The sequence below is a fragment of the Streptococcus agalactiae genome (assembly GCF_949788565.1).
Lineage (GTDB): Bacteria > Bacillota > Bacilli > Lactobacillales > Streptococcaceae > Streptococcus > Streptococcus agalactiae.
Genome location: NZ_OX460931.1, coordinates 247,501 through 305,171, shown reverse-complemented (window position 1 = coordinate 305,171; position 57,671 = coordinate 247,501). Strand labels below are relative to the sequence as shown.

Below are 57,671 nucleotides of genomic sequence, written 5' to 3'. Positions count from 1 at the left end.
CTCCAGTCTCTTTTTCGCTCTTGCTGCTATTTGGCTCTTTTCTAACAGAGTTCTGTTGATTTTGTAAATCTTTTCTGTTTTTATTGTTTTCTTATCTTTGGCTAAATATTGAACTTCTATGAAACCTTTTTGAATTAATCTGCCTGCTTTTTTGGCATCTTGAGAAGACAAACTTGAAAAGACAATTTCCGTTTTATGACCAAATAGATCTTCTCTATCTTCTGATGGTAATGTGTCTGTTGCTAACAAGAGTTTATCATATTGCGAATTCAAAAGACTTGGTAACATTGATTTCAAAATAGATATTTTATAAGAAAAGACAGTATGGCGCATCTGATCAGCTAAGTCTAGTTGTTCCTGATTTAAAACAGGTTCAAAATCTAGGACCTCCGCAATATCCTTAGTCTCTAATTCATCATCATCTCTGAAACCGACAACAAAGCCTTGCAAAAGACGATTTCCTCTTCCAAAAGGAACATGAACGCGTACTCCTACTTGTACCAAATCTTCCAAATCTTTAGGAATGGCATACGAAAATGGTTTATCTGTCTGCATCAGAGGAATATCAACAATAACCTGTGCTAATTTTCTTGCCATAAACCCTCCCTAATTCTCTAAAATATGAAAAGAGGCTGATACAGAATGTTTCAACCTCTCACTTTTGACTTGCTTAAATTTTTTCGCCGTCTTCTTTTTCTTTAGCAATTTGCTCTTTGATTTTACGTTCTTCTTCTTCTTTAGCAAGGCGTTCAGCTTCGATACGAGCGCGAACTGAGGCACGTTTTGCTGATGGATCTGGGTGAATTACAACATTACCTGACTCGATTTCTTCTAAAGCGCGAAGTGTTGATTTCACAGATTTAAAATCTTGAGTGGCTTTCTCACCAGCTTCCAATTCATGAGCACGCTTAGCTTGTAAAATAACTAAAGAATATTTTGAAGGAACTTTATCCAACAAAGTGTCGATAGAAGGTTTTAACATCATAAGGCAATTCTCTTTTCTATTTTTAACTTAATTTTTTATCAGTTTCTTTGACCATGTTGGTATAACGCCCAATAACACGATCCACACGATAATGTTCTGCTTCAATGACACGTTTAACACGTTCTGCTGCTAATGACACTTGATCATTGACAACAGCATAGTCATACTCCCTCATCAAAGCAATTTCTTCTTTGGCACGTTCAATACGTTGGGCAATCACTTCTGGACTATCTGTCCCACGTCCTACTAAACGCTCTTCTAATTCCTCTAAATCTGGTGGTGTTAAGAAAATGAAAACACCGTCCGGAACCTTCGATTTAACTTGAAGCGCTCCCTGAACTTCTATTTCAAGAAAAACATCAATCCCTTTGTCTAAAGTCTCGTTGACATAACTTAAAGGAGTTCCATAGTAGTTACCAACATACTCCGCATACTCAAGCATTTGACCTTCTTTAATCAACGCTTCAAACTCTTCACGTGTACGGAAGAAATAATCAACTCCATCAACTTCGCCTGGGCGTTGTGGACGAGTAGTCATTGAAACGGAATAATCAAATTTATGGTCAGGGGTTGAAAAAATTTCTTGCCTAACTGTCCCCTTACCAACACCAGATGGTCCTGAGAAAACAATTAGCAAACCACGTTCAGACATTACACACTCCTCAAATTAATAGATCGGGTGTTAAGTGTTAAAAAGACCAGAACAATCTGGTTCTTACCTTAACTATTAACTTTTATAGCAATTCATAAATTGCTCCCTAAATAAAGTTTCTTCTCATTAGTTTAACAAAAAGAAACCTTTTTTTCAAGGTCTCCTATTATTTTTTATAGAGTCTTTTTACCCCACCTATTCCACTACTTGAATTAGTAAAATCCTCAGGAGCTCTCTCTCCAATTTGGATAAAAAGCTTGATATAAGATGGTGCCTCAATGCCCTTTTTAGCATAGTATTTTCCTGCTCTAGAGCGACGCCAAAACATAAAGAGCGGTATGACTAAATATGCAAATATCCCTACCTCAGGTAGAAAATAAGCGAGGATAATGATGATAAAGCGAACCACAACTGAACGAATGGCAAAAGTTGTCATGACTTTTATAACCCGCTCTTTCAATTCACTAGGAATGGTCACTAAATCATAACTTGCCAAACGAATCCGAATAATGTCTGATGTGAGACCAACTAATAACGTTAAGAGTCCATAAGCCATAACAGCAAAATTATGATTCTCAAAAGAAATCATAAATTTAGTAAAGAGAGGAATCAAACAAATACCTAGGTGTTCAATGATATCAAGAGCTATAATTTCATCATTAGTCTTTTGAGCATCTAGGCTATTTTGTGCCCTTTCGTACCAAAAATTAAAAACAACAACAAAGCTAACAATAAATAAACCTATGTTCCGTGTAAAGTCACCAATATCACCCATCGTAGCCGGAGTTTTTATCTCCAAAACTAAAATCGTCATAGCAATGGCCAAAATTGCATCACTAAGCGTATCAAAACGTTCTTTAAATTTTTGCATACATACATCCCTCTTAATACATTATGGCATCTCGACTGGAAAAAAACTATCACAGCCAATCCTTTTCTCGTGCTATTTTAAGTGCCTCCAAACGATTATTAACTCCTAATTTATCAAAAATATTTGACGTGTAATTACGAACTGTACCATTCGATAAAAATAAAGTGCATGCAATTTCTTTGCTGGTCTTCCCTTGAGCAATTAGGGAAAGAATTTTTATTTCTTGCTCACTCAAAGGATTAGATATAACGTTTTCCATTAATTCAGGCGAATATTCTTTACCCCCAGATAAAACTTTTTGAATCGTTTTCATCAAATCAGCTACTGAGCGGTCTTTCAAAACATAAGCATCTACATTTGAACGAATAGCCCTTTGGAAATAACCTGACCGCTTAAAGGTTGTTACAATTATGACCTTAACATTCTGGTATTTTCTAACCCACTCTAAGACATCTAAACCTGATAATATCGGCATCTCAACATCCAATATTGCAACATCTATGGCTTTATTGGATAAAATGGCAATAGCTTCTTCACCATTTCCAGCTTGATCAATAGTAGAAACACTTTCTTCCATCAAAAGTAATTGGCACATAGCATCTCGTAGCATGGACTGATCCTCAGCAACAAGTAATTTCATCTTATACCTCTTTCAATACCACCTGAATATGAGTTGGTTTACTTCGGGACAAAATCGTTAGTGTCCCTTCAACGATAGTTAATCTCTCTTGAATACTATGCAACTCATCTCCGTCAAGGTTTGTAAAACCACAACCATTATCAATCATCTCAATATTTATAGTAGCACCTTGCCTTACTAAACTCAACTCCACGCTATCAGCTTCAGCATGCTTAACAATATTATTGGATAATTCCTTTAATATCATTGTGATTGTAGATTGTGTTACTGGACTTAGTTGTGACGTCTCTAACTTATTAACAACTGTTAACTTAATGTTAGATAATTGAAACAAGCGGTACAACTCATCAATTTCTTCCACTACTGTACGATACTTGAGGTTAGAAACAATTTGACGGACCTCACTCATCGATTGATGACTAATATGATTTAATTCTGATAGTTCTTTTTGTACCTTATCATAGTTCCTTTTTTCTAACAACTTTAACGCTAGTTCTGTCTTTAGTGTCATCATAGCAAATGTATGTCCTAAACTATCATGCAAATCACGCCCTATACGGTTACGTTCATTTTCAGCTGACAAAATATTGATATACTGATTTTGCTCTGCAATTTTTTCTCTTTGTTCTTCGCTATTTCTATTTTCAATAGCAATCCACATGTAACCGATACAAAAAATAGGAACAATTAGAAACATGATTCTATCACCAAAGTCTGATGCCTTAAAGAAGCATAAAAATACCACTGTGGCTAGAGTACAAGCAAAACTAATGAATCTAAAAGACTTCAATTTATCTCTAAAGCGATAGACGAGTAAATTACTCAGAAAGTAAATATACCAGATGAAACCACTATTTATAAAAATTGTCATGTAGAAAATATATGTCAACATTGTAGACCAGGCAATCATGTGATACTTTGATTCGCCCCTGATAATAACAGAGTATAAATATGCTCCTACAAAAGCTAGCGTAAAAAATAAAGTCCAAAAAGGGTAGTGATAATAGAGAATCCCTCCTATGGGGTAAATCAAAAATACTAACGGAATAAAATACATTAAATCATAGTTATTTTTTTTATTTTTCAAATTGAATGCCTCTTCTGAGATAGTAGATAAGCGATAACTAACATTATAATACCATAGCCTATCAGAATAATAAGAGAAAAACCAGCAAAACTATTAGCAAACGGACTAAGGATAACTTGAGTCAAATGGTAAGTAGGGGTTAACTTTGATAAAGCTTGCAACCATTTTGGGAACATTGTAATTGGCATCCACATGCCACCAAGAACAGCTAATGACATATAACAAATATTGGCTACCATTGACATTAGTTCAGTATTTTTAAAGTAGGAGACGAGCAATCCAAAAGGAATAAAACATGTTGCTCCTCCTAATAGCAATAAAAAGCTCTGCATCCATTGTTCTATTGGCATACTAACTTGCCTTAAAATATGCCCAGTTAGGAAAACAACAGTTATTGCTAGGCAATAGTAAAATAAAATACGAATAATTTTTGCTAGATAATATTGCCACATTGGTACTGGTGAGTGTCTTAATAATTGCATTCGGTTTGAGAGTTGATCATCTTTCATAGAAAATGGAAAAGTAAAAAAAGCAAAGCTAAGACTTGAGAATCCTGCCATCGTTATCATATAATTACGAACGTAGATAGCTTCGATGGCTTTAGTGAGTCCTTCGCCCATAAATCCTGAAAAAAATAGAAAAAAAGCCACTGGCATACCTATAGCCATAATGAGATTGGCAAGTTGACGTTTTGTCAAAAGAAATTCCATTTTCAATAATGCTTTAAAGATTCTCATGTTTTACCTCCTTAGTAGTCTCAAAAATACGATTTAACAAAGTTCTATTGGTCATCTCAATAGCTTCAATAGGACAACCATTATCTGCCAGTATTTTCCATACAGCTTCAGCCTCCCCAGTAACAAACGTTATACTATCACTCTTGGCTTCACACTCTGTAATCAAATAGGTAGGTAATAATTTTTGATAACTAAGCGGAACGGTGAATAACTTTTCGGTTTTTTCTTGCTTCATGGCAAAGGGGGTTGTATCGCGTAATAACTTTCCTTTATGAAGTACTAAAATCCTATCAGCTGTATGTTCTACCTCTTCGATATAATGACTAGAATAGACAATTGTGACACCTTCTTTTTTTAGTGTCGCAATCAGCTCCCAAAATCGTTGACGTGTGGAAGTATCCATTCCGGAAGTAGGTTCATCTAAAAATAGTAATTGGGGCTTACCAACCAAAGTTAAAACAAAAGCTAAAAGTCGTTTTTGCCCTCCAGATAAAGTCTCTGTAAATTGTTGCAAGTGCGTATCACTCCACTGTAGATAGTCTAAAATCAGAGACATTGGCAGCACTTCTGGAAATAAACACCTTTGGAAATCAATGAGTTCTCTCACTGTAAACTTTGAGGGCAATACATTTTCTTGTGGTAAGATGGCCACCTTATATTTTAACCTATTGTGGTGTGCAGGCAGATTAAAAATCGTCAATGATCCTGAAGAAATACTAATATCACCTAACAAAGTTGACATCAGAGTTGTTTTCCCTGCACCATTAGGTCCAATCAATGCTACACATTGGTTAGAAGCTATACTAAATGATATATCTTCTAAAATCGTTTTTTGCCCGATGCTTTTAAATATATGATCAACCTTAATTATATCTTTTGCCATTTGGTTCTCCTTTACTATAATCATAGTATAAAAAATCAGAAGTAAACTTTTTAGATATTTTTGTCATTTCAAAATATGACAAATGTCAACTCTATAACAAAAGGAGAGCTAACAAGCTCTCCTTTTGACTATTTTGCAAAATCAACAGCTCGCATTTCACGAATAACTGTTACCTTAATATTACCTGGATAATCCAAGTTTTGTTCGATTTTTTCACGTACCTTATGCGACATAATAACTACTTGATCATCAGAAACTTTACCAGGTTGTACCATGATACGAATTTCACGTCCGGCTTGAAGTGCAAAGGCATTTTGCACTCCCTCAAAGCCATTAGCAATTTCTTCTAAATCACGCAGACGTTTGATATAATTTTCCATTGACTCATTACGCGCACCTGGTCGTGCTGAACTAAGGGCGTCTGCAGCAGCAACAATTACTGCAATAACGCTGTCAGGTTCTACATCACCATGGTGGCTTGCAATAGTATTAACAACAATCGGATGCTCTTTGTACTTACGAGCAAATTCCATACCAATTTCAACGTGACTGCCTTCAACTTCGCGATCAATAGCTTTCCCCATATCATGGAGGAATCCAGCCCGACGAGCTAAATCAACATTTTCTCCTAGTTCTCCAGCCAAAATACCTGCAAGTTTACCAACTTCAACTGAATGACGAAGTACATTTTGACCATATGATGTACGGAACTGCAAACGTCCCATAATTTTTATCAAATCAGGATGCAGATTTGGTGCACCAATCTCATAAGCTGCTGCCTCACCATACTCACGGATACGTTGATCCATTTCCAAACGATTTTTTTCAACCAACTCTTCAATACGAGCTGGATGGATACGTCCATCTTGAATCAAAGATTCTAAAGTCATACGAGCAATTTCACGACGAATGGGGTCGAAACCTGATAAGACAACGACTTCTGGCGTATCATCTATGATAACATCAATACCTGTCAAACTTTCCAGAGTACGAATATTACGTCCTTCACGACCAATGATACGTCCCTTCATATTATCATCAGGGAGATGAACAGTTGTAATTGTTTGTTCAGTAACATATTCACCAGCTAAACGTTGCATAGCTTGGGCTAGCAAGTCTTTTGCTATCTTGTTTGATCGATCTTTTACTTCACGTTCTGCTTCTTTAATACGTGTCGCAATATCATGAGCTAAATCTTTTTCGGTATCAGCTAAAATGATATCTTTAGCTTCTTCTTGACTAAGCTCTGCGATGCGTGACAATTCTTCTACTTTTTTTGTTTCTAAAGTAGCAATTTCCTGTTCGCGCTCATTAATATGTCTAGATTTATCGGTTAGACTTTGTTCTTTGCTATCTAACATTTTTTCTTTGTTAGATAGATTTTCATCTTTACGATCAAGAGATGATGCACGATCTGTTAAACGTGCCTCCATCTGTTTCAACTCTTGTCTATCAGATTTAAATTCCTTTTCGATCTCTTCACGATATTTTCTAGCCTCTTCTTTTGCTTCTAAAAGTAATTCTTTTTGGTGAGCTTTACTTTCACGTTCCGCTGCTTTACGGATGTGTTCTGCTTCAATTTCTGCTTTACCACGTAAATCAACGGCATCTTGTTCTGCATTTAAAAGAGTTAGTTCTGCAGCTTCTTTTGATGATTTCATTTTCATTGAAATAGCCACATAACCAATAATCAAACCAATGAGTGCACAAACCATTGCTAATATAATATTAAACATGTTTATACCTCAATTTTTTTCTAGATTTCATATAGAAAGTCCACTTTTAAGTTTATCATAAAAAAGGCGTTTTCACAATTTAAAATTATAGACATTTATGATATGATTAGAATGTTATTTAAAGGGATTAGGAGAAATTTTCAACATCTCCTTTAGTCTCTAGAATGTAATACAAAAGGAGAAAACTTATGACAAAAGAAGTTGTCGTAGAGAGTTTTGAATTAGATCACACCATCGTTAAAGCACCCTACGTTCGTTTAATTTCAGAAGAAGTTGGACCGGTCGGAGACATCATTACTAACTTTGATATCCGCCTTATTCAGCCTAATGAAAATGCTATTGATACTGCTGGTTTACATACTATCGAGCACCTTCTGGCGAAGTTAATCCGCCAACGAATTAATGGTTTGATTGATTGTTCTCCTTTTGGTTGTAGAACTGGTTTTCACACGATTATGTGGGGAAAACAGGATGCTACTGAAATTGCTAAAGTCATCAAATCTAGTCTAGAGGCTATTGCTGGTGGGGTCACTTGGGAAGACGTTCCTGGAACAACCATTGAATCTTGTGGAAATTATAAAGACCACAGTCTCCACTCTGCTCAAGAATGGGCGAAATTAATTCTTTCCCAAGGGATTTCTGACAATGCTTTTGAGCGCCACATTGTCTGATCTAATAAAAAATAAAAGTCAACTTTTGGAATTCCAAAAGTTGACTTATTAATTTAAACAAAGGATTTTGTTCTGTATCATAGAGAGCAAAATCCTTTTAATTTTTCCCTAATATCCTCATAGCAGTCGTAGACATCTAAATGCGAATACAAAAAACACCCTAATCGTTAGACTGATTTTCTAACTTTTAGGGTGTAGACAAAAAACTGGTTTTGTTCTTTATATTAATAATCTAAACTATCAGCTCTTCCAGGAGCGTTACCTACAAAGTAACCTGTCTTGGCATTGATAGAGAACAAATAAGTGCCATCTAATTTAAACATATTGTAATAACCATTACCATTGATAATATTTACAGGTTCAAGAATATAGTTATTTCCAGAGAAATAGCCTCGCGCCTGTGAAGTGGCCACGATTTTCTCTAATACTCCTGGGTTAAATATCCAGGCAGGATTTCCTGTATCCGCAATAGCAGCATTATTATACGGTACTCGACTACGGTTACGTTCCAAATTACCTGATGCAGTGCCAGCTGCCTGATTATTTATTGTAGCAGCTGATGAGGAAGATTGACCGTTAGTTACGTTTGGTTGTTCAGTTGTTTGAGTGTCTGAAACCTTATTAGACGAAGCCTGTTCTTCGGATTGTTTTACCTGATTACGACCAGTTGAAACGATGGAGTGAAGTAAACTATCTAGACTAGCATTACCAGTATTAAGAGTTTTACTATCTAAAGAGTCAAAATTCGCTCCATCTTTTACCTCTAATTTTTCACTCTTCTTACCATCAACTACAGCAGGCGACTTAAACTTGTCGTTAACAGCTTTAACAGCATCAATTTGACGTTTTAGACTATCAAATTTAACTTTTACTTTACCGTAGTATTTAGTTCCTTTTAAAGCATCAACTTTCTTTTCTAATTCTGACAATTTATCAAATTCGCTATTTTTGAGTTGGGTTTTCTTATCATCAACAAAAAAGTTAGCATAAGATTTGTTGAAATTATCTAAGTTCTGACTAGCTTTTTTATCTTCTTCTGATGAAGTCGTCGTAGCCTTAGAACTAGAACTTTGACTTGTTGCAGTTTGAGAATTTGTCGAATTATTATTCTTGAAATAGTTGTAACCAAAGATTGCTACTATTAGAAGTAAAATAAGAGCAATCAATGTTCCTACGATACCTCCACGCTTCTTAGAAGAGGATTTATACTCCTCTGAATCAGCAATAGTCGAATCTGGTTCTGTTGCAGTTGGTTCTGCTTCCGTATTCAGAGGAGGAACTGGGGTTACACTATTTTCTTGTTCTTGTGAAGATTCTTCTTTAGGTGAGACAGCATTAGCTTCTGTATCTTGTTCTTGAGAGACTGAATTATCCAACTTTTTAGAAAGCTCTTCTGCAGCTAACATCGCTGATAATTCTTCGCGCTGTTTCTTGATAAAATCATCTAAAGATGCCGTATCAAGGTTTGCAAAATCGCTTGATTTTGTCTCAAACTTTTGTGAAGCTACTTCATCACGATGTTGTTTGATGTATTTATCAAGAATACTATCTTCTTCGGTAATACCAGCCTTAATTTCAGAATCTTTTCTAACAGCCTCTTCTACTGTCATTTCTTTAGCATCTTTAAATTCAAGACCATCAGTTTCTTTTTTTGGTTCAAAAAATGGGTGTTTTTGATCTTCTGACATGAGTTCTCCCCGTTATTTTACTTGACGTCTCACACGTTCACCGTAATATTGGTACAAATCAACTTTTAAAGTACCATTGTAAAGCTTACGTTTTTTATCAGCTTGTGAGCCGTATTTTTTTTCAAATCCTTCGTCACTAGTTAGGATAAACTTGCTCCAAGTTTTTAAAGGCGCAAATGTTTGTCCCATCTCATTATACAAAATGTCCACTGCTTTGTCATCCAGGAGTCGTTCACCATATGGTGGGTTGGAGATAATAACACCGTTAATTTTATCTGTTTTTAAATCTTGAAGACGCATTTGTTTCAATTTGATAACATCTCCAAGTCCTGCTTCTTCTGCATTTTTTCTAGCAATTTCTACCATACGACCGTCTAAATCAAAACCTGAAATATCTAAATCAATATCATAGTTTGCTTTACTCTCAGCTTCATCACGAACCTTTTGTACTTGACTTTGATCTACCCATGGCCACGCCTCAAAGGCAAAATCACGATTAAAACCAGGAGCTATATTCATTCCAATCATAGCAGCTTCAATACAAAAAGTACCTGAACCACAAGTTGGATCAATCAATGGCTTATCAGGGAACCAATTAGATAATTGAATAATAGCTGCTGCCATGTTTTCTTTAATTGGTGCACCACCTTTTTCTGCACGGTAGCCACGTTTGAAGAGACTTGATCCAGTCGTATCAATCATGACAGTCGCTTTATCTTTTAAAATAGAAACTTCTATTTTAAATTCAGCTCCATTTTCTTGTAAGGGAACTCCTTCAGGACGGTGAAAGACTTTTTGAAGTTTCTTAGCAACAGCTTTTTTAGAAATGGCTTGTACACTAGGTTCATTGTGCAATTTTGACTTGACACACTTTGCTTTAGCAATAGGAAATTTTGCCCCTAACGGTAAATAATTTTCCCAGTCAAGGCCATATACACCCTGAAAAAGTTCCTCAAAAGTACGTGCTGGAAACTCTCCTACAATAATCTTTATACGATCGGCAGCTCGTAGCCATAGGTTCGTTTCAATGATTGTTTTGATATCTCCGTGGAAACGGACTCTACCGTTCTCAACTTGGCAGTCAATTCCTAGGTTTCTGATTTCTCTACCAACAATGGCTTCTAAACCAGCAGCAGCAGTTGCTATTAATTTGAATGATTCTTTCATTTTTCCTCTTTTACACTATCGTATTCATCACAGTTAAAAATTGGCTGAGATGTTATCTCAGCCACTAACCTATTATGCAATTTTCTATAAGCCATGTTTTGTTCCAGAAACAACTAGGAATTGTTTCTTTCGATAATCATCTGTCTACTGCAAAGCAGTCAGGATAGATTGTTCTCATTCCAACTATCCCATGCCCCTACCAAAGTTTGGGTTGCTAGCTTGAGGGGTTTACCGCGTTCCACTTTCTAGATTTCCCTAGAAACTACGTCACTGTGGCACTTTCAAAGCTATTCAGGCATATCCAAAGACTTAGCCCTTTTGCTTGCCGTAAGATAGCTAGCTATCTCCCTAGGCTTATTTTTTCGCCTAGCACAAACACTACTGGCATCACAGCCAGTGCTAGCATGGACTTTCCTCATAGTATCTCAATACTACGCGATTATCCAAAAATTGCATATTTGAGAAATCCTTATTCTCTAATTTGTCTTCCAAAAACTTCTTTCTCAAGGCGGCTAATGCGTTTTAAAATATCAAAATTGGTTGCAGATTGGGCAATCGGTTTTTGATTATACATAGCTGTCCCTGAATTTCTTACATTTGAAGCTTCGCTTTCTTTTTTGTCTAAAGCTTGTTGTAGACGTCTATTTTCCATTTGGAGCTTCTCAATTTGCTCAAGATAATTTTCGTAATCTTTGATGACATCATCCAGAAATACATCGACTTCTTTCTTGTCATATCCCCGCATACTAACTTTAAAATCTTGCTCAAAAATATCTTTTGGGCTATAAATAATACTTGCCATTCTATTCTCCAAACCAGTCAAATCGTTTTAATATAAGTCCTATCCTTTACATCAAAGTAAATAATACCTAAATTAAATGGAAAAATCAAGCGTAAAACGTTCTCATATCCGAAAAAACGATCATTCCTCATATATTTCATTTAAGCGATCAAAAGTTAGGAAAGAAATATCATAAGCTTCCTTTTTCTCCATCATTTCTAGCAAAAATTTTAAATTAGTTTCATTTTCAGAATCATAAAAAAGATATGCACCTTGTGTGTTGTTAATGAGAAAATGATTGTATTGTTTAAATTGACCCGGGTTTTCATAGCTTGGGAAAGTATATTTAACAAAGTCAACTTGCTTAAAGAGTGCCAACTTAGCTTTATTAGCCTCATTCCAATTTTGGCCATGGTTCTCAAAGGTAAAAATTGTCGCAATTTGAAAATCATATTCTTTTTGTAAATCAAGAGCAACTTCCAAAGCCCAGTACTCAAACCCTAAATTTCCCATAAAAATAAACCAGTCTGCTCCATTTTCCAAGAAGCGTCTAAAATCCTTATCAATAGCCTTTTTTATAATAGTAATCCGAGGATCCTTATCCTGGAAAATCCCTAATTCAAAATTTTTGTAACCTGTTACAAGAATAGTTGACTTCATTTGTTGTCCATCCTAATTTTATGGTATAATAGTTTTGCTTATCTTAGCATTTTATTTGTAATGCAAGGAGAAAAATGGTTAACTATCCACATCAGCTTATTCGGAAAACAACAGTTACAAAATCAAAGAAAAAGAAAATCGATTTTGCCAACCGTGGTATGTCATTTGAAGCTGCTATCAATGCAACCAATGACTACTATTTGTCTCACGAATTAGCTGTCATTCATAAGAAACCAACGCCAGTACAAATCGTCAAGGTAGATTATCCTAAACGTAGTCGTGCTAAGATTGTAGAAGCTTATTTTAGACAAGCTTCTACTACTGATTATTCTGGTGTTTACAAAGGTTACTATATTGACTTTGAAGCCAAAGAAACCCGGCAGAAAACTGCTATGCCTATGAAAAATTTTCATGCTCACCAAATAGAGCACATGGCAAATGTATTACAGCAAAAAGGGATTTGCTTTGTCTTGCTTCATTTTTCCACACTTAAGGAAACCTATCTACTCCCTGCTAATGAGTTAATTTCATTTTATCAGATTGATAAAGGCAATAAATCAATGCCTATTGATTATATCAGAAAAAATGGATTTTTCGTAAAGGAGAGTGCCTTTCCTCAAGTCCCTTACTTAGATATTATTGAAGAAAAATTATTAGGCGGTGATTACAATTAAAAAGGAATCTGTTATCAAACTATTGAAGTATGCTTTTGGCATTATAATGGGATTTATTATCTTAGCTATTGTAATAGGTGGGCTCCTATTTGCATACTACGTTAGTCGTTCTCCGAAATTAACCGATCAAGCTTTAAAATCCGTTAACTCTAGTTTGGTTTATGATGGTAATAATAAACTTATTGCCGATTTAGGCTCAGAAAAGCGTGAAAGTGTTAGTGCGGATAGCATTCCACTAAATTTGGTTAACGCTATCACTTCTATCGAAGATAAACGTTTCTTTAAACATAGAGGTGTCGATATTTATCGTATTTTAGGTGCAGCTTGGCATAATCTTGTTAGTAGTAATACGCAAGGTGGTTCAACCCTTGATCAACAGTTGATTAAACTGGCTTACTTTTCTACCAATAAATCTGACCAAACGTTAAAACGTAAATCACAGGAAGTTTGGCTTGCGCTTCAAATGGAGCGTAAATACACCAAAGAAGAAATTCTTACTTTCTATATTAATAAAGTTTATATGGGAAATGGGAATTATGGTATGAGAACAACAGCTAAATCATACTTTGGTAAAGACCTAAAGGAATTATCTATTGCACAACTTGCTTTGCTCGCTGGTATTCCTCAAGCACCTACACAATATGACCCTTATAAAAACCCAGAATCTGCTCAAACAAGACGTAATACCGTTCTTCAGCAGATGTATCAAGATAAAAACATTTCTAAAAAGGAATACGACCAAGCTGTTGCAACTCCAGTAACTGATGGCTTAAAAGAATTAAAGCAAAAATCTACTTATCCAAAATATATGGATAACTACTTAAAACAAGTTATTAGTGAAGTTAAACAAAAAACTGGTAAAGATATCTTTACTGCTGGGCTAAAAGTGTATACTAATATCAACACTGATGCACAAAAACAACTATATGACATCTACAACAGTGACACTTACATCGCTTATCCAAACAATGAATTACAAATAGCATCTACCATCATGGATGCGACTAATGGTAAAGTCATTGCACAATTAGGCGGGCGTCATCAGAATGAAAATATTTCATTTGGGACAAATCAATCTGTCTTAACAGACCGCGATTGGGGTTCTACAATGAAACCTATCTCAGCTTATGCACCTGCTATTGATAGTGGTGTCTATAATTCAACAGGTCAATCATTAAACGACTCAGTTTACTACTGGCCTGGTACTTCTACTCAACTATATGACTGGGATCGTCAATATATGGGTTGGATGAGTATGCAGACCGCTATTCAACAATCACGTAACGTCCCTGCTGTCAGAGCACTTGAAGCCGCTGGATTAGACGAAGCAAAATCTTTCCTTGAAAAATTAGGCATATACTATCCAGAAATGAACTATTCAAATGCTATTTCAAGTAACAACAGTAGCAGTGATGCAAAATATGGTGCAAGTAGTGAGAAAATGGCAGCGGCTTACTCGGCTTTTGCAAACGGCGGAACTTACTATAAACCGCAATATGTTAATAAAATTGAATTTAGCGATGGAACCAATGATACTTATGCAGCGTCTGGTAGCCGTGCGATGAAAGAGACTACTGCCTACATGATGACGGATATGCTGAAAACAGTACTAACATTTGGTACTGGTACTAAAGCAGCTATCCCTGGTGTTGCACAAGCTGGTAAGACTGGTACTTCCAACTATACGGAAGATGAGTTAGCTAAAATTGAAGCAACTACTGGTATCTACAATAGCGCCGTTGGTACAATGGCTCCTGATGAAAACTTTGTCGGCTATACTTCTAAGTACACAATGGCAATTTGGACTGGTTATAAAAATCGCCTTACACCACTTTATGGTAGCCAACTGGATATTGCTACTGAGGTTTATCGTGCAATGATGTCCTACCTAACTGGCGGATACAGTGCAGATTGGACAATGCCAGAAGGGCTCTATCGAAGCGGAAGCTACTTGTATATCAATGGGACAACTACAACCGGCACTTACTCTTCTTCTGTCTATAAGAATATCTATCAAAATTCTGGACAGTCAAGTCAAAGCAGTAGTTCAACATCCTCTGAGAAACAAAAAGAGGATAAGAATACAGCAAATGATGCCAATTCATCATCCCCACAAGTCGAAACACCTAATAATGGTAATGCTACTACCCCTAATAATTCCAATCAAACTGTGCCAGGAACTGGACATGGTAATGGTAATGGTAACAACAATACAGTACCTAACGGTAATTAAAAAACTGGATATATTATCCAGTTTTTTAATTTATAATTACTATTACTAATTAGCTAATGCTCCCATCGGATCCCACGGCGCTAAAGTAATTGGCTCTGCGTTGTAAGCCTCTAATTCTTCTTTAGTAAGCAATTCTTTACGAACGACTATTTGGTAAGTATATTCATCCATCCAAGCATCTGAAGCTACAAAATAACCATCCTTACCAACTTTCTCTCCCCAAGAGTTCTCAACTTTCCATTTTAAAGGTTGTCCAGATTCATCAAGGTCTACTCCCGTTAAGACCATAGCATGTGTCATTAAACTTTCACTATAATCTAGGCGGCCCGCTTTGTCTTGGCTAAGTTTAATATCCATAGATGAATTAAAATCATAAGTCGTAGTTGCTAGGATACCCTTTTGACGATTTGATACTTGACCTACGTCTGAACCAAACCACACAGTTTCTCCTGATTTCATTTGCGCAATCGCTAACTCTTTAAACCGTTTCATATCAAGGTTTAAATATTTAACAGCTGGCCCTCCGACAACATTTCCAAGCATCTCAACTGTATAGGATTGTCCATAAGGCTTATCTACAGTTGGAGCATTGATAATAGAAACATAATCTGATAGGTCAAGATTAACATATTTTTGATAAAATGCTTTCGGTGTAATATTTTTATCAGACTGATAATGATTGTCTTTATCACGATAAGCAAAATCAAAAGATTGCGGTGGCAAGCCAAGGTTCATTGCTAAAAAGTTAAAAATTTCTTGAAGCAATTCTTCCTTTTTATTTTGAACAGTTGCCCCATCTGCTCCCTGTGCTATTAATTCTCGTAGAATCTGTGCATCTTGGCGTAAGAGTTTATTCAAATATTGATTTAGTTCACGACTAGCACTTGATGAAACAGATTCAGGATAAACTGTTTTAGGAACGACACCATATTTCTCAAACAGAGCAACCACCATGTCCCATTGTCCTCCATCTTGTTGAGGTACATCTAATAGGAATTTCACCTTACGACTACTCAATTCCTGATTTGCAGTCGCAATAATTTGTTCCATAAACCAATTTGATTTTTCATACTTATCCCAGAAAAATGTATGTGCCTGAGATAATTCAAAATTCTCAAGTTTAAAATCTGAAATCAGTTTATGACGAAATGTATTCAGTGCAGCAAACATCCAGCAACGTCCTGATTGTTTCTGATTAGAAACTTCATCTTTGGTCAAATCAATTGAAAAGACATAGTCGTTCTCAATCTCACTTTGACGAGTCTCTAGAGACTTCAATAAACCATTGTGAGTTACTGCATTTTCAATAGCGCTAAATTTTGTATTTGCTTGGTAATCAGCAAATAACTTATCTGTAAATGTTTGAGTTAATTTTGACATAAATTCCTCCTTTTATACTTAGCTACTATTATAAACATTCTGAATATTTCTGCAAGTCTGAAAGTAATTTATTAGAGAAACAAAAATAGCTAGAATATTCTAGCTATTTTTCTTATTTCCAGAAATCATCAAAAATTGTGATTGGAAGATGACGTTTATGTTGACCCTTATACCACCAATTTTCAATGATACCTCGAGACTTGTCCGAAACCACCTTCCCTTCAAGATAAGCATCAATTTCTTGGTAGGTTACTCCAAGGGCTATTTCATCAGCGATTCCTGGTTTATTTTCTTCTAAATCTGCGGTTGGAATCTTTTCGTACAAGGCTTTATCAGCACCAAGTTCAGCTAATAACTGTTTCCCCTGACTTTTATTAAGTCTAAAGAGAGGTAATAAGTCAGCACCTCCATCACCAAATTTGGTGAAAAAACCTGTAATATTTTCTGCAGCATGATCAGTACCAATAACCGCTCCAGCATATTGACCTGCAACTGCATATTGACTAATCATTCTTTGACGAGCTTTAATATTTCCTTTATTAAAGTCTGTAATCTCTACTCCTGCTGCATTAAGAGCTCTAACTTGGCCATCAACAGCTTCTTTAATATTAATGGTCAAAGCAATATCTGGCTTGATAAAATCTAATGCTTTTTGTGCATCTTCTTCATCGGCCTGAATACCATATGGTAAACGAATAGCTATAAATTGATAGTTTTCCCCTGTATCAGCACGCAACTCTTCAACTGCTAGTTGAGCTAGACGTCCTGCTAAAGTTGAATCTTGCCCCCCTGAAATACCCAGTACATAGGTCTTTAGAAAACTATGTTTTAATAGATAGTCTTTTAAAAATTCTACGGAACGACGGATTTCTTGACTTGGATTAATAACAGGTTTTACACCGAGTTCTTTGATAATTTGATCTTGCAAAGTCATCTTACTTCTCCTTTTGCCAAAGCTTCTTTACGGATACGATCAATCAGGTCCATTTTATTTTGCCAAACATCGCGTGCCAAATCAACTGGGTAATCCTGTGGATTCAGAACACGTTTATACTCATCCCAAAGCTGATCAAATTCTTTGCGTCCGTACTCTTGAATTTCTTGAAGACTTGGTAATTGATAAACTAATTTCCCTTTGTCAAAGATATCTACCAGTAAGGGTACTGCGTCAAAATCACGGACTGTTTTATTGATATAAGTATAAGTTGGATGAAACATTTCAATTTCATCTAATTGTGTCACATCAGTGTCTGCAAATGTGATGTAATCACCCTCAGATTTCCCTTTAGCTCGACTGGTGATACGCCAAACTTGCTTTTTCCCAGGTGTTGATACTTTTTCAGCATTGTTTGATAGTTTAATTGTATCTCGCATACTACCGGCGTCAGTCTCAATAGAAACAATTTTATAAACAGCACCTAGCGCAGGCTGATCATAGGCTGTAATTAATTTTGTTCCGACACCCCAAACATCAATTTTAGCTTTTTGCATTTTTAGGTTGAGGATTGTATTTTCATCTAGATCATTCGAAGCATAAATCTTTGCATTAGGAAAACCGGCGTCATCTAACTGCTGACGAACTTTCTTAGACAAATAAGCTAAATCACCTGAATCAAGGCGAACTCCCAAGAAATTAATCTTTTCGCCCATCTCTTTTGCAACTCGAATAGCATTAGGCACACCTACACGAAGGGTATCATAAGTATCCACTAAAAAGACGCAATCTTTATGAGTTTCTGCGTAAGCTTTAAATGCCTGGTAATCATCGCCATAAGTTTGAACTAAAGCATGTGCATGCGTTCCTGATACTGGAATATTAAAGATTTTACCAGCACGAACATTGCTCGTTGCGTTAGCACCACCAATAATCGCTGCCCTAGTACCCCAAATGGCTGCATCCATTTCTTGAGCACGTCGTGTCCCAAACTCTAATAGCGGTTCATCTTCAATAACAGAACGAATACGAGCTGCTTTTGTAGCAACAAGTGTCTGGTAGTTGATGATATTTAAAATCGCTGTCTCTACTAACTGACATTGTGCTAAAGGACCTTCAATTTGAACTAATGGTTCATTAGCAAATACAAGGTCACCTTCCTTGGCTGATTTGACAGTCAGTTCCATTTTTAAATTTTTTAAGTAATCTAAAAATTCTTCAGGATAACCTAACTCTTCTAAATAGGATAAATCACTATCAGAAAAGCTCAGATTTTCTAAATAACGAACAATACGCTCTAAACCTGCAAAAACAGCATAACCATTTTCAAATGGAACCTTGCGAAAGTAAGCTTCAAACACCGCTCTTTTATTGTGAATACCTTTATTAAAATAAACTTGCATCATATTGATTTGATATAAATCAGTATGTAGTGTTAAACTATCGTCTTTATACATCAGACAATCTCCTTTTAATCATGAGCCTAGGATAAGGCTATATGTCTAACATTATAGCATATTTCTATCTCGGTAGTTCAGTTTATCACCTTACTTTCATGAAAATAAAAAGAAAGACTAATCGTTTTTCGATAGTCTTTTCTACTTTTAGTATTTCTTAGAAACGCTCAGTTATATAGTTATAGACACCCTGTCCAGCGATAGCACCTTCACCAACAGCAGTCGCAATCTGACGTAGATCTTTTTGACGAACATCCCCAATAGCATATAGTCCTGGAATTGATGTTTTCATATTTGTATCAGTTAAGACCCAGCCAGTCTCGTCCGTAATACCTAATTCTGAGACCATGCTAGAATGTGGTTTCAAACCAACGTAAATGAAAACACCTCCGAAAGTCATCTCTGAGATTTCTCCAGTCTTTAGATTTTCAACAGTTACACCAGATACTTTAATCTCATTTCCTTTAATCTCTTTGACCACTGAATCCCATACAAATTTTATTTTTTCGTTAGCAAAAGCTCGGTCTTGAAGTACTTTTTGAGCTCTCAATTGATCACGTCGGTGAATAATAGTAACACTTTTAGCAAATTGAGTTAAGAAGACAGCTTCTTCAACAGCAGAATCACCGCCACCCACAACTAAAAGATCCTGATCACGGAAAAATGCACCATCACAAACCGCACAGTAAGAAACGCCACGACTAGTATATTCCTCTTCACCCGGAACTCCTAAAAGGCTGTTTTTAGCTCCGGTAGCAAGGATTACTGTTTTGGCTTCATACGATTCATCTTCGGTGATAACACGCTTTACATCACCATCGTTCTCAACTCTTTGAACTATACCATAAATATGCTCTACTTCAAATTTTTCCAACGGCTCATACATCTTCATTGATAATTCTGGACCTGAGATATGATCGTAGCCTGGATAGTTCTCAATTTCAGCAGTATTATTCATCTGTCCACCTGGAGTACCTTGTTCAATTAACCCAACTTTAAGGTTTGAACGTGCAGCGTAAAGCGCTGCTGTCATACCACCAGGACCTGAACCTATTATTAAAGTATCATACATTACTATTTCTCCTTTGAATCTTATGGTTTTATTCTATAGCAAAGCGTCTATATTTCCAACTAATCTGACTAAGCTTTTATCATTAAAATGATAGCTACAAATGCAAAGGCAAGTATTGGAGCTGTCATAAGAGCTATCAGAAGGACATCATAAAGAACAGATTGGCGTTCTCTAGCTGTTTTATCTATGTTTTTCTTGGCACGCCAAAAGACCCAAATTATACCAACTAAAATAACAGTTATGCTGGCAAGCCCTAAACCTTGTAAATAAACTTTTGCTATTTCTAAAAACATCTCTATCCAACAAGCGATTGTCAAAACATATCGCAGCTTTCTTATATACTTAGCCTAACTCAAGAATAATTAAAAATGAAGATTAGACATTCTAACCTTCATTATATCAAAATATTTTAGCTTATAGGTACGATTTGTTATAACTAGCGAAGAATTCTTTTGTACGTTCTTCTAAAGGATGGTTAAATAATTGTTCAGGCGTCCCAGACTCTAAAATACGACCTTTTTCCAAAAATAAAACTTTATCTGCTACTTGGTAAACAAAATTCATATCATGACTAACAAGTACCATGGTTTGCCCCTGCTTAGCAGCATCTGCAATAGATTTTTCAACTTCTCCAACTAATTCTGGATCAAGTGCTGATGTCGGTTCGTCTAAAAGAAGAACATCAGGTTTCATGGCTAATGCGCGTGCCAAAGCAACACGTTGTTTCTGTCCACCTGATAAATGTCTTGGATAATATTTTTCACGATCTGCAAGTCCGACCTTTGCCAGTTCGTCTCTTGCAATCCGTGTTGCCTCTTGATCTGACATCTTTTTGACAATTTTCAAACCTTCTTTTACATTATCCAAAGCTGTACGACGCTCAAATAGATTGAATTGTTGAAAAACCATGGCTAACTTACGGCGTAATGTTAGTATGTCATCTTTACTGATTGATTTAAAATCAACTTTAAAATCATCAATTTCAATTGTTCCATAATCAGGCTCTTCTAAATAATTCATACTACGAAGAAAGGTTGATTTTCCTGCACCTGAAGCACCTACTAGAGCAACAACTTGACCTTTTTCAATATCTAAATCAAGTTTGTCTAACACTTTTTGACCAGAAAATGATTTAGTCAATTGTCTCAATTTTATCATTAGCGTACTCCTCCTGGAATCTCATCAGTTAAATGGCGTGGAGCCTTAATTGCCATTTTTCGTTCAATAGCATTTCCCAATTGTTCAATTAAGAAACTAACCGCCCAGTAAACAAGTGCCACAGAGATATAACGTTCAAAATAGCGATAATCGCTACCACCCATAATTTGTGCTTGGGCAAACATTTCAACAATACCAGCATTAAAAGCTAAAGAGGTTCCCTTAGTTAGACCAATTAACGTGTTTATCAAAGTAGGTGTTGCGACTACTGCTGCGTTTGGAATAATAACACGACGATAAACTTGCGCTGAGGTCATCCCTAAACTACGTGCTGCCTCAATTTCACCTTGATCAACCGACAAAATCGCCGCTCGTATAGTTTCACTTGTATAAGCCGCTTCATTAAAAGCAAATGCAGTAATAGCAAATACAGAAGCCGGTATAGCATTAATGTTCCAATCAAAACCATATTTTTGGTTTAAAAATTTCAAGAAAAGTGGAATTCCATAATAACTCAGCATTAATTGAACAAGTATTGGAGTCCCACGTAAAAAACTAACAAATAAAGCTTGAATCGGATATAAAATTTTGACACGGTTAATTTTCACTACTGCAAAAATCAAAGCTAAAATGAGTCCAAATAAGGCTCCTGCTACTGTCAATAATAGTGTTATGGGTAATCGCTCTAAAATTGAGGGTATTGCATCTAAAACAGCCTTCCAACTAAATAATTTCCCCGCTGGAACCTGACTAACCAAATTATTATACCAAGACCATCCACCCGTCAAGATAAATTGATTCATTCCTTCTACTTTCCTTTTCTAAACTTTCTTATCTCCGTTATTCTATCACGCAAACTCTCACATGTAAAAAGATAAAACTTATAGTCTCACTGATTTATTTATCAATGTTTGAAACGTAATCTCCACCGAAATATTGTTTACTTAAACGTGCCAAAGTACCATTTTCTTTCAAAACTTTAATACGCTTATTTATAAATTTCTGTAGAGTTTTACCTTTTTTATCTTTTGGTAAAAGGAGGTATTCTAGTCCATCCTTATTATTACCAATTTTACCTTTCAAAGGAGAAACGCTTAAGTTTAATGATTGGTCTTTTACAATATAGTCGGATGAAATGGCATCATATAGGATAAAGTCAATTTTCCCACTCTCAATATTTTTTAATCTGCTAGTAACACCAGTTGTCCCAGAAACATATTTGATTTTTATTGGTTTTTTATTAGGATGATTTTTATTCCAATTTTCTAGAACCTGTGCATAGTTAACGCCAGATAAAACTTCGGTTGATTTTCCAGAGAGGTCACTTAATGATTTGTAATGGCTCCCCTTCTCCCCTACTACGGCATAATTTGAACGGGATATAGGATCTGAGAAGAGATATTTTTCTGCTCTTTCTTTATTGTATGAAAAATCATTAGCTGATAAATCAAATTTCCCTGCATCAATACCTGTTGAAATAGTATCAAAAGGAACTGTCTTGAAGGTTACTTTGTACTTACTACCTTTAAAAACAGCTTTGACAACATCAACATCATAACCTTTGAATTTCCCGTCTTTTTGATAAGTAAATGGTGCCGTGTCAGAATCTGTAGCTACTTTAAGTTCTACTTTCTCTGACGCCTGAACTGATACTGCTAGGCTGGCGGTTGCGGCTATAGTTGCAATAGATAATATTATTTTTTTAAACATAAGAATTCTCCTAAAATATCATATTACTAGTCTAACACTCTAAAATCTATCTGTATAATAGTATTTCCTTATCAGGTGATAAAGATTTTATATCAATAAAAAAGCCTGAAACGAGCTGATTTCAGACTTTAATAATTTTAAAAACTTTGTTTTTTAGCTTTGCGCTCCGCACGCCCCTTAGCACGATTACTTGCTCTACGCTCTTTGCGACGCTTTTCATCAACTTTCCATTGAATTTTTTTCTTGTAACCTGGTTTTATTTTTTTCTTTTTCTTTTTCACAAGTCCAATCATTTCTGTATCTAATTTTTGATAGGACTTTTCACGGTTATTACGACGATCACGGTCGTATGTATCTTGAAATTCACCGTTTTTAATGACTTTAGGAATAAAATTAATACCTAGTTTTTCAAGTTCACGAATATCAGAATCGTCACTTGGCTGATATAAAGTTATAGCAGTACCAGATAAGCCATTACGGCCTGTGCGACCGACACGGTGGACAAAGAAAGATAGGTCTTGAGGTATGGCATCATTGATAACATGGCTAACACCTTCAATATCAATACCACGCGCTGCTAAATCTGTTGCAACGATATATTCAAATTCGAGGTTTTTAACCTGATTCATAATACGTTTACGTTCACGAGGTGCAATCCCACCATGAATTTTAGCTACTTTTAAGCCATTACTAGAAAGGTACGAATGTAATTCGTCTGCACGCTCTTTCGTATTAACAAATATCATTGCAAGATAGGGCTGCATTAGTTTAGAGAGTTCCAAAATTTGTGCATTTTTATCACGTCCTTTAGTGGACAAAAGCCAGTTATCGATGGTATCAGCGATAACTGTTGCTGTTTTGATTTTTTCCATTACAGGATTGGTCAAATATTTCTTTAAAAATGGCTGTAATTTTTGTGGAATCGTTGCTGAAAAGACTAAAATTTGGACATCCTTGGGTAAAGACCCTGCAATCTTATCAACGGTATCAAGAAATCCCATATCTAGAGTCATATCTGCTTCATCAACAACAAAAGTATGCGCCTTATGAATAGCTAAATCACCTGACTTCACCAAATCATAAATTCGTCCTGGGGTTCCAATGACAATATGAGGTTGGCTTACTTTCAACTTTTCAATTTGACGTAATTTGTCAGTACCACCAACATAGTTAACCACCCGTATTTCTTGCTCTGAATGCTCAGCAATTTGTTTAGTTGCCTGATAAATTTGTGTTCCCAACTCTCTACTTGGTGCAGTAATAACAACTTGAACATCATCACTACTTTCATCTAGCTTCTCAAAAATAGGAAGTAAAAAGGTGTGGGTTTTACCAGAACCAGTTTTCGATTCCCCCACAAGATCGCGGCCTGAACGAACAACTGGAATCAATTTAGCTTGAACATCAGTTGGATCGACGAATTTTAACTCATCGAGAGCCCTCTGAATGTATGGTTTAAAATTAAAATCTTTAAATGACATGTCTATTTCCTTACTATTATTATGTTCATTATACCATTAAAGGCTACAAGAAAGCAAAAGGGAATCTGGCAGTCCATACCACATCCCCTAATAAAGTTTAAAGATATAAAATAGCAAGTGTAATAGCGCTCATGAAAATACCAATAGCCCATAAAAAAGCATCTACTTTCCATTCGCTCCATTTATTACCTTTGCCAGACACACCACCTAATTCTAAATGGTGATGAAATGGTGTCATGCGGAAGATACGTTTCCCAACACCAGTTTTCTTCTTAGTATACTTAAAGTATGCTACTTGCAACATCACTGAAGACGTCTCAAAAACATAGACAAAGCCGATAAAAAGCAAGGTCCATTCCTGACGTAAGGCAATTGAAATGGCTGCTAACATAGCACCCAATGCAAGTGAACCAACATCTCCCATAAAGACTTTAGCTGGTTTATGATTAAAGACAAAAAAGCCAAGTAAAGCACCAATCATGATAACGATAATCAATAAAATATCAAATTGCGTTTGATTATAAGCAATGATTCCATAAGTAATCAAACTGATAACAACCGAAATAGAAGCTAGACCATCAATTCCATCTGTTAGGTTCACAGCATTTGAAAAACCAACAACCCAGAAAAGAACAAAAAAAGCGTATAAGTATCCTACTTCAAGGTAAAAACCAAAAATATTTATCGCAGATGTGCCACTTGGTAACACATGGACAAAATAAAAAATTAGACCCGCAATTAGTTGGAGCGACATTTTTTGCTTTGGAGTCAAGCCCTCATTGATTTGTTTAAAAATTTTCAAAAAATCATCTAAAAAACCAATAATTCCATAGATGAGAACAACAGATAAAATACCAAAAGTTGCACCTAAATTACCACTATTTTCTTTAGATAAAATAATACTAAAAATAAGTGAGACAAGAAGAGCAACAATCAAAAATACCGTTCCTCCCATTGTCGGCGTACCTGCTTTGGCTAGATGTTGTTTGACATCTTCATGCATTTGTTGCCCGCCAATTTTCTTCAATTGGTAAAACTTAATGAAGCGCGGAATGGCAATAACTGTCAGGACAAATGCTATGACACCTGCCATTATACTTAAAAACATGTTAATCTCCTATTGTAATTTTGATTTTTTTAATTTTATTGATGGATTTTCCAACATCAATACTTTGTTTTCTTACTTTACCTGAGGTTGAACCTTTATAGGTCACTTTTATACCTGTCCATTTAGCAAACTGTTCAACGTTTGCTTTAGACCAACCATACATATCAGGTAATTCAGTCAGTTTATTTGTTAATACTAGTAGCTGTTCATTCTCAGCAAGATTAGCTCCTGGTCTTTTAGATACTTTAGAAACTTTACTACCATTTCCTAAAATAATTGGCTGAACCAGATTACGACGTAATTCTTCCGCTACATGACCTGGATTTTCACCAACTATTTTTGATAGTTTATATTTTGTCTGATGTTCTGAGTCATTCAATCCCGGTTTTAATATCGTTTCTTTCATTGCTGTTGCTTGTTCTAAAACAGGATTAACAACATCTTTCCAGAATGTGATACTAAATTTTTCGGGTTGTTGGATGGTAACATACATGATGAAGTCAGGATTTTCCGATGGCACCATAGCCACAACTGAGTTAATAGTATCATTTTTTCCTTGCAGATAACCACCACCACCTTCCTGGGCGATTTGGGCAGTACCAGATTTTACTGCAACTGATTGATTCCCCACCTGAATAACTGGGGCACCTGCTGCGTATAATGTACCATAATAAGGATCTGTCCCAACAGTAACCATATAATCACGTGTTTTACTAGCTGCTTCTTTGGAAACTGGTTTTCCAACGACTTCTTTTCGTGCTGTACGAGAAGTCCCTGTATTTGGATCATAAATACTGCTAATAAACTGTGGTTGTAACATAACACCATCATTCGAGATAGACGTAAATGCGCGCAACATTTGAACTTGCGTTACACCAATACCTTGACCAAATGAGCTCATAGCGATAGTTACTTCATTGTCAGATGGGAACAAACCTCCACTTTCATGAAGCATCCCAAAACGTGTTGGGTAACCAAATTTAAACTTAGAAAGATAGTTTAACCATTTATCTCGTCCCATTTTTTGTTCCAAGGTTACCATACCAACGTTACTGGAATGTGCAAACCCTTGTGGAAAAGTCATATAACTACCAGATGATAACCCTTCATTGACATCCCAATCTCGAATAATCGCATCTGCAATTTTATATTGTGCACTGTTATACACTTCAGTAGAGTTAAAATGCTTAGAATCAATTGCAGAGGCTAGAGTCATTACCTTCATTGTTGAACCAGGTTCAAAAAAGTTATCATATAGTAGTGTGTTATAGGTACCCAAATTTTTCTTATCGTAACCTTTAAGGGTAGAAGGATTATAAGTAGGACGCTGACTCGTTGCTAGAATTTCACCCGTTTTAGCGTTGACAACTGTAGCACTCGCAAATTTTCCTTTGGTTTTTTCTGCGAAAACATCCATCTGAGTCTCTAAAACAGTCTGAATAGGCTCTGATAAAGTTGTGTAGATATCCTTACCATTAACCGCCCTACGTTCTGTTGTTGCAGTACCTAAAAGAACATTCCCACTACGGTCTTTTTCGTATGTTACTTTACCATCAGTACCTGATAATACCTTGTTAAGTGCCGCTTCAAGGCCTGTATTACCAACTAATTTTTTTCCATCTCCATCATCCTGAGGAAGAGTAAATCCTATAAATTGTGAAGCAAATATCCCATTTGGATAAATACGCCCCGGACTGGTAGAAAAACCAATTCCTTTGATATCTGACTTTTCCATCGTTTTCTTGATGTCAGCCATCTTGGTATAAGACAATCCTGAACCTGAACTTCCAAAGGAAACTTGAAACAATTTCTTTTGATTGAGTTGTTTTAGGACAAGATTTTTCTTCATGCCCAATTTATTCTCTAAGATACTAGCTACTTTTTCATACTGAGAAGGTTGTACATATAGTTTTTGACCTGTAGCTGTCGTATAGTTCTTTGAGATAATAGCGTAGAGACTATAGGTCGTAGCATCCTCAGCGATAGGATTTCCATTACGGTCGTAAATTGTCCCACGCTTCGCCTGTACTGTCATACTTTGTTGATAGACTTTCTTGGCTTCCTTGGATAAATTAACCCCAAATTTACTATCTGTACCAACGATGATGACAAAGTTGATGATAAAAATGAAAAATAGGAAAATGGTTAAAATCATCAGATTTTGACCTACTCTTTCCCTATTTTTCTGCGGCGAACGCCTATCTCTTATATGGATCACATAATCAAGGAAGATTTTTTTTAGCTTTTTAAAAAAAGTCACAGACTAGTCCACCTTCCGATAAATATTGTCGTTTTGAATTGTTAAACCAGCATCTTTAGCAATTTTAGTAATTCGATCACGATTAGAAAGCTCATTTACTTCTTGTTTAGCATTGTCAAATTCTGTCTGTTTATCGTTGATTTTACTATTTAATTGATTTACTTCTTGTTTAACTTGTAAACTATTACTTTGCAAGTAAATAATACCGACTGCCATGATAATAGCAGTAATTACAATAGCACCATAAAAAGCTTTCTCAATACGAGAGAAAGTCTTGATGTGACGTTGTAAAGTTTGTGTTACTGCTTCAGTTCGTTTTTCATTTGTCATAAGTTTCTTTCTTATTATCGAATACGACGCGCTACTCTCAATTTCGCTGAATGGGCACGATTGTTCGCTTCTAGTTCTTCTTGACTTGGTAAGATGGGTTTACGATTAACGAGCTCCATCTTAGGTTGTAAATCATCTGGTATAAAAGGAAGACCTTTAGGTACTTCTACTGTTGATGCTTCTTTAAAAAGTTGCTTAGTAAGACGATCTTCTAAAGAATGAAAAGTGATGACAGATATACGACCATCAACAGCTAATAAGTCCATTGCTTGTTGTATAGATTCATCTGCAGCTCCTAGTTCGTCATTGACTTCAATACGAATAGCTTGAAAAATTTGTTTAGCTGGGTGACCTTTTTTCTTCAGTTCTTTGGCAGATTTAGACGATTTGATAATCTCAGCCAATTCTGTTGTTGTAGATATTGTTTTTTCAGCTCGTACTTGCTCAATTTTTCGAGCAATTTGTTTTGAAAATTTATCTTCGCCATACTTAAAGAAAATCCTTACTAAATCATGATAACTATAAGTGTTCACAACGTCATAAGCTGTAAGACTCTGCTCTCTATTCATTCGCATATCAAGGGGGGCGTCTTGTTTATATGAGAAACCGCGTTCACGCTCGTCCAGCTGTGGGCTTGATACACCTAAATCATAACAAATACCATTAATTTCCGACACTCCTAATGCTTTTAAGTTAGAAGATAGATTTCTGAAATTATCTTTGATAAAGGTTACTTGACCGGTATCCACATATTTCTTTAAACGTATATGAGCATTGTCAATAGCCTTCTGGTCTTGGTCAAATGCGTAAAGGTGCCCATCTGGGCCTAATTGTGAAAGAAGATATTCGCTGTGTCCTGCCCCACCTAAAGTAGCATCTACATAGATACCATCCGGCTTAATATCAAGCATATCCACAGTCTCGTGCAAAAGCACAGTAATATGATGAAAATCGTTTGTCATAACTTTAATTGTACCATAAATCCTAAACTTTAGAAAAGTAAAAGAGAGACCGATAAATGCAATCTCTCCTATTATAGGTCAACTATTCCCTTACTTGACCAGTTCCATTAATATAGTATTTTGTACTTGTTAAAGCTTCTAATCCCATCGGTCCACGCGCGTGTAATTTTTGAGTCGAAATACCAATCTCTGCTCCGAGTCCAAAAACGAAACCATCTGTAAAACGTGTTGAAGCATTAACATAAACTGCCGCTGCATCTACCATATCCTGAAAAATTTCTGCCCTACTGATATTATTAGTAATGATAGCTTCTGAGTGATGACTACTGTATTTATTAATCCAGCTAATTGCTTGTTCAAAAGAATCTACTACTTTTACTGACATAATATAGTCTAAAAATTCAGTAGCATAATCAGACTCACTTGCAGCAACAGCATTTTCTAAAAGTTGCAAAGCTTCCTCATCGGCACGAAATTCAACTGACTGGTTCGATTCTTTGAGCATTTTCTCCAATTGAGATAAAAATCCCTTAGCAATAGCTTGATGAACAACTAACCCTTCGGCAGCATTACAGACACTAGGGCGTTGGGTTTTAGCATTAATAACAATCTTAGCTGCCATATCTAAATCTGCAAATTCATCAATATAGATATGAACATTTCCAACACCTGTTTCGATAACAGGAATCTTTGACTTTTCCTTCACCGTTTGAATTAATTTTGCACCACCTCTTGGAATTAAGACGTCCACGTAGTCTGTTGCCTGCATTAACTCCTCTGCTACAACGTGACTAGTATCTTCAACTAATTGTACTATATCTGGGTTGTGGCCTGTATCTTGCAATGTTTGGCGCATACAATTAACCAAGGCAGTATTTGAAAAAATAGCATCTTTACCACCACGCAAAATAATAGCGTTCCCTGTTTTAAAAGCTAAACTAAAGGCATCCACCGATACATTGGGACGACTTTCAAATATCATTGCAATAACCCCTAAAGGCACTCTTTTTTTAAGGATTTTTAAACCATCTAAATTTGTATAACCACTAACAACTTGACCAATCGGATCTGCCAAATCTGCTACCTGATAAATACCGTTTGCTATCGCCTGTATGCGGTCTTTGTTTAGTCGTAGACGGTCCACCATAATTTCTGAGATACCATTATCTTTTGCCTTAACAACATCGCGAGCATTCTCAGTCAAAATGGTTTCAGTATCAGCCACTATGTTTCTCGCTAAGTCCCTGAGTATCTCATTTTTACTAGCTGTACTTAATCGTGCTACTGATTGACTAGCTTTTTTAGCATTTTGCCCTAATATTTCAATATACGTCATAACTCAATCTCACTTTCCTTGAGCAAAATAAGTTCCAATATTATGCCCATCTAACACCTTTAAAATATCACGAGGATTGGCGCCATTCATCAATATCATTTGTCCATTGTTATCAAACACCATTTGTGCACTTTTAATTTTACTAAGCATGCCCCCAGTACCAAATTTACTTCCTGCTCCTCCAGCTGACTTGATGATGTCATCGGTGATTTCAGAAACATGACTACGTAAAACAGCATCATCATAAATATTAGGATTTTTATCAAAAAGACCATCAATATCTGACAGCATAATTAATAAATCTGCTTTAGTAATTTTAGCAACGACAGCAGAGAGACGGTCATTATCCCCAAACTTCGTTTTATGATCCATCTCATCCACGCTGACAGCATCATTCTCATTGACGATTGGCAAAATTCCCATAGAGAGCAGACTCTCAAAAGAGTTTGTTACATTTTGCAAACTCTCTGGAAAAACCACAACGTCACGTGTTAATAAAATTTGGGAAACATGAGTTTGATAGTGCGAAAATATCTGAGAATAAAGACTCATCATGGCTACTTGTCCTACGCTAGAAACTGCTTGTTGTTGTGATATTTCTTGAGGACGCTTATCCATTTTCAAAATGTCTAAACCAAACCCCATAGCACCAGATGATACTAAAATCACCTCCATGCCTCTATTCATAAGACTAGAAATAACAAATGCTAAATGGTCTATTTTACTTAAATTAATTTTCCCGCTTGTCTGTACGAGGGAACTGGTTCCTACTTTAATAACAATTCTTCTAGTTGTCTCAAAATGTCTTTTCATAAAAAAATTATATCATAGGCCCTTTAGGAATGCTATCTGAAAACATCATTGAAAATTCACAAGCATTTCCAAGTGTTTTCTTTTATTACTATGCTATAATCTAGAATCGGAAAACGTTTTATAAGTATTAAGGAGATATTATGTCTAGAGAATACATCACCTTGTCAAAAAATATCATCAAACACCTTGGTGGACAAAATAATATTAACAATGTTTACCATTGTCAAACACGCCTTCGCTTTAGTCTCAATGATCCGACGAAAGTAAACCTTGAGCAATTAAAAACTTTAAAAGAGGTAAAAACTGTCGTTATCAGCGGAGGGCAACATCAGATAGTGATAGGGACTCATGTCGCAAAAGTGTTTGAAGAAATTAACTCCCTCATTGAAACTAACTCAACGACTAAAATAGAACAAACCAAAAAAGCCAAAGCAGTTAGTCGAATTATTGATTTTGTTTCTGGGACTTTCCAACCGATTTTACCTGCTTTATCAGGCGCTGGTATGATTAAGGCATTGCTAGCTTTATTACTAGTATTCAAAATCTTGACACCGTCATCTCAAACATATATATTACTAAATCTTTTTGCAGATGGTGTTTTCTATTTTTTACCTATCTTAATCGCCATCACAGCTGCTCAAAAATTGAAAGCTAATCCTATTTTAGCTTTGGGAACTGTTGTCATGCTCCTTCACCCTAATTGGGCTAATTTAGTAGCTTCTGGTAAACCAGTATCCTTATTCCATACGATCCCATTCACACTTACTAACTATGCATCAAGTGTCATTCCCATTATTCTAATTATTTGTGTTCAGGCTTATATAGAAAAATATTTAAAGCAAATTATTCCTAAATCACTGCGTTTAGTGCTTGTTCCTATGTTAATATTTCTCAGCATGGGAATTTTGTCGTTCTCTATATTGGGACCAATGGGTACTATCGCTGGCCAATATTTAGCTGTTATTTTTACTTTTTTATCCAAATACGCCAGTTGGGCACCTGCTTTTCTAGTAGGAGCATTTGCTCCTATCCTAATCATGTTTGGTGTTCATAGTGGAATTGCTGCATTAGGAATCACACAACTAGCGAAATTAGGGGTTGATTCTATTTTTGGACCAGGCATGCTCTGCTCAAATATCGCACAAGCAACTGCAGGTACAGTGGTGACTCTTATAACAAAAGAAAAAAAACTTAAAGAAATTGCTGGACCTGCTGCCATAACAGCTTATATGGGAATCACCGAACCTATCTTATATGGTGTCAACCTTCCGAAACGTTATCCTCTAATAGCCTCACTTATTGGTGGTGGTCTTGGAGGACTCTATGCCGGTATAATGAACGCTCACCGCTTCGCTGTAGGCTCTTCTGGTCTACCAGGTCTGTTTCTTTATATCAGTCATACTTCAACACATCTTTTTATTACCATGCTTATTGCAGTTATCATTACTGTAAGCACAACTGCTATATTGACATTCATTCTAGCACAATATTACGAAAAACAAGTTAGCATCAGACAAAGAGACTAGGTTATCCCTAGTCTCTTTGTCTGATAAGATATAATAGATAGCAATAAAAATCAAATATTTTAGAGCTAAAACTAGCGTTATTAAACAAAGGATTACAGTGGCTGCCTTCCAACCGTAAAGTCCACAACAAGCCTTTATTTTATCCGCTATAACTATCTCAGTTATTAAGCATTATTCTTACTGTATGATTTTTCTAAAACCTTTTTACTAAACAAGCTTCTTCCAAAAATTTTTTAGCAGTAAGTATTGGCAAATTGATAATATGAGCAACCCAATGATAAGGATTATGATATTGACAGCTACAGTATTCCATACCATTGACCAAAAAATACTTATTCCAATAAGAAAACTACCTATTATCATCATTCCAAACAATGAACCAACTAACAGCCATTGGCCTAACCCTCTATTAAATAGTTGCGTAACCTCTTGCCAATTCAAGAACAAATGTTTATAGTCACGTCTATAAATAAACTGGCCTTCGATAAGTCCCATGAAGACTAGACCTAAAATGAAGCTCAATAAAACGAGGATTGATAGTTTAAGTAGAAAGAATCCTACCAAGAAATAAATAAAAGTAGGAACTGCAAGTTGTAAGGTTATCAAAGTTACAAATTTATGCTTCAAGAAATACGAAAATGATATAGGCAAACTTTTTATAAAGTAGAAATTACTTTTTTCTAAAGAAATACCTACCCCTACAATGCTAGCTGGCATCACACATAAACTACCTATTAATATTCCTGCTAGAAAAGCTATCCCAAAATAATTTTCATTAAAAAATCGACCAATCTCTTTACCATTATTCAAAATTGGAACAATGAACATTGCTAGATATAATAGTGGCATTAAAAATGTATTTGTCAATAATGTCGCATTTTGTAAACTTGATAAATGGTGTTTAACAAGAGTTTTATTAATTGACTCACGTTTACTAAAATCGATTTGACGATGGACTTTTCTCTGCTTGACCTGTCCATACAACAACTCCTGATAGTAGCGTGGCATAACCCATTTATAAATAGCACCTATCAAGAATAAAATGATTAAGAGCGGGAGATAATAGTTGAGGAGACTCTCCATACTAAATGGCGCTGTAACAATATCATAATAACCTCTGACATAAGGGATTGGAGCGATATCTTGTAATTTCCCTTGTACCATCTTTTGACTCGTCATATTCACAAATAATAAGGGAACTATTGCTCCAAATGTAGCTAGTGAAATTAATATAGTAGAAATAAGTTTCCGATTAGCACTTCGAATAATGGCACGGCCTATTAAACTATTAATATACAATGAAATCACCGTTACCGATAAAAATAAAATAGCAAAATTTATGATTGCTAGGAGGACCGCAAGTGGGCCACCTATTATACGCCAATAAGCCACAATCATTAAGGTTAGGATTGGCATTAGAAAAGTTACAGACATCCCAAATGTTGCAAAAATTTTAGCAACATAGAGCTCTTCAGATTTAATAGGCAAATAAGCATATTGTTTAACATCGTCACTCTCATAGAAAACACTGTACATCGCAATAAAAGAGTAGATAATGGATACTAGTGTAAAGATACCAATGTAGAACGTGAAGTAGCCCGGATATTCTTTAAAATCAAGTGATACAAAGAGAAATACATAAATTATTGAAAAGAGCAAAATCTGAAATAACTGATTTCTAAACATGGATTTATAAGCTGAAAATTCTTTTTTAGGATGTTTTTCTTGCTTTTTTCTTAGTGCCGATAGAGTCTGAGGGTTTGAATAAAGGATATTAATTTTTACGAGTTCCCAGATACGTGACCAATTCATACTTTATCCCTCCCTACTAGCTTGACGTCCTGCTAATTCCAAATAGATAGTTTCCAAATCTTTATCTGGATATTTCATTTTTAACTCACCTAAGCTACCGACAAAGATTAATTTCCCTTGTTTCAAAATACCTATTCTGTCGCATAACTGTTCTGCAACTGCTAAGACATGTGTTGAAAAAATAACTGTTTTTCCATTTTTAGCATGTTCTTTCATCATTTCTTTCAAATCAAAAGAAGCTTGAGGGTCTAAACCAGTTAACGGCTCATCTAGAATCCAAATGTCAGGATTTGGAAGAAGGGCACCTATAACAATGACTTTTTGACGCATACCATGTGAAAAACTTTCAATAGGATTATAGCGTTGCTCCTCTAGTTCAAATATGTCTACCAATTTTGTGATACGTGCTTCAATATCTTCTGGGGCAACGTCATAAATTTTAGCTAAAAAGTACCAGTATTCCTCTGCGGTTAAATTTAAGAAAATATCTGGCGAGTCCGGTACATAACCTATTTTTTTCTTAATTTGGTCACGATGTTCTGTCAAAAGTAGGTCATCAATATAGACTTGGCCATAAGTTGCATCAATAATAGATGTTAGAATACTAATTGTCGTTGTTTTTCCTGCTCCATTGTGACCTATTAATCCAAAAATCTCACCATCTTTAACAGAGAGGGTTAAATCACTGAGAGCTTCTTTTTCTCCGTATACTTTCGAAACATGTTCAAACTTAATCATAAAAATCTCCTTTTATCTCCTAATGATTTCCAAATACTTTAGAAAGCAATCCCGTTGTTACCTTATTTTGCTCATATCTCTCAGACAATTTTTTAGCAGATTTTTTCAATTCCTTAACTGTAGCTAATGACTCGAAAGATTTTTCTATCTCATTATTTTCCAATTGCTGAGTTAACTCATAAGCAACACGAGGTACATCGCTAGTTTTTATCAAACCATTCGATGCTGATAATAGTATTGATGATAGCACTGCATCTTCACGGACAGATATATCATTGTAAGTATGCTGTATCTGCCGATAAAAATCACGACACTCCTTCTTCATAAACAAACCTTTCTAAAAAGATAATTAATAATAGTTGTATTATTTTATATATACAATAGTTTTATCAATTATACTGCGCTATGGAATGTTTGTCAAACGTTTTCAAAAAAGAGTGCTTTCCATCACTTATCAGTCTATCAAAACTATTCTCAAATCCATCCTATATCTTACAAAAAAGAAGTTGAGGTATCTTTCCCAACTTCTTCATGCTCTTAAAGTTCTTTATATAGCGATACAGCATTCTCAACTGTAAAGCCATACTCTTCGAAAATTCTGTTACCTGGTGCTGATGCTCCCCAAGTATCAATAGTAAGTGTTAGCCCATTTAAACCAACATATTTACCCCAACCGAAGCTTGATCCTGCCTCAATAGCAAGACGTTTTGTAACAGCTGATGGAAGCACTTGCTCTTGATATGAAGCCTCTTGTTCATCAAAAATGTTTTGTGCTGGCATAGATACGACGCGAACATGGATGCCCTCTGACTCAAGTTTGTCTTGAGTATCTAAAGCTAATTTAACTTCTGAACCTGTTGCAATGATGATACCATCAAGTTCACCTTTAGCTTCTGATAAAATATAAGCACCTTTATTAACCCCTTCTTGGGCTAATTCTGATGTTCCTTCAAGAACTGGTAAGTTTTGACGTGTTAAAACAAGCATCGTTGGTCGATCTGTCTCTGATACAGCTCGTTGCCATGCAGCGTTTGTTTCATTACCGTCTGCGGGACGGATAACGTTCAAATTAGGCATTGAGCGCACTGATGCTAATTGTTCTATTGGCTCATGAGTTGGCCCATCTTCTCCAACAGCAATAGAATCATGTGTCATAACATAGACAGTTGGCAAGTTTTGAAGTGCAGCCATACGTACTGCTGGTAACAAGTAGTTTGAGAAGACAAAGAACGTACCCCCATAAACACGAGTCCCACCGTGAAGCGCAATTCCATTCATTGCAGCAGCCATTGCAAATTCACGTACACCAAACCAAATATTACGCCCAGCGTAGTTACTTGCTTGGAAATCTGTTTCTGCTGCTACCATTGTGTTATTAGAAGCTGAGAGGTCTGCTGACCCTCCCCAGAGGTTCGGTAATTGAGTCGATAATTGTTGAATAGCTTGTTGGCTTGAAACACGACTAGCCACTGATGAACCTAGGTCATGAGCTTTCAGTTCAACTGTCTCAGCTTGGCCAGCAAAAGCTTCTTTGTATTCAGTTGCTAATTCTGGATACTCAACTTCATATTTAGCAAAAAGATCATTCCATGCCTCTTCTGCCTTCGCACCACGCGCTTGAAGATCTGAGGCAAATCGATCTGCAACTTCAGCAGGAACAGTAAAGTCTGGATATTCCCATCCATAAGCCTTCTTGGCAAAAGTAATACCTTCTGCACCAAGTGGCGCTCCATGAACTGAAGATGTTCCCTGTTTCTCTGCGCCAAATCCAATAATAGTTTTAACTTCAATAATGGTTGGTTTATCAGTTTCAGCTTTAGCAGCTTCAATTGCTGCAGCAATCGCTTCTAAATCATTACCATCTTTAACTAAGATATGTTGCCAACCATATGATTCAAAACGTCCTTTAACATCTTCTGTAAATGATTGAGATGTTGGACCATCAAGTGAGATATCATTTGAATCATAAAGAAGGACCAATTTACCAAGTTTTAAGTGTCCAGCAAGACTGGCAGCTTCTTGGCTAACACCCTCCATCAAACAACCATCACCATGAAGTGTATAAGTGTAATGATCAACTAAATCAAAGCCTGGTTTATTAAATTTAGCAGCCAAATGAGCTTCAGCCATTGCCATACCAACAGCATTAGCAATACCTTGCCCTAAAGGTCCAGTTGTTGCTTCTACACCATCAGTATGGTTAACTTCTGGATGTCCAGGTGTTTTTGATCCCCATTGGCGAAATTGTTTTAAATCATCAATTGATAAATCATAGCCAGCTAAATGAAGTAGGCTATAAAGAAGAGCTGAACCATGCCCAGCTGATAGCACAAAACGGTCACGGTTTGTCCAATTGCGACTTGTTTTTGGGTTTACATTTAAGAATTTATTCCAAAGCACATAAGCCATAGGCGCAGCTCCCATAGGAAGACCTGGGTGCCCAGAATTTGCTGCTTGGATAGCATCAATAGAAAGCGTGCGGACTGTATTAACCGCTAATTGATCAATGGTGTCAAATGTCATGATAAAACCTTTCTGTTTTTAACAACTAAATTTAAAATTGTTCGTCTTTGATATTATAACATAAAATACGTAAACGTTTTAACAATTTCTGGAGGGATTAAAACCATTCAATTAAGTAATGGGATTAATTGTCATAAATAAGTGAATCTATTTCCTGTAGTTCTCGCTCTGAAGCACCTTTATTAAGGCAATAGGTTAGTTTGGCTTTATAAGGTCTTGAGTGACTCTGATAAATAACCATATCAAATCCCTTTCCTTCGTCATAAGGTTCGACTTGAATAGAATTATTACCAGAGAAATGTTGTCGAATGCGATATTCCAACAATGACTGTTCCACAGCATTACCTGTCATATCTAGACCAATCCTAAAGGGCATTTTTTGACTATTTTTCGAGAAAATAAGCAATTCCAACAAATGTAAAGTCAGCAAAGAACAACCATCTTCTGTTAAAGGTCTAATTCGATTAACATTTGCAATAATCTTCTTTGAAATATGATGCAACTTATCCCTCATATTATGATCAATAAGTCGATACGTTTGTTCTAAATCAGGTTGTTCAACTAAAATATGACCTTTAAAGAAATAATAATGGCTATATAACTGACCAAGTTGGTAAATAACCTGATCTGATGTCTCGTCAGCTAAAATACTCTCCTTTTTAAAGTAGATGATTGTTTCGGTTACACAATCAATAATCGGGCCTCCAAATCCCATGATGTATTCCATTGTATTGATTGGTAAAATATTTTGTGAATGTAGAAAAGCAAAAGTTGCCAGAACTTCTCCTTCCCTATACTCAAGAGCAAAACGACTCATATACAAAACTAAGGCTGCGTCTAACCGTTTATAAAAAGCATTACATTGATAATGTTTCACAATAGGCTTGAGATTATCAGATATTTTTTCCATAGCAAGGAGACGATGATGACAAATACTAAACCAAAGTCCCAGATTTTGATGAGCTTCTCGAGTTAAAGTATGTTGAGCCAAGCGCTCTATTAATAGAATTAATGAGTCTAAGTCTAATTTCTTTATCATATTTTGGCACTTGTCATAAGACCATAGTTGCTTGAATAATTCATAATAAAAATAACGCCATTGCAATTCATCACCAATCTGTTTTCCTTGTGAAATAGCAATATCAAATTCCGCTAACAATTCATTGAGATGAGCAAGATGACGATTTAAAGTAGCCTCACTAACCATCAATTCTTGAGAAAGACCAACGATTGTGAACTGACGCTGATTAAATAAAGATATTAAGATAGTGTATTTAATACTATCTTTCATCAGAGCTTTCAACACTTCTTGATTGGATAAGTTATAATCCTCTTCTAAAAATAACTTATCCTTATAATAAACGATTCGACAATTAACTTTTTCTTGTTCAAAGTAGCTATTAAGATTATTGATATATTTAAGCAAAGTTGCTCGACTTAAACCAGTTTCTAATAAAGCTAACTTCAGTGCTATTGCCTGAGGAGAGCCTCTTAAAAAAGAAAGTAGCCGATATTGAACACGCCTTTCTTTTTCCATTAGAGCTTCTATTCGCATAGCCCAATCCTCTTTTCATAAAGGTTGATAGCTGCTTGATGCAACATATAAGCCATCTCAGATTCTCTAGCTGTATAAATGAAATCTTGAAAAGCCAGATCAAAATCTGTCATATCACACGATATAGCTTGAACAAGCTGATTGGCAGTAGCCAAACAATTTTCCTTTGAGATTAATTGAGCCCCCAATAAATGGCCCGTTTTTTGGTTAGCAATCAATTTTATCCTTAAATCATACTGTTCTTTAGGGAAATAAGTAACACTAACGGTATCCTCGTAAAGACCAGCTTCCAATTCAGTTAATCCAATGTTAGCTCTATAATAGCCAAAGTGTTTAGATCCTGTAGCGCGTGTTATTTTTAATTTTGGAACAGCATGTCCCGATAAATGGTATGCCAACATTTGTGCCGAACGGATTGCTTGGTTAATTAAGGGCATATAATAAGCACTATTAAGACCTTTAAAATACGACCAAATCAAATCGCCAATAGCATAGATATTAGGGTCACTCGTTTGGAAATAATCATTTACAACAACACTATTATCAACACTTAAATCAACCAACCCAGTTAAAAGACGACTATCCGGACGAAAATTAACAGCTAATATGACAGCATCAACTGTAAAGGTGTCTCCTGTTAGCGTTCGCAAACAAAGTTTTTCTTCTCGGGTTACAGTAATTTTCTCAACCTTTTGATTTTGGAAAAAATGTAGTTTTGATTCAGCCATCGCATCAAGTAAAGGAAGGGACATATCAGGATCTGTATGCCTGAAGTCTGGTCTTTCTTGAGCTTCTAACAAAGTGACCGCCTTCCCTGATTCATGTAAACTATAAGCAATATCTAAACCGATGATACCTGCCCCAACAACTGCTACCTTATGACTTTTATCTAATACCTGCTTAGCATTTTGACTAGTTGCATAAGTTTTTGTTGTTAAAACACCTTGCGCATCAGCCCCATCAATATAAGTTGATTCTGCTTGGGAGCCCATGGCACAAATCAATTGATCATAATAGACAGAAGAACCATCTGATAACATTAATTCCCTATCTTCTTTATTAATTTTCTCAACTTTTAGACCAAATAGACAGCGTATATTCTGCAACCGTTGCTCTTCTTCTGTCTGCCACATGGCCTGATTTAAACCACTAATTTCGTGACGATAATACCAATTTAAGCCATTTGGAACATAATCTGGATGAATTTCTTTATCAATCAAAACGATATCCCAATTAGGATTTAATTGGCGTAATTTCTGCGCACAAGTCATACCAGCAAAAGAAGCTCCTAAAATGACAATTACTTTATTTACATATTTTTCTGTCATAATTACTTATTATAACAAAAGAAGTTATTTTTGAAAACGGTAACAAAAAACTGAGACCATAAAGTCGGTCTCAGCATCAAAAATCTCTTACATCATAGCAAATATTAAGGCTGCTAAAATAGCTCCTACCATAGGTCCTACTATCGGAATCCATGAATAAGTCCAATCAGAATCACCTTTGTTCTTCATCGGTAACAAGGCATGCAATAAACGAGGACCAAAATCACGTGCAGGATTAATAGCATAACCTGTTGTTCCACCGAGCGATAGACCAATCCCAACCACTAACATACCAACACTCATCGTACCAACTCCTGGAGGCATATTGTATTTTCCGATGGCAAAAATAGTAAGTACAAGAACAAGTGTTCCCAATACTTCACTTAAAAAATTGGAAAAATTATCCTTCAAAGCCGGACCAGTTGCAAAAGTTCCAAGGATGTCTGCTCTATTTTCTGCAGCCTCATAATGGGGTCTAAATTGCAAATAAACAAGAAGTGAACCTAGCATTGCACCAATAATCTGTGCAATCATATAAAGAATAGCTGTTCCCCAAGCTAAATCACCTTTGATCGCAAAAGCTAATGACACAGCTGGATTCAAGTGGGCAGGGCTAATATTGCCAGATACCAACGCTGCAATAGCTACAGCAAGTCCCCATCCAAATGTGATAACAATCCATCCAGAATTATGATTCTTCGTTTTAGGCAAAACAACACCTGCTACAACACCATTACCAAGTAAGACTAAGAGAGCTGTTCCTAAGAATTCTCCAAAAATATCCATTATTATCTCCTTCAATTATCCTTCAAAGCTGCCAAGTCATTGTCTTTTAGAGTCTCATGTAATTCTTCTTCATAGAAAGTTTTGTCTTGATCAGACCATTGATAATGTTTAGCCATCTCATCAATAACAGGCTGAATCAAAGAATCTAAATTATCTCTCATGAAAAGCATATGGTTCGTACGTCTTAAGAAGAAATCCGTTGGGCTAAGCGCCATTTCATAATCCATAGCATAGTGAAGTGACAACGTTTCTACCAAGCTCAGACCTTCTGCTTCTGTAATTTGGCGTGTCAATGCAAATAATTTTGGTGCATTTGACCCATAAAGGTTAGCAATATAACGTGCATCCTCAATACTTAAACCACTTAGTGTGCCCAATTGAGCATAAGCTTCAATTTCAGAATCAACATTAGATGGGTTAATCTCTCCTCCTGAAACAGGATAGGTTTTAGAATTGATTAGTTTAAACTTGCGATTATATTCTTTATCCAAAATGTTAATAATAGTTTCCATGGCACCTTCTGCCATTTTTCGATAATCAGTAATTTTACCACCAGCAAGTGTTAATAGGCCATTATCATCACGCTCAAAACTTGATCCTCGAGAAACAGCTGATGGGTCCAATTCTTTTTCAGAAGTACTAGATTCTACATGAGAAATAGCTTTTTCAACATCCTCACGATGATTTTTATGTGCAATATAATCTTTAACGGAATCAATTAATTCTTCAAAACTTTCATCGCTTAGTTTTCCACTATTGCCTCCATTATAGTCAGAGGCACTATTCCCTGATAGTAGTGGACGCAAACCTGCCCATGAACTCTCAATATCATCAATAGTAAGCTCTGCTTCTGGGAAGCGTTTGTTTACAATATTAAGGAGGTAGTCAACATCTTCTTTAGTTACCGTAGGATGTTCTAAGTCTCCATGGTAATCAGTATCTGTAGTTCCAAAATAAGTCTTATCTTCACGTGGCAAAACAAAAATCATGCGACCATCATTCAGGCCTGTATCAACATAAACAGGTTGAGAAATATTTAATTTTTGGCGATCTACAACTAAGTGAACTCCCTTAGTTGGACGTAATTGATGAATTTGTTTACCTTCATTGGAGAAGTTGCGAACGGTGTCACTCCAAGGTCCAGTTGTATTAATAACAAGCCTAGCTTTTATATCGATAACTTGGTCAGTCAACAAATCACGCGCACGTACTCCTATAATTTGATTGTTGTCATCAAATAAGAAGTCCTCAGCTTTGACATGACTGGCAATATAAGCTCCATCCCTATTAGCGCGTTTAATATTTTCAATCACTAGGCGTGCATCGTTATTACGGAAATCTAAATAGACCCCTCCGCCTAGCAAACCTTCTTTTTGTAAATCAGGCTCACGCTTAAGAACATCTTCTGCGCTTAAAACTTTATTGGCTGCGGGTGTGTTTGTCACACCTGCTAATAAATCATATAAATCCATAGCCACTTTAAGGCGAAACATACTAAAAGTAGAACCCGGCTCATCGTAAACCGGTAAAAGCATTGGATCTGGCTTAGGAATGTGTGGTGCAATTTGCTGCACGACTGCACGCTCTGATACTGTATCAGAAACAACTTCTACATCAAATTGCTTCAAGTAACGAAGACCACCATGGACCAATTTTGTTGAGCGACTACTTGTCCCTTCTGCAAAATCTTGCATTTCAATAAGTCCAGTATCTAATCCACTAGCTGCTGCTTGTAAAGCGACACCAGCGCCTGTGATACCCCCACCTATGATAAGTAAATCCAGAGTACGATCTTGCATTCTTTGTAAGGCTAAACGTCGTGTTTCTCGTGAAAATTCCATCTCTACACCCCCTTAATCCTCTTGAGCAAATACTTGTGTCGCTTTGACAGCTTTTCTCCACCCTTTATACAGTTTTTCTTTTCGAGACTCATTCATTGTTGCTTGGAAAAGTTGTCCTGTTGCGTTCAGTTCTTTTAGTTCATCCATACTTTCCCAATAGCCAACTGAAAGTCCGGCTAAGAAAGCTGCACCCAAGGCAGTAGTTTCAAGGTTCTTCGCACGAGCAATATCAATCCCTAAAATATCCGCTTGGAATTGCATTAATAAATTATTCATTGCAGCTCCACCATCTACACGAAGTTGTTGGATATCAATTCCTGAATCAACTTGCATAGTGTCAATAACGTCTCGTACTTGATAAGCAATTGACTGAAGTGTAGCTTTAACAAAATCTTCTTTACTTGTCCCACGAGTTAATCCAAATACTGACCCTCTAGCATTTGAATCCCAATACGGTGCACCCAAACCTGTAAAAGCTGGAACCACATAAACCTCATCGTCACTTGTTGATGATTGAGCAAGGCCTTCTGACTCACTTGACGTTTCAATCATTCTAAGACCATCACGTAACCATTGAATAGCGCTTCCTGCAATGAAGATTGATCCTTCAAGTGCATAATGAACCTTACCATTAATGCCGTAACCAATCGTTGTTAATAGATTATTTTGAGACAGTTGCATCTCTTCGCCCGTATTCATGATAATGAAGGAACCTGTACCATAAGTGTTTTTTACCATACCAGGTTCAAAGGCCAACTGTCCAAATAATGCTGCCTGTTGGTCACCAGCCATACCAGAAATTGGCACCTCTCCACCGTAAAAATGGAATGGAGTAGTTTTCCCATAAACTTCAGAATTAGATTTTACTTCTGGTAACATTGCTTTAGGAATATTTAGTAACTCTAAAATTTCATCATCCCATTTAAGTTCTTTAATATTATAAAGCATCGTACGAGCAGCATTTGAATAGTCTGTAACATGGACGAGACCATCAGTTAACTTCCAAACTAACCAAGTATCAATTGTTCCAAAAAGCAACTCTCCTTTTTCAGCACGTTCCTGTGCTCCAGGAACGTGGTCTAAAATCCAACGAACTTTTGTTGCTGAGAAGTAAGCATCAATGACAAGACCAGTTTTTTCATGAATCATGTTAGTATGACCTTCTTGCTTCAATTGATCAGCAATCGGGGCTGTTTGTCGCGATTGCCATACAATAGCATTATAAATTGGAAGACCTGTTTTTTTATCCCAAACAACAGTTGTTTCACGTTGATTGGTAATCCCAATAGCCTCTATCTGTCCAGGTTTGATGCTTGATTCAATAAAAGCTCCAGCAATGACAGATTGAACAGAATTCCAAATCTGATTAGCATTATGCTCTACCCAGCCTGCTTGAGGAAAAATTTGGGGAAATTCTTTTTGGCTACTCGCAATTTTTTCACCTTTTTTATTAAAAATAATTGCTCGAGAGCTTGTTGTTCCCTGGTCAATCGCCATAATGTATTTTTCTTCTGAAGACATAAACTTCCTCCTTAAAAGTAAGCGTTTTCTTTTTGTAATTCTATTATACCTAAATCAGTCTATCCTGCACTATCAAAAATTTAATATGCTCCTAAAATTTTTGATAAGATATCATCAATAACACCAAATTAGCCAAATAATAGCTAAATCAATAATCATTCCGATATACCAAACTAGTCTGAAATACCATTTAGTCGTTTTATGACGAAAAACTTCTCCACCTAGGAATGCACCAAATCCCCCTAATAATAAACTCTCTATCATCAATGTTTTCTCACTAATACGCCATGCCCCTCTAATTGCACGCCTTTTATCAATAGCATAGGTTGCAAATACTAAAATATTCCATAACAGTAATGCTAATAGTAATTCAATCATTATTTTTTCCTTCCTAATAAAAAAGGCGAGACAAAGATTATCTTTTGCCCCACCCAAGTGTTGACTTTAATCTAAAATTGTCTCACCATTAAGAATTTGGATCATCCAAACTACGACCATGTAGTCCTTTTTCTCTCTGGACTTGACGAAGTTTTTCCGGGGTAACATCATTGCCCTCATCATCCACTAATTTAATTCCTTCAACGTGGTGACGGACTGATCGGCGGAAACCTTCAATATACTCTTCACGGAGCTTTGCTTGTTCAACCTTCTCTTCTCCGGTCAATCCAACTGTTTTTTTCTTTTTTGAAAGCTCGTTAATACGAGCAATTTTTTTAGGATCCATAAAATGCCTCCTTATTTTGTGTTTAATAAGTTAAAAGCAGCGACTGTTCTTGCCTTTGCAACAAGGCTATTGAGTAAAGCCAGACGATTTTGTTTCATTTTTTCATCATCTGTCATTACCATTGTATTATCAAAGAAATCATTAATAATTGGACTAAGTGCGAAAAGCTTATCTAAGTTGTCATGCATATCCTCAGTCAGTTCAAGTGACAAAATAGCTTGATATAGCGCCTTCTCTTGATTATTTTCAAACAATGAAGAGTCCACCAATACAGAATGAGTAACTTTTTCAGCTAAATTAAATGCACGTGACAAACTTTCAACGGAAACTTTATATTGAGCATCCTTGCTCTTTTGCACCAATGCTTGACTAGCTTCTAGAATAAGGCTAACAATATAAGTGTCTGATTCTAAAACGGCTTCTCGAATATCTTTAGGGACCTTAGAGCCAATCATCTTTTCAATACGAGCTGAAATAAAGGCCATGACCTCTTTTTGATTAGCATAATCCAAACTAGCAAACGATAGACCATAAAGGTTAGTTACTAATTCATCAAGTGGGATATCCCAACCAAAAGCTTCCAAAATACGGACAATCCCCTGAGTAGCTCGACGAAGAGCATATGGATCATTTGAACCACTTGGAATCAAACCAACTGAGAAGAATGAAAGTAAGGTGTCAAATTTATCAGCTAAAGCTAGAATTGCACCAACTCTGGTTTCTGGAAGCTCTCCATCTGCAGATGTCGGCATATAATGTTCACGTATCGCTGCTGCTACTGCGGGCTGTTCCCCTGCAAGTAAGGCATATTTCTCACCCATAATACCTTGTAATTCATCAAACTCATCAACCATTCCAGTTAAGAGGTCAAATTTATAAATACTTGCAGCTCGAAGCACAGCTAATTTTTCTTCATCAGAAAGATCTGCCTTCTCAGCCAAATATTGTGAAATAACTTTTACACGATCCATATGTTCATAAAGTGAACCAATTTTTTCATGGAAAGTTACTTGTTTTAATTTCTCAACTAAATCTGCAATATTAAGTTTCTGATCTTCTTGCCAGAAGAATTCACCATCTTCAAGACGAGCCACTAAAACTTTTTCATTACCTTTTATAACATTTTCGATATGCTCAGCATTTCCATTACGCACAGAAATAAAGTTTGGTAACAATTTTCCATCCCTGTCGCGAACAACAAAATAGCGTTGATGATTTTTCATTGAAGTGACTAAAACTTCTTCAGGTACATCAAGGTATTTCTCGTCAAAAGAACCCAAGAATGCTGTCGGATACTCAACTAAATTAAGCACTTCATTTAGTAAATCTTCGTCAATTTCAACTGAAATATTTTTCTTTTCTTCGATAGCATGAATTTGATTAACAATCATTTGCTGGCGTTCTTTTGCATCAGCAATAACAAATTGTTGTCGCAAGTCATCTTCATACGAACTGGCAGATGAAATTTCAGTGTCAGAACCCAAGAAACGGTGTCCTCGACTAATACGCCCTGAATGAATATCAAGGAAGTCTAGCTCTAAGGCTTGATCATCTAATAATACCACTAAAGTGTGAACTGGACGAATATATTCAAAACTATTATTTGCCCAATGCATGTTCACTGGGAAAGTCAATTCTGTTAATACCTCTGTCACACTCGCTAAAACATCAATCGCACTTTTTCCAGTTTCATGCTTAGTGACATAAACATATTCTTCTCCCTTAACTTCACGAAATTCGATATCATCAACACTTAAACCTTTTCCGCGAACAAAACCTTGGGCTGCTTTAGAAAAATTCCCTTCTGCATCCAAAGCAATTTTCTTAGAAGGACCCTTGAAATCTTCTGTTAAATCTGTCTGCTGGTCTGCCAATCCTTTCACACGAACAGCCAAACGACGTGGAGTTGAAAAAGTTTGAACAGTTTCAAATGATAAACGATGATCCTCTAAAAACTTGACCATTTTTTGGCCCAATTGCTTCTCACTCGGTGTCACAACATAAGCTGGCAACTCTTCAAGGCCAAGCTCCAATAATAAATCTTTAGTCATTTCCTACTCCTTACTGTAAAACGCTTCAAATGCTTCTCTTAAATCCTGATTCATCTTATCAAGAACAACTTGCCTATCTAAAATATCGGTACCTTCTGCACGAACAACACAGAAATCATCAAAAGCCATAAAATCTTTAAAGATAGCTTTTAAATAATGAACAGGAAATTCATATGGACTATACTGTCCTTTAGAATAAATAGAACCCGCAGATTCTAACATAAGCAGACGATAGTCATCTGTCATTAATCCGACTGAACCATTTTCAGTGTACTTGAAAGTCTCACCTGCAATAAAAATATTATCAATATAAGTTTTTGCTCTAGCAGTCACATTGTAATTGTGCATTGGAGAAACAAAGACAATACGGTGATGTGACTTAAACTGTTCAAGTAAATCTTTAGAGATTTTAGCTTGAACAATCTCATCGGCTGTTAATTCCAAACCCTTTCTTTGTTTAGACCAAATCGAAAGTAGTACTTCTTTCGTAATTTCTGGCAAAACACAATCATATAAATTTAAAATAGATAACTGATGGTTAGGAAAATGCTCATTATAAAGTTCAATAAACTTTTCTTGTAGAATAGTTGTAAATGAGTACGGATTCGAAAAATCAGGATGACTATTAACAATGAGTGTGTTCATTAGTCTTCCTCAGCAAGTAATTTGATACGAGTTTCCTCATCCAAAAGTGGGAAACCAAGTTTTTTACGTTCGGCAACAAAGGTTTTAGCAACAACACGTGCTAAATTCCGGATACGTGCAATATAGCCTGCACGCTCAGTAACAGATACTGCTCCACGTGCATCTAATAAATTAAAGGTGTGTGAACATTTAAGGACGTAGTCATAAGCTGGATGAACAAGTCCTTCTTCTAAAGCACGTTTTGCTTCTCTTTCAAATTTCTCAAAGTTTTCAAGTAACATTACTTGGTCTGATATCTCAAATGAATATTTTGAATGCTCATACTCTGGCTGAGTAAAGATTTCACCATATTTAACACCTGGTGCCCACTCAATATCATAAACAGAATCTACCTCTTGAATATAAGAGGCTAAACGCTCTAGTCCATAAGTAACTTCAGAAGTTACAGGACCTGTTTGAAGTCCACCTACTTGTTGGAAATAAGTAAATTGTGTTATTTCCATTCCATCAAGCCAAACTTCCCAACCTAATCCAGCTGAACCTGTAGATGGATTTTCCCAGTTATCTTCAACAAAACGGATATCATGCTCAAGTGGATTGATACCTAGTAATTCCAAAGACTTCAAATAAAGTTCTTGAATATTTGACGGCGAAGGCTTCATTACCACTTGAAATTGATGATGTTGGTAAAGACGGTTTGGATTTTCGCCATAGCGGCCGTCAGCTGGACGACGTGATGGTTCAACGTATGCAGCATTCCAAGGCTCAGGGCCTATAGCACGTAAGAAAGTATAAGGGCTCATTGTCCCTGCTCCTTTCTCATTATCATAAGCTTGCATTAACATACAGCCTTGGTCATTCCAAAACTGTTGTAAAGTTAGAATAATTTCTTGAAAAGTTAATTTCTTAGACATCATTTTCCTTCTTTCACACTTTATTACAGCTGTTGGGAAGGTGACAACAATTGACTTAAAACGGACAAATGATAAAAACCACGTCCTACACCACCTATGCCCAACAGCACAGGGGCGTCAAAGACGCGGTTCCACCCTAATTTATTACTTCATTTTTGATTGTACTTTTACTCACTAAAAAGTGCCAATATTCATCCTATTCTACCCAACTTTCACTACCTTGAGCTCGCTAAAAAAACAGCTGATGAACACCTCTTCTTACTGAGACAGTATAACAAAAAATGACTTTTATGTCTACTATTTATCTTATTCTTAAGATACCCTAGACTTTTTGATTCCATTTGGAATAATGATCGTTTTTAATAATAAGTTTTCTTCACGAATTCTTAAATAAATAACAAAAGCATAAATTGGCAAGACAAATAATGCTGTGTATTTAGCATGACACAATAAAGTTACACCTAAAAGTTCAGGAGCAATATTTAAGAAATAGTTAGGATGCTTAACAACCCTAAATAACCAGTGATCTACAAATTGATGATTTTTATCTACCATTAATTTCACTGTCCAAATACGACCAAGTAAACGTGTTACTGTATGTAACATAAACACAGAAAAAATCATCAAGCTAAGCCCGATTACGCTAACAAAATTAAAACTTGCTTTTGTTAGAATAGCCTCAGTTACAGATGAAAAATAAATGATAATATGAAGAACTGTGATTGCTTTTGAAACACCTACACCATATTCTTTAGCACCATTTTTTCTTAAGGCCTTTTCATTAGCTATAGATAGCTTTAAATAAGCTAAACGAATAATAAACATAGCGGCCATTAACCCAATAATAATTGACATTGTAAACTCCTATTGTTTTGTATTATATTACAACATTATAAGAAAAAATAGTTTTATTGTCAAACTATATTTCATTAAAAATTAATAAATTAAAAAGAACTAGTAAAAACTAGTTCTTTCAAGATTGCCAACGTTTTTCCCCATCAAGGTATGTTGCAACTAAATCTAGATGTTTATCTAATACAATAAAATCCGCTGCATAACCTTCTTTTATCTGTCCACAGACATTATCAATGCCTACAGACACTGCCGGAACATAACTCGCCATACGCACTGCCTCTTCCGGAGTAGCAATTCCCCATTCTACAACATTTTTTAATCCATCTTTGAGCTTAAGAATAGAACCAGCTAAATTACCTCCATCTTTCAAACGCGCAGTTCCATTAGACACAACCACGGGCAATTCCCCTAACATATAATCTCCATCAGGGGCACCTCCAGCTGCCATACAATCTGTTATTAATGCCACATGATTATGGCCTTTTTGTGTCATTAAAATGTCACAAGCAACAGGATCAACGTGATGACCATCGCAAATGAGTTCGGCATAGGTATTAGGTAAATTATAAACCGCACCAACCATACCTGGTTCTCGGTGTGTCAAACCACGCATACCATTATACGCATGTACCCAAACTGAGGCACCCGCCTTCACTGCCTTTTTAGCTTCTTTATATGTCCCATTAGAATGACCTAAAGCTACCGTAACACCTTGCTTTGTGATTGCTGAGACAAATTCCTCAACTCCCTCACGTTCTGGTGCCAAAGCAATTTTTGTAATCAAGCCTTTTGCAGCCTTCTGCCATTGAGCAAACTCTTCCAAGTTTGGATTTCTCATATAAATCGGATTTTGAGCTCCTTTATATTCCTCAGTAAAATATGGTCCCTCAAAATAGATGCCTTGAATTTTTGCTCCTTGTTCTTTGCCCGCTACTGCCGCAACTGATTTAGACGCCTCTTCTAGTCGCTTTGTATCTGAAGTTAGGGTTGTCGGCAAGAAAGATGTGACTCCAGTAGATAGTAAGCCAGCACTCATTCGCAAAATTCCTTCTGAATCACAATCCATAACATCAGCGCCAGCAAAACCATGAATATGTGTATCAACTAAACCAGGTGCTATTTGGTAACCTGAATAATCTAAAATCTCCTCTTGTCCAGAAATATTTTCTATCCATTTACCAAAGTGATTATCTTTTATTTCTAAATAACCGTTTTCCTTTACATGATCAGCATAAAAGAATCGGTCAGCCTTGATGTACTTCGTCATCTTCTTCCCCCCATTCACTCTCATTATAACGCTTTAAGGTATTTTTGTAAATGGTATATACCTATTTTTTGACAAGTCATGGTTTATTCTAAGAAAGAACTGTACACTTGTTATAAACCACTTCACTTGGTTGTATTTTTAAGGTTTTAATTGCTGTTGCTCATAATTCTTTTCCTTCTTCAAAACTATCAATTGCTAATTCTCTTATAGTTTTTGATGAGAATGGCTAATTAAAAAGCATAGCAAAAAAGTCTAGTAAAACTAGACTTTCAGGATTTTACTGAGCAACACCTGTCCCATTAGTAGCAGGTACAGTACCAGTTCCTGGAGTCGGAACAGTATTGTTAACCCCTGGAGTAACTGGTGTATTATTCGCTTGCGGTTGCTCATAAGTTGGTGCTACATTCTGATTAACGTAACTAGAAGTATCCTGACTAGCAGGATTAGCTGTCCCTTGTTCTGTAGTTTCAGCTACTGAACTAGAGGGAGTTTGATTCCCAATCAAACCATATTGTGTCTTAACAGTATCAATACGTTTTTGTAAAGCTTCTTTAGATTCTTTGACAGTTAACTTATTGACTGCTGCTTCAGCTTTTAACACATTTTCTTCTGAAGGGGCTTGTTCTAGAATTTCTACTAAATCTGTAGCATCTTTGGTAGCTTTCTTATCTGCTTCGTCTTTAAGATACTTATCTTTTGCTTTCTTAAAACGTTTTTGCAAAGCTTCTTTTTTAGAAGAATTGGACAATTTATTTAAAGCAAGTTCGACATCCTTCAATAATTTTTCTGAAGGTTTCTTCTCAAATTTATCTAACATATCTTGTGCCTCAGTTAATTGAGAATCACTGACATGGTTAACACTGCTTTCTACAGTATCCATTTGAGTAGTGCCATGATCTTTAAATAAGAAAAACGTAACAGAAGCAAAAATTAATAAAATAATACTAGCAATAAGTGCTAAAAGTTCTTTTTTATCTATTTTCATACTCACTCCTAAAGTTTCTTCACATTATTATAACATAAACTAAAGGACATAAACAAACCTATTTTAGAAGAATCATCGTCTATCACTCTTATTTTCTACCGGTAACTTAGTTATATTTGACATCTCAACTACTTTGTATTACAATGTAGCTATACCAGTAACTTGTATTACAATATAGACAAGGATATAATATGATTCCATCGCAAATGCTAAAAGGATTACTTGAAGGAGCTATCCTAAAAATCATACAGCAAGAGGAGACTTATGCTTATGAAATCTCAAAAAAATTAAATTCTTATGGTTTTGGAGAAATTTCCGAAGGGACAATCTACCCCATTATCTTAAGGCTACAAAGCAATAAATATATAAAAGGACAACAAAAGCCTTCCCCTCAAGGACCTAAGCGTAAATATTATACGTTAACCAATGAAGGCGTGGAGCAATTAGCCCAATTTAAACAGAATTGGGAGTCACTTAGTAAAGCATTAAACAAACTACTCTAAAAATTGGAGAGGAAACTAGCATGGATAAACTGAAAAAATTACAAAAAGAAAATACGCTATTAGAAGGAAGAATTGATAACTCTAATAACCAAACCTATACAGATATGATTGTCTATTTGCGAGGTGCTAGCATTAGCCCCTACCATCAGGAGCTCATTCGAAATGATATTGTCAATATGTTATTAGAAGCACAAGAGCGACAAGCAAGTTTAGTTAGTGTATTTGGAGAAGATAGGCATGACTTTATAAACCAAGTTATTAAATCTACACCTAAAATCTCTAAGAAAGAAGAAACATTACAACGTTGGGATTTAGCCATTTTACTACTAACTATCCAAATGATTATCTTTTTAGGAGGATATCTCATTACTGAAGCACTTCAACAGTCAGTACCAGATCTAATCCCTATTACTCTATTAGATGTTCTTTTTGCAATCTTTATCAGTATTATTGCTGTCAAGATAGCTGATACCATAATATATGCTACATATAACTTCGATAAATCGAAAGAAAAGAAATATTTCTTTCGATATATGTTTCTAATTCTTTCGCTTATCATAGCTTATATCCTTATAGGAAAATATTATCATCTTCCTTTCATTAATATCCCCCTTTGGATTTATTTAATTATACTGGGACTTAGCTTCTCTCTTCATATCATTGTTAAAAAATACCTGAATAAACATTATTATATTGAATTTTAAAAGAGGTATAACTATATAAAAAATAAAACGACAAGGATATTCTTAGTCGTTTTATTCTGTGCCCATTTTCACGAATGCTCTCCATGCAACTGATTTTTAAGATAAAAAATTAGTTATCTCAAATAAGCCATTTTATTGACTATTATGGTATATTAACTTCCTGTCAATTCTTTTATTGACAAGCCTGTCTTTACACACTATAATATATGATATCAAATAAGTGAGTAAACACTCACTCACTGAGAGAGGAGCAAAAAGTTATCATGAAAAAAGTCATCGATTTAAAAAAACTACAAAAAGCATATGCCTCAGAAACCGTTTTAAATAATATTAATTTGGAGGTGTTTAAAGGCGAAATAATTGGATTAATAGGACCCTCTGGAGCAGGGAAATCTACCTTGATTAAAACTATGCTTGGCATGGAAAAAGCAGATAAGGGAACAGCTCTTGTTCTTGATACTCAAATGCCAGATCGTAATATTTTAAATCAAATTGGCTATATGGCTCAATCTGATGCCTTATACGAGTCTTTAACTGGCTTAGAAAATTTATTATTCTTTGGAAAAATGAAAGGTATTCAAAAAACTGAATTAAAACAGCAGATAACTCATATTTCTAAAGTAGTAGATCTAGAAAACCAACTTGATAAATTTGTCTCAGGTTACTCAGGAGGTATGAAAAGACGGCTTTCTCTAGCCATCGCCCTACTTGGAAACCCCACAGTTTTAATCCTAGATGAACCTACCGTTGGAATTGATCCATCCTTGAGGAGAAAAATCTGGCAAGAGCTAATTAATATTAAGGATGAAGGACGTTCTATCTTTATTACAACCCACGTTATGGATGAAGCAGAATTAACAAGTAAGGTTGCACTACTATTACGTGGAAACATTATTGCCTTTGATACTCCATTACATTTAAAAAAACAATTTAATGTGAGTACTATTGAGGAAGTTTTCTTAAAAGCTGAAGGAGAATAATCATGAGAATTATTGCAATAACTGAAAAGGTTATAAAAGAACTGTTTCGTGATAAAAGAACACTTGCTATGATGTTTTTAGCACCTATTTTAATTATGTTTTTGATGAATGTTATGTTTTCTGCGAATAGTAATACAAAAGTTAAGATTGGAACTATTAACGTTAACACGAAGGTCGTTTCAAATTTAGATAATATTAAGCATATTCAAGTGAGATCATTTAAATTTAACTCATCTGCTAAAAAAGCACTCAAATCAAATAAAATTGATGCTCTTATTTCGGAGGACAATAAATCTTATACTGTCTTCTATGCGAATACAGATTCTTCAAAGACGACTTTAACAAGACAAGCTTTTAAAACCGCTGTTAATACAATGAACAGTAAGGAACTGATTTCGCAAGTTAAAATTTTAGCTAATAAGAATCCGAAACTAGCACAATCCTTACAAACTCGCTCCAAATATATCAAAGAAAAATATAATTACGGAAATAAAAATACAGGCTTTTTTGCAAAAATGATACCAATACTAATGGGATTTATGGTCTTCTTCTTTGTTTTTTTAATTTCTGGAATGGCTTTATTAAAAGAGCGTACTTCTGGTACACTTGATCGACTCCTTGCAACTCCTGTTAAACGTAGTGATATTGTATTTGGATATATGTTATCATACGGCATTCTAGCAATTATTCAAACGATAGTTATCGTTTTATCAACTATTTGGCTACTAGATATTCAAGTTGTAGGTAGTATTTTTAGTGTCATCATTGTCAATTTTATTTTGGCTCTGGTTGCCTTATCATTAGGAATCTTAATGTCTACTCTAGCAAAATCAGAATTTCAAATGATGCAATTTATTCCCTTAATTATAATGCCTCAATTATTCTTTTCAGGAATAATCCCTCTAGAAAATATGGCAAGTTGGGCTCAGACAGTCGGTAAAATTCTACCGCTCTCCTACTCTGGTGATGCACTTACAAAAATAATTATGTACGGTCAAGGATTACCTAACGTTTCTTCAAATCTTCTGGTACTTCTTCTATTTTTAATTATTTTAACCATCGCAAATATCTTTGGACTAAAACGATACCGTAAAGTATAATACCATTTGAAAAGGAACTAAGTATGAAAAATAATATTATTTTTTCTATTGAACAGTATATTAATGACCAAGAGATGCCAAAAGGAAAACAAAAAGTTATTTTATCCGCTATAGAGCTCTTTGCTTCACAAGGCTTCCATGGAACTTCCACTGCTCAACTAGCTAAAAATGCAGAAGTTAGCCAAGCAACTATATATAAATATTTTGAAACTAAAGACAAGCTTTTGGTCTTTATTCTCGAGTTAATCGTACAAACTATTGGACGCCCCTTCTTTACAGAATTATCTACATTTTCTACTAAAGAGGAACTAATTCATTTCTTTGTACAGGACCGTTTTAAATTTATTGAAAAAAATAATGATCTCATTAAAATATTGATGCAAGAATTATTAATCAATAGTGAAACATCAACTATTTTTACTAAGCTAATAAATTCAACTGATCCAAACATTACTAAAATTTTCAACTGTTTAAGTGAAGGAAATTCGTTGAATAAAATGGAAATACTTCGAGCAGTAATCGGACAGTTCATTACTTTCTTTATTCAATTATATATCCTTAATATAAAGCCTGAAAATCTAGAGGAAGAACTAAAACAAATAGAAAAACAAATATTAAAATTACTGAGCTAGATAATACTTCTAAATTTAAAGAAAGCATTCAATCTACTCTACATCTCATTAAAAATACCATCGTATACTCTACTCTATCAAAAGATACATTTAAATAATTCACCATTATTTCTTGTTCATGTTCTTTAGGTAGGCTAACTGTTCTTTTTTATCATATTTTTACCTTTCTTCACTTCTGATTGCTTGCTATTTTTTACTTCGTTTGACTGACTTTTATGTTCACTATTCATTTGACAGCCTCCAAGTATCATCCCAAAAATTGATATGGGAATTAACCATTTTATATATTTTCTCATCATGTTCTCTTTTCTTAGAATATAAATTTTATATATCAAGTATATAATGAAATTAACTATTATTCACCAACATTATAAAATTAATTTTAGTATAACAAAATTTTCACGTATTCTTATAGTTTTAGTCTTAACATGTAAACAGAAAATCATTTGTATATTTTAAATGCCCTAATTAAATTAATAATTAATATTTATTATTATATAAATTCTTCTACAATGAAAAAAATAAATATATATTACAAGTAACTTTTCACAATAAATTATCTAGTAGAAAAAAGACAAGGTTTAGAAACCTTGTCTTTATAAGTATACCGGCGGCCGGGGTCGAACCGGCACGTCCGTGAGGACACTGGATTTTGAGTCCAGCGCGTCTGCCAATTCCGCCACGCCGGCTATCTTAAAACTGGGGTAGCTGGATTCGAACCAACGCATGAGGGAGTCAAAGTCCCTTGCCTTACCGCTTGGCTATACCCCATGAAAAGGCGAGTGATGGGAATCGAACCCACGAATGTCAGAGCCACAATCTGATGTGTTAACCACTTCACCACACCCGCCATATTAGAAAAAACACGGGCAGTAGGAATCGAACCCACACTGAAGGTTTTGGAGACCTTAGTTCTACCTTTAAACTATGCCCGTTTACTATGGAGAGAGAGGGATTCGAACCCCCGAACCCGAAGGAGCGGATTTACAGTCCGCCGCGTTTAGCCTCTTCGCTATCTCTCCTAAGGTATAAATGGCGCGAGACGGAATCGAACCGCCGACACATGGAGCTTCAATCCATTGCTCTACCAACTGAGCTACCGAGCCTATTGCGGGAGCAGGATTTGAACCTACGACCTTCGGGTTATGAGCCCGACGAGCTACCTAGCTGCTCCATCCCGCGATATCTTTAAAGGAGGATGTGGGATTCGAACCC

The 57,671-nt window shown here is 35.7% G+C and carries 54 protein-coding genes, 8 tRNA genes and 1 other RNA gene (2 of these 63 only partly in view); 9 read left to right on the top strand and 54 right to left on the bottom strand.

The features are described 5' to 3' along the window. From QOR44_RS01775 to QOR44_RS01735, 9 genes are all read right to left on the bottom strand, one after another. A protein-coding gene (locus QOR44_RS01775) for a primosomal protein N' (RefSeq protein ID WP_000101528.1) crosses the window boundary here: on the bottom strand, window positions 1-597 show its 5' end (the start). 1,794 nt of this gene lie to the left of the window's left edge; 597 of the gene's 2,391 nt are visible here — the first part of the coding sequence; the start codon lies at window positions 595-597; its stop codon lies off the left edge, out of view. Between the two features lie 73 nt (window positions 598-670). Continuing rightward, the gene (gene rpoZ / locus QOR44_RS01770) at window positions 671-985 is read right to left on the bottom strand and encodes a DNA-directed RNA polymerase subunit omega (protein ID WP_000979239.1); all 315 of its coding nucleotides are present in this window, start codon (window positions 983-985) and stop codon (window positions 671-673) included. Window positions 986-1,007: 22 nt separating this feature from the next. Then, on the bottom strand, window positions 1,008-1,637 hold the full coding sequence (gmk, locus tag QOR44_RS01765; protein WP_000003861.1) for a guanylate kinase: 630 nt from the start codon (window positions 1,635-1,637) through the stop codon (window positions 1,008-1,010). A gap of 166 nt (window positions 1,638-1,803) precedes the next feature. Then, on the bottom strand, window positions 1,804-2,508 hold the full coding sequence (locus tag QOR44_RS01760; RefSeq protein WP_001168922.1) for a TMEM175 family protein: 705 nt from the start codon (window positions 2,506-2,508) through the stop codon (window positions 1,804-1,806). Between the two features lie 49 nt (window positions 2,509-2,557). Next, the gene (locus QOR44_RS01755) at window positions 2,558-3,148 is read right to left on the bottom strand and encodes a response regulator transcription factor (RefSeq protein ID WP_000772043.1); all 591 of its coding nucleotides are present in this window, start codon (window positions 3,146-3,148) and stop codon (window positions 2,558-2,560) included. A gap of 1 nt (window position 3,149) precedes the next feature. Then, window positions 3,150-4,235, bottom strand: a complete 1,086-nt coding sequence (locus QOR44_RS01750) for a sensor histidine kinase (protein WP_000791349.1) — start codon at window positions 4,233-4,235, stop codon at window positions 3,150-3,152. Beyond that, window positions 4,232-4,972, bottom strand: coding sequence for an ABC transporter permease (locus tag QOR44_RS01745; protein WP_001217938.1), 741 nt, complete (start codon window positions 4,970-4,972; stop codon window positions 4,232-4,234). Before QOR44_RS01745 ends, QOR44_RS01750 begins: the two co-directional genes overlap by 4 nt. Next, window positions 4,959-5,855, bottom strand: coding sequence for an ABC transporter ATP-binding protein (locus QOR44_RS01740; protein WP_001029973.1), 897 nt, complete (start codon window positions 5,853-5,855; stop codon window positions 4,959-4,961). Before QOR44_RS01740 ends, QOR44_RS01745 begins: the two co-directional genes overlap by 14 nt. A gap of 128 nt (window positions 5,856-5,983) precedes the next feature. Continuing rightward, on the bottom strand, window positions 5,984-7,591 hold the full coding sequence (locus QOR44_RS01735) for a ribonuclease Y (RefSeq protein ID WP_000481839.1): 1,608 nt from the start codon (window positions 7,589-7,591) through the stop codon (window positions 5,984-5,986). Between the two features lie 188 nt (window positions 7,592-7,779). Between QOR44_RS01735 and QOR44_RS01730 the strand changes: the two genes are divergently transcribed. Then, window positions 7,780-8,262 (top strand): S-ribosylhomocysteine lyase, encoded by a 483-nt coding sequence (locus tag QOR44_RS01730; RefSeq protein ID WP_000159886.1) that lies wholly within the window; start codon window positions 7,780-7,782, stop codon window positions 8,260-8,262. Window positions 8,263-8,486: 224 nt separating this feature from the next. Here the strand turns inward: QOR44_RS01730 and QOR44_RS01725 are convergent, their stop codons facing one another. From QOR44_RS01725 to QOR44_RS01705, 5 genes are all read right to left on the bottom strand, one after another. Further along, window positions 8,487-9,950 carry a cell division site-positioning protein MapZ family protein gene (locus QOR44_RS01725; RefSeq protein WP_001287871.1) on the bottom strand — a complete coding sequence of 488 codons (1,464 nt, stop codon included), beginning with the start codon at window positions 9,948-9,950 and terminating at the stop codon, window positions 8,487-8,489. A 12-nt stretch (window positions 9,951-9,962) separates the two neighbouring features. After that, window positions 9,963-11,117 (bottom strand): THUMP domain-containing class I SAM-dependent RNA methyltransferase, encoded by a 1,155-nt coding sequence (locus tag QOR44_RS01720; RefSeq protein WP_000664851.1) that lies wholly within the window; start codon window positions 11,115-11,117, stop codon window positions 9,963-9,965. A gap of 82 nt (window positions 11,118-11,199) precedes the next feature. Further along, an RNA gene (rnpB, locus tag QOR44_RS01715) (RNase P RNA component class B) lies at window positions 11,200-11,568 on the bottom strand. An 18-nt stretch (window positions 11,569-11,586) separates the two neighbouring features. Then, on the bottom strand, window positions 11,587-11,919 hold the full coding sequence (gpsB, locus tag QOR44_RS01710; RefSeq protein ID WP_000146544.1) for a cell division regulator GpsB: 333 nt from the start codon (window positions 11,917-11,919) through the stop codon (window positions 11,587-11,589). A gap of 120 nt (window positions 11,920-12,039) precedes the next feature. Continuing rightward, window positions 12,040-12,558 carry an SLOG family protein gene (locus QOR44_RS01705; RefSeq protein ID WP_000843096.1) on the bottom strand — a complete coding sequence of 173 codons (519 nt, stop codon included), beginning with the start codon at window positions 12,556-12,558 and terminating at the stop codon, window positions 12,040-12,042. 74 nt (window positions 12,559-12,632) lie between these two features. On the opposite strand from QOR44_RS01705, the gene recU reads away from it, so the two are divergent. Both recU and pbp1a read left to right on the top strand, forming a co-directional pair. Continuing rightward, entirely contained in the window at window positions 12,633-13,232 is a 600-nt protein-coding gene (gene recU / locus QOR44_RS01700; protein ID WP_000248792.1) for a Holliday junction resolvase RecU, read from the top strand. After that, entirely contained in the window at window positions 13,219-15,465 is a 2,247-nt protein-coding gene (gene pbp1a / locus QOR44_RS01695; protein ID WP_000628369.1) for a penicillin-binding protein PBP1A, read from the top strand. Before recU ends, pbp1a begins: the two co-directional genes overlap by 14 nt. A 45-nt stretch (window positions 15,466-15,510) precedes the next feature. Here pbp1a and pepC read toward each other — a convergent pair whose 3' ends face one another. From pepC to proB, 15 genes are all read right to left on the bottom strand, one after another. Next, on the bottom strand, window positions 15,511-16,845 hold the full coding sequence (gene pepC, locus QOR44_RS01690; protein WP_000041114.1) for an aminopeptidase C: 1,335 nt from the start codon (window positions 16,843-16,845) through the stop codon (window positions 15,511-15,513). A 112-nt stretch (window positions 16,846-16,957) separates the two neighbouring features. Beyond that, window positions 16,958-17,779 carry an NAD(+) synthase gene (gene nadE / locus QOR44_RS01685; protein WP_000174854.1) on the bottom strand — a complete coding sequence of 274 codons (822 nt, stop codon included), beginning with the start codon at window positions 17,777-17,779 and terminating at the stop codon, window positions 16,958-16,960. Further along, window positions 17,776-19,236 (bottom strand): nicotinate phosphoribosyltransferase, encoded by a 1,461-nt coding sequence (locus QOR44_RS01680; protein ID WP_000276183.1) that lies wholly within the window; start codon window positions 19,234-19,236, stop codon window positions 17,776-17,778. The genes nadE and QOR44_RS01680 overlap by 4 nt, the downstream gene beginning before the upstream one ends. Before the next feature lie 157 nt (window positions 19,237-19,393). Next, the gene (trxB, locus tag QOR44_RS01675) at window positions 19,394-20,308 is read right to left on the bottom strand and encodes a thioredoxin-disulfide reductase (RefSeq protein ID WP_000272357.1); all 915 of its coding nucleotides are present in this window, start codon (window positions 20,306-20,308) and stop codon (window positions 19,394-19,396) included. Window positions 20,309-20,376: 68 nt separating this feature from the next. Continuing rightward, window positions 20,377-20,601 (bottom strand): DUF4059 family protein, encoded by a 225-nt coding sequence (locus QOR44_RS01670; RefSeq protein ID WP_000478229.1) that lies wholly within the window; start codon window positions 20,599-20,601, stop codon window positions 20,377-20,379. A gap of 121 nt (window positions 20,602-20,722) precedes the next feature. Next, window positions 20,723-21,466 (bottom strand): amino acid ABC transporter ATP-binding protein, encoded by a 744-nt coding sequence (locus QOR44_RS01665; protein WP_000593862.1) that lies wholly within the window; start codon window positions 21,464-21,466, stop codon window positions 20,723-20,725. Then, complete coding sequence (locus QOR44_RS01660; RefSeq protein ID WP_001071299.1) at window positions 21,466-22,269, bottom strand: amino acid ABC transporter permease; 804 nt, start codon at window positions 22,267-22,269, stop codon at window positions 21,466-21,468. Before QOR44_RS01660 ends, QOR44_RS01665 begins: the two co-directional genes overlap by 1 nt. A 94-nt stretch (window positions 22,270-22,363) precedes the next feature. Then, window positions 22,364-23,176, bottom strand: coding sequence for a transporter substrate-binding domain-containing protein (locus QOR44_RS01655; protein WP_000473465.1), 813 nt, complete (start codon window positions 23,174-23,176; stop codon window positions 22,364-22,366). 137 nt (window positions 23,177-23,313) lie between these two features. Next, entirely contained in the window at window positions 23,314-24,657 is a 1,344-nt protein-coding gene (locus tag QOR44_RS01650; protein WP_000008549.1) for a DEAD/DEAH box helicase, read from the bottom strand. Between the two features lie 97 nt (window positions 24,658-24,754). Further along, entirely contained in the window at window positions 24,755-25,765 is a 1,011-nt protein-coding gene (mraY, locus tag QOR44_RS01645) for a phospho-N-acetylmuramoyl-pentapeptide-transferase (RefSeq protein WP_000480020.1), read from the bottom strand. A gap of 1 nt (window position 25,766) precedes the next feature. After that, window positions 25,767-28,025: a penicillin-binding protein PBP2X gene (gene pbp2x / locus QOR44_RS01640; protein ID WP_000142542.1), complete on the bottom strand. Its 2,259-nt coding sequence runs from the start codon at window positions 28,023-28,025 to the stop codon at window positions 25,767-25,769. Window positions 28,026-28,028: 3 nt separating this feature from the next. Continuing rightward, window positions 28,029-28,355 (bottom strand): cell division protein FtsL, encoded by a 327-nt coding sequence (gene ftsL, locus QOR44_RS01635; protein WP_000180568.1) that lies wholly within the window; start codon window positions 28,353-28,355, stop codon window positions 28,029-28,031. Window positions 28,356-28,369: 14 nt separating this feature from the next. Then, window positions 28,370-29,317 carry a 16S rRNA (cytosine(1402)-N(4))-methyltransferase RsmH gene (rsmH, locus tag QOR44_RS01630; RefSeq protein ID WP_000180266.1) on the bottom strand — a complete coding sequence of 316 codons (948 nt, stop codon included), beginning with the start codon at window positions 29,315-29,317 and terminating at the stop codon, window positions 28,370-28,372. Between the two features lie 82 nt (window positions 29,318-29,399). After that, window positions 29,400-30,653, bottom strand: coding sequence for a glutamate-5-semialdehyde dehydrogenase (locus QOR44_RS01625; protein WP_000221014.1), 1,254 nt, complete (start codon window positions 30,651-30,653; stop codon window positions 29,400-29,402). A gap of 9 nt (window positions 30,654-30,662) precedes the next feature. Next, window positions 30,663-31,466 (bottom strand): glutamate 5-kinase, encoded by an 804-nt coding sequence (gene proB, locus QOR44_RS01620; protein WP_000820352.1) that lies wholly within the window; start codon window positions 31,464-31,466, stop codon window positions 30,663-30,665. 140 nt (window positions 31,467-31,606) lie between these two features. Between proB and QOR44_RS01615 the strand changes: the two genes are divergently transcribed. After that, window positions 31,607-32,992, top strand: coding sequence for a PTS transporter subunit EIIC (locus QOR44_RS01615; protein WP_001865878.1), 1,386 nt, complete (start codon window positions 31,607-31,609; stop codon window positions 32,990-32,992). Between the two features lie 207 nt (window positions 32,993-33,199). Here QOR44_RS01615 and QOR44_RS01610 read toward each other — a convergent pair whose 3' ends face one another. From QOR44_RS01610 to QOR44_RS01530, 17 genes are all read right to left on the bottom strand, one after another. Next, entirely contained in the window at window positions 33,200-34,804 is a 1,605-nt protein-coding gene (locus QOR44_RS01610; RefSeq protein ID WP_001104587.1) for an ABC transporter permease, read from the bottom strand. A 3-nt stretch (window positions 34,805-34,807) separates the two neighbouring features. Then, on the bottom strand, window positions 34,808-35,542 hold the full coding sequence (locus QOR44_RS01605) for an ABC transporter ATP-binding protein (protein ID WP_000589162.1): 735 nt from the start codon (window positions 35,540-35,542) through the stop codon (window positions 34,808-34,810). 19 nt (window positions 35,543-35,561) lie between these two features. Next, window positions 35,562-35,867: a bacteriocin immunity protein gene (locus QOR44_RS01600; protein WP_000711207.1), complete on the bottom strand. Its 306-nt coding sequence runs from the start codon at window positions 35,865-35,867 to the stop codon at window positions 35,562-35,564. A 212-nt stretch (window positions 35,868-36,079) separates the two neighbouring features. Then, entirely contained in the window at window positions 36,080-38,065 is a 1,986-nt protein-coding gene (tkt, locus tag QOR44_RS01595) for a transketolase (RefSeq protein WP_000141866.1), read from the bottom strand. A gap of 124 nt (window positions 38,066-38,189) precedes the next feature. After that, the gene (locus tag QOR44_RS01590; protein ID WP_001217283.1) at window positions 38,190-39,620 is read right to left on the bottom strand and encodes an AcpB/EbpR/MafR family transcriptional regulator; all 1,431 of its coding nucleotides are present in this window, start codon (window positions 39,618-39,620) and stop codon (window positions 38,190-38,192) included. Further along, window positions 39,611-40,948 carry an NAD(P)/FAD-dependent oxidoreductase gene (locus QOR44_RS01585; RefSeq protein ID WP_000137254.1) on the bottom strand — a complete coding sequence of 446 codons (1,338 nt, stop codon included), beginning with the start codon at window positions 40,946-40,948 and terminating at the stop codon, window positions 39,611-39,613. Before QOR44_RS01585 ends, QOR44_RS01590 begins: the two co-directional genes overlap by 10 nt. A gap of 87 nt (window positions 40,949-41,035) precedes the next feature. Then, window positions 41,036-41,734, bottom strand: coding sequence for an MIP/aquaporin family protein (locus QOR44_RS01580; protein ID WP_000350763.1), 699 nt, complete (start codon window positions 41,732-41,734; stop codon window positions 41,036-41,038). A gap of 11 nt (window positions 41,735-41,745) precedes the next feature. Then, window positions 41,746-43,575, bottom strand: coding sequence for a type 1 glycerol-3-phosphate oxidase (gene glpO, locus QOR44_RS01575; RefSeq protein WP_000396084.1), 1,830 nt, complete (start codon window positions 43,573-43,575; stop codon window positions 41,746-41,748). 12 nt (window positions 43,576-43,587) lie between these two features. Continuing rightward, entirely contained in the window at window positions 43,588-45,096 is a 1,509-nt protein-coding gene (gene glpK / locus QOR44_RS01570) for a glycerol kinase GlpK (protein ID WP_000093527.1), read from the bottom strand. Between the two features lie 114 nt (window positions 45,097-45,210). Further along, entirely contained in the window at window positions 45,211-45,474 is a 264-nt protein-coding gene (locus QOR44_RS01565) for a DUF1294 domain-containing protein (protein WP_000571501.1), read from the bottom strand. 88 nt (window positions 45,475-45,562) lie between these two features. Further along, window positions 45,563-45,820, bottom strand: a complete 258-nt coding sequence (locus QOR44_RS01560) for a DUF896 family protein (RefSeq protein WP_000371297.1) — start codon at window positions 45,818-45,820, stop codon at window positions 45,563-45,565. An 11-nt stretch (window positions 45,821-45,831) separates the two neighbouring features. Next, on the bottom strand, window positions 45,832-47,871 hold the full coding sequence (glyS, locus tag QOR44_RS01555; RefSeq protein ID WP_000159101.1) for a glycine--tRNA ligase subunit beta: 2,040 nt from the start codon (window positions 47,869-47,871) through the stop codon (window positions 45,832-45,834). Between the two features lie 3 nt (window positions 47,872-47,874). Next, the gene (locus QOR44_RS01550) at window positions 47,875-48,516 is read right to left on the bottom strand and encodes an FMN-dependent NADH-azoreductase (RefSeq protein WP_001094117.1); all 642 of its coding nucleotides are present in this window, start codon (window positions 48,514-48,516) and stop codon (window positions 47,875-47,877) included. After that, window positions 48,516-49,430: a glycine--tRNA ligase subunit alpha gene (gene glyQ, locus QOR44_RS01545; protein ID WP_000038755.1), complete on the bottom strand. Its 915-nt coding sequence runs from the start codon at window positions 49,428-49,430 to the stop codon at window positions 48,516-48,518. The genes QOR44_RS01550 and glyQ overlap by 1 nt, the downstream gene beginning before the upstream one ends. A gap of 312 nt (window positions 49,431-49,742) precedes the next feature. Continuing rightward, the gene (locus QOR44_RS01540) at window positions 49,743-50,285 is read right to left on the bottom strand and encodes an isoprenylcysteine carboxyl methyltransferase family protein (RefSeq protein ID WP_000022337.1); all 543 of its coding nucleotides are present in this window, start codon (window positions 50,283-50,285) and stop codon (window positions 49,743-49,745) included. A 118-nt stretch (window positions 50,286-50,403) separates the two neighbouring features. Then, entirely contained in the window at window positions 50,404-51,552 is a 1,149-nt protein-coding gene (nagA, locus tag QOR44_RS01535) for an N-acetylglucosamine-6-phosphate deacetylase (RefSeq protein ID WP_000170470.1), read from the bottom strand. A 277-nt stretch (window positions 51,553-51,829) separates the two neighbouring features. Continuing rightward, window positions 51,830-52,537: a hypothetical protein gene (locus tag QOR44_RS01530; protein WP_000687001.1), complete on the bottom strand. Its 708-nt coding sequence runs from the start codon at window positions 52,535-52,537 to the stop codon at window positions 51,830-51,832. A 191-nt stretch (window positions 52,538-52,728) separates the two neighbouring features. Here QOR44_RS01530 and QOR44_RS01525 point away from each other — a divergent pair, with 191 nt between their 5' ends. The 5 genes from QOR44_RS01525 (at window position 52,729) to QOR44_RS01505 (ending at window position 56,456) form a co-directional block, all read left to right on the top strand. Then, window positions 52,729-53,040, top strand: a complete 312-nt coding sequence (locus QOR44_RS01525; RefSeq protein WP_000613124.1) for a PadR family transcriptional regulator — start codon at window positions 52,729-52,731, stop codon at window positions 53,038-53,040. Between the two features lie 20 nt (window positions 53,041-53,060). Next, window positions 53,061-53,744 (top strand): DUF1129 domain-containing protein, encoded by a 684-nt coding sequence (locus tag QOR44_RS01520; protein ID WP_000359382.1) that lies wholly within the window; start codon window positions 53,061-53,063, stop codon window positions 53,742-53,744. Window positions 53,745-54,007: 263 nt separating this feature from the next. Beyond that, window positions 54,008-54,724, top strand: coding sequence for an ABC transporter ATP-binding protein (locus QOR44_RS01515; protein WP_000755579.1), 717 nt, complete (start codon window positions 54,008-54,010; stop codon window positions 54,722-54,724). Between the two features lie 2 nt (window positions 54,725-54,726). Next, on the top strand, window positions 54,727-55,824 hold the full coding sequence (locus QOR44_RS01510) for an ABC transporter permease (protein ID WP_001219926.1): 1,098 nt from the start codon (window positions 54,727-54,729) through the stop codon (window positions 55,822-55,824). Between the two features lie 23 nt (window positions 55,825-55,847). Next, window positions 55,848-56,456: a TetR/AcrR family transcriptional regulator gene (locus QOR44_RS01505; protein WP_000794361.1), complete on the top strand. Its 609-nt coding sequence runs from the start codon at window positions 55,848-55,850 to the stop codon at window positions 56,454-56,456. A gap of 605 nt (window positions 56,457-57,061) precedes the next feature. Here QOR44_RS01505 and QOR44_RS01500 read toward each other — a convergent pair. From QOR44_RS01500 to QOR44_RS01465, 8 genes are all read right to left on the bottom strand, one after another. After that, window positions 57,062-57,145 (bottom strand) — tRNA-Leu (locus tag QOR44_RS01500). Window positions 57,146-57,155: 10 nt separating this feature from the next. Continuing rightward, a tRNA-Gln gene (locus tag QOR44_RS01495) sits at window positions 57,156-57,227 on the bottom strand. Window positions 57,228-57,233: 6 nt separating this feature from the next. Beyond that, window positions 57,234-57,306 (bottom strand) — tRNA-His (locus tag QOR44_RS01490). Between the two features lie 14 nt (window positions 57,307-57,320). Beyond that, window positions 57,321-57,391 (bottom strand) — tRNA-Trp (locus QOR44_RS01485). 6 nt (window positions 57,392-57,397) lie between these two features. Then, window positions 57,398-57,478: transfer RNA gene (locus tag QOR44_RS01480), tRNA-Tyr, on the bottom strand. Window positions 57,479-57,489: 11 nt separating this feature from the next. Further along, window positions 57,490-57,562, bottom strand: a tRNA-Phe gene (locus QOR44_RS01475). A 2-nt stretch (window positions 57,563-57,564) separates the two neighbouring features. Continuing rightward, a tRNA-Met gene (locus tag QOR44_RS01470) sits at window positions 57,565-57,638 on the bottom strand. Between the two features lie 10 nt (window positions 57,639-57,648). After that, window positions 57,649-57,671: transfer RNA gene (locus QOR44_RS01465), tRNA-Ser, on the bottom strand; it runs 67 nt beyond the window's last position.

What these genes read in the sequence shown, in the direction of transcription:
- rpoZ (WP_000979239.1), bottom strand. Translation starts at nt 985, where the DNA reads ATGATGTTAAAACCTTCTATCGACACTTTGTTGGATAAAGTTCCTTCA.
- gmk (WP_000003861.1), bottom strand. Translation starts at nt 1,637, where the DNA reads ATGTCTGAACGTGGTTTGCTAATTGTTTTCTCAGGACCATCTGGTGTT.
- QOR44_RS01760 (WP_001168922.1), bottom strand. Translation starts at nt 2,508, where the DNA reads ATGCAAAAATTTAAAGAACGTTTTGATACGCTTAGTGATGCAATTTTG.
- QOR44_RS01755 (WP_000772043.1), bottom strand. Translation starts at nt 3,148, where the DNA reads ATGAAATTACTTGTTGCTGAGGATCAGTCCATGCTACGAGATGCTATG.
- QOR44_RS01745 (WP_001217938.1), bottom strand. Translation starts at nt 4,972, where the DNA reads ATGAGAATCTTTAAAGCATTATTGAAAATGGAATTTCTTTTGACAAAA.
- QOR44_RS01740 (WP_001029973.1), bottom strand. Translation starts at nt 5,855, where the DNA reads ATGGCAAAAGATATAATTAAGGTTGATCATATATTTAAAAGCATCGGG.
- QOR44_RS01735 (WP_000481839.1), bottom strand. Translation starts at nt 7,591, where the DNA reads ATGTTTAATATTATATTAGCAATGGTTTGTGCACTCATTGGTTTGATT.
- QOR44_RS01730 (WP_000159886.1), top strand. Translation starts at nt 7,780, where the DNA reads ATGACAAAAGAAGTTGTCGTAGAGAGTTTTGAATTAGATCACACCATC.
- QOR44_RS01725 (WP_001287871.1), bottom strand. Translation starts at nt 9,950, where the DNA reads ATGTCAGAAGATCAAAAACACCCATTTTTTGAACCAAAAAAAGAAACT.
- QOR44_RS01720 (WP_000664851.1), bottom strand. Translation starts at nt 11,117, where the DNA reads ATGAAAGAATCATTCAAATTAATAGCAACTGCTGCTGCTGGTTTAGAA.
- gpsB (WP_000146544.1), bottom strand. Translation starts at nt 11,919, where the DNA reads ATGGCAAGTATTATTTATAGCCCAAAAGATATTTTTGAGCAAGATTTT.
- QOR44_RS01705 (WP_000843096.1), bottom strand. Translation starts at nt 12,558, where the DNA reads ATGAAGTCAACTATTCTTGTAACAGGTTACAAAAATTTTGAATTAGGG.
- recU (WP_000248792.1), top strand. Translation starts at nt 12,633, where the DNA reads ATGGTTAACTATCCACATCAGCTTATTCGGAAAACAACAGTTACAAAA.
- pepC (WP_000041114.1), bottom strand. Translation starts at nt 16,845, where the DNA reads ATGTCAAAATTAACTCAAACATTTACAGATAAGTTATTTGCTGATTAC.
- nadE (WP_000174854.1), bottom strand. Translation starts at nt 17,779, where the DNA reads ATGACTTTGCAAGATCAAATTATCAAAGAACTCGGTGTAAAACCTGTT.
- QOR44_RS01680 (WP_000276183.1), bottom strand. Translation starts at nt 19,236, where the DNA reads ATGTATAAAGACGATAGTTTAACACTACATACTGATTTATATCAAATC.
- trxB (WP_000272357.1), bottom strand. Translation starts at nt 20,308, where the DNA reads ATGTATGATACTTTAATAATAGGTTCAGGTCCTGGTGGTATGACAGCA.
- QOR44_RS01670 (WP_000478229.1), bottom strand. Translation starts at nt 20,601, where the DNA reads ATGTTTTTAGAAATAGCAAAAGTTTATTTACAAGGTTTAGGGCTTGCC.
- QOR44_RS01665 (WP_000593862.1), bottom strand. Translation starts at nt 21,466, where the DNA reads ATGATAAAATTGAGACAATTGACTAAATCATTTTCTGGTCAAAAAGTG.
- QOR44_RS01660 (WP_001071299.1), bottom strand. Translation starts at nt 22,269, where the DNA reads ATGAATCAATTTATCTTGACGGGTGGATGGTCTTGGTATAATAATTTG.
- QOR44_RS01655 (WP_000473465.1), bottom strand. Translation starts at nt 23,176, where the DNA reads ATGTTTAAAAAAATAATATTATCTATTGCAACTATAGCCGCAACCGCC.
- QOR44_RS01650 (WP_000008549.1), bottom strand. Translation starts at nt 24,657, where the DNA reads ATGTCATTTAAAGATTTTAATTTTAAACCATACATTCAGAGGGCTCTC.
- mraY (WP_000480020.1), bottom strand. Translation starts at nt 25,765, where the DNA reads ATGTTTTTAAGTATAATGGCAGGTGTCATAGCATTTGTCCTGACAGTT.
- ftsL (WP_000180568.1), bottom strand. Translation starts at nt 28,355, where the DNA reads ATGACAAATGAAAAACGAACTGAAGCAGTAACACAAACTTTACAACGT.
- rsmH (WP_000180266.1), bottom strand. Translation starts at nt 29,317, where the DNA reads ATGACAAACGATTTTCATCATATTACTGTGCTTTTGCACGAGACTGTG.
- QOR44_RS01625 (WP_000221014.1), bottom strand. Translation starts at nt 30,653, where the DNA reads ATGACGTATATTGAAATATTAGGGCAAAATGCTAAAAAAGCTAGTCAA.
- proB (WP_000820352.1), bottom strand. Translation starts at nt 31,466, where the DNA reads ATGAAAAGACATTTTGAGACAACTAGAAGAATTGTTATTAAAGTAGGA.
- QOR44_RS01615 (WP_001865878.1), top strand. Translation starts at nt 31,607, where the DNA reads ATGTCTAGAGAATACATCACCTTGTCAAAAAATATCATCAAACACCTT.
- QOR44_RS01610 (WP_001104587.1), bottom strand. Translation starts at nt 34,804, where the DNA reads ATGAATTGGTCACGTATCTGGGAACTCGTAAAAATTAATATCCTTTAT.
- QOR44_RS01605 (WP_000589162.1), bottom strand. Translation starts at nt 35,542, where the DNA reads ATGATTAAGTTTGAACATGTTTCGAAAGTATACGGAGAAAAAGAAGCT.
- QOR44_RS01600 (WP_000711207.1), bottom strand. Translation starts at nt 35,867, where the DNA reads ATGAAGAAGGAGTGTCGTGATTTTTATCGGCAGATACAGCATACTTAC.
- tkt (WP_000141866.1), bottom strand. Translation starts at nt 38,065, where the DNA reads ATGACATTTGACACCATTGATCAATTAGCGGTTAATACAGTCCGCACG.
- QOR44_RS01590 (WP_001217283.1), bottom strand. Translation starts at nt 39,620, where the DNA reads ATGCGAATAGAAGCTCTAATGGAAAAAGAAAGGCGTGTTCAATATCGG.
- QOR44_RS01585 (WP_000137254.1), bottom strand. Translation starts at nt 40,948, where the DNA reads ATGACAGAAAAATATGTAAATAAAGTAATTGTCATTTTAGGAGCTTCT.
- QOR44_RS01580 (WP_000350763.1), bottom strand. Translation starts at nt 41,734, where the DNA reads ATGGATATTTTTGGAGAATTCTTAGGAACAGCTCTCTTAGTCTTACTT.
- glpO (WP_000396084.1), bottom strand. Translation starts at nt 43,575, where the DNA reads ATGGAATTTTCACGAGAAACACGACGTTTAGCCTTACAAAGAATGCAA.
- glpK (WP_000093527.1), bottom strand. Translation starts at nt 45,096, where the DNA reads ATGTCTTCAGAAGAAAAATACATTATGGCGATTGACCAGGGAACAACA.
- QOR44_RS01565 (WP_000571501.1), bottom strand. Translation starts at nt 45,474, where the DNA reads ATGATTGAATTACTATTAGCATTACTGTTATGGAATATTTTAGTATTT.
- QOR44_RS01560 (WP_000371297.1), bottom strand. Translation starts at nt 45,820, where the DNA reads ATGGATCCTAAAAAAATTGCTCGTATTAACGAGCTTTCAAAAAAGAAA.
- glyS (WP_000159101.1), bottom strand. Translation starts at nt 47,871, where the DNA reads ATGACTAAAGATTTATTATTGGAGCTTGGCCTTGAAGAGTTGCCAGCT.
- QOR44_RS01550 (WP_001094117.1), bottom strand. Translation starts at nt 48,516, where the DNA reads ATGAACACACTCATTGTTAATAGTCATCCTGATTTTTCGAATCCGTAC.
- glyQ (WP_000038755.1), bottom strand. Translation starts at nt 49,430, where the DNA reads ATGTCTAAGAAATTAACTTTTCAAGAAATTATTCTAACTTTACAACAG.
- QOR44_RS01540 (WP_000022337.1), bottom strand. Translation starts at nt 50,285, where the DNA reads ATGTCAATTATTATTGGGTTAATGGCCGCTATGTTTATTATTCGTTTA.
- nagA (WP_000170470.1), bottom strand. Translation starts at nt 51,552, where the DNA reads ATGACGAAGTACATCAAGGCTGACCGATTCTTTTATGCTGATCATGTA.
- QOR44_RS01530 (WP_000687001.1), bottom strand. Translation starts at nt 52,537, where the DNA reads ATGAAAATAGATAAAAAAGAACTTTTAGCACTTATTGCTAGTATTATT.
- QOR44_RS01525 (WP_000613124.1), top strand. Translation starts at nt 52,729, where the DNA reads ATGATTCCATCGCAAATGCTAAAAGGATTACTTGAAGGAGCTATCCTA.
- QOR44_RS01520 (WP_000359382.1), top strand. Translation starts at nt 53,061, where the DNA reads ATGGATAAACTGAAAAAATTACAAAAAGAAAATACGCTATTAGAAGGA.
- QOR44_RS01515 (WP_000755579.1), top strand. Translation starts at nt 54,008, where the DNA reads ATGAAAAAAGTCATCGATTTAAAAAAACTACAAAAAGCATATGCCTCA.
- QOR44_RS01510 (WP_001219926.1), top strand. Translation starts at nt 54,727, where the DNA reads ATGAGAATTATTGCAATAACTGAAAAGGTTATAAAAGAACTGTTTCGT.
- QOR44_RS01505 (WP_000794361.1), top strand. Translation starts at nt 55,848, where the DNA reads ATGAAAAATAATATTATTTTTTCTATTGAACAGTATATTAATGACCAA.